Below are 56,509 nucleotides of genomic sequence, written 5' to 3'. Positions count from 1 at the left end.
GGCAAGTTCCGGCAGCAGCCGTTCGATACCGCGCGCCAGGCCCGTTGACACCGGAATCACCGACTGGAAGGCCGAGCGCGTTCGGCGCAGGTCTTCGTCGTGATAGGCATCGATCACCGGCTGGTCGTTCATTGCCGAGTGGATGGTGGTGATGGAGATGTACTCCAGCCCCACCGCCTCGTTGAGCAGCTTGAGCAGTGGCACGCCACAGTTGGTGGTGCAGGAGGCGTTGGAGACCAGATGCTCGCGGCCCGTCAGGCACTGCTGATTGACGCCGTACACCACCGTGGCGTCGACATCGCTTTCGCTGGCCATTGGCTGCGACAGCAATACCCGCGGTGCCCCCGCCTGCAGAAAACGTTCGGCCTGCTGGCGCGTGGTGTACTGGCCGGAGCATTCGAGCAACAGGTCGATATCCAGCGCTGCCCAGTCAACGCTCTCGGGCTCGCGCTGACGTAATACCTGTACGGGCTTGCCATTGATGTGCAGATGATCGCCCGCGACCTTCACCTCACCGGGAAAACGCCCGTGGGTGGAATCGAAACGGGTCAGGTATTCGATGCTGGCCTGATCGGCCAGATCATTGAGCGCGATGATATCCAGCCGAGCCTCGCCGGCCCGCTCATGCAGCGCACGCAAAACGCAACGACCGATGCGGCCATAGCCGTTCAGGGCAACGCGGTAGGAGCGATGGGACATCGGCTATCTCGGATGAACAACCGTAAGGTGGATCGCATGGTTCGGGCCACCGGGTGCCGCAGGGTGGATGGGCAAACCCTCATCCACCCTGCGGCGTCTCTGACTCAGGCGTCGAGCAGTTCTTCGGCGGTGCCGATGATGTTCTCGACGGTGAAGCCGAAATGCTCGAACAGCTGGCCGGCGGGCGCCGACTCACCGTAGGTTTCCATGCCGATCACGCGGCCTTCGAGGCCGACGTACTTGTACCAGAAGTCCGCGTGGGCAGCTTCGATGGCGATCCGCGCGGTGACCTGCAGCGGCAGTACCGACTGCTTGTAGGCAGCGTCCTGCTGGTCGAAGACGTTGGTCGACGGCATCGACACCACGCGGACCTTGCGGCCCTGCTCGCTCAGCTTGTCGGCGGCCTGAATGGCCAGGCCGACTTCCGAGCCGGTGGCGATCAGGATCAGCTCAGGCTCGCCGGCGCAGTCTTTCAGCACGTAGCCGCCACGGCTGATGGCCGCTTCGGTTTCGTGGTCGCGCAGGTTATGCGGCAGGTTCTGGCGCGAGAAGATCAGCGCGCTCGGGCCATCCTTACGCTCGACCGAGTGCTTCCAGGCCACCGCGGCTTCGACGGTATCCGCCGGGCGCCAGGTGTCCAGGTTCGGCGTGGTACGCAGGCTGGTCAGTTGCTCGACCGGCTGGTGGGTCGGGCCATCTTCACCGAGGCCGATGGAGTCGTGGGTGAACACGTAGAGCACGCGCAGCTTCATCAGCGCCGACATGCGCACCGCGTTACGGGCGTATTCCATGAACATCAGGAAGGTCGCGCCGTAAGGAATCAGGCCGCCGTGCAGGGCGACGCCGTTCATGATGGCGCTCATGCCGAACTCGCGCACGCCGTAGTACATGTAGTTGCCCGAAGCATCTTCGGCGACGACCGGCTTGCAGCCCTTCCACAGGGTCAGGTTGGAACCGGCCAGGTCCGCCGAGCCGCCGAGCAGCTCCGGCAGCAGCGGGCCGAAGGCGTTCAGGCAGTTCTGGCTGGCCTTGCGGCTGGCGATGGTTTCGCCCTTCTCGGCCACGGCGCGAATGAACTCGCTGGCCTTTTCGGAGAAGTCGGCCGGTAGCTCGCCGGCCATGCGGCGCACGAATTCGTTGGCCAGTTCCGGATGGGCGGCGGAGTAGGCAGCGAAGCGCTGGTCCCACTCGGCTTCGGCAGCCAGGCCAGCTTCCTTGGCATCCCACTCGGCATAGATGTCGGCCGGAACTTCGAACGGTGCGTGGTTCCAGTCCAGGGCAGCGCGGGTCAGGGCGATCTCATCATGGCCCAGGGCGGCGCCGTGGGACTCTTCCTTGCCCTGCTTGTTCGGCGAGCCGAAACCGATGATGGTCTTGCAGCAGATCAGGGTCGGACGGTCGCTGGACTTGCGTGCGGTGTCGATGGCCATCTTGATTTCTTCGGCATCGTGGCCGTCGACGTTGCGGATCACCTGCCAGCCGTAGGCTTCGAAGCGCGCCGGGGTGTCATCGGTGAACCAACCGTGCACTTCACCGTCGATGGAAATGCCGTTGTCATCGTAGAAGGCGATCAGTTTGCCCAGACCCAAGGTCCCGGCCAGGGAGCAGACTTCATGGCTGATGCCTTCCATCATGCAGCCGTCGCCCAGGAAGGCGTAGGTGTGATGATCGACGATGTTATGACCGTCGCGGTTGAACTGCGCCGCCATGATTTTCTCGGCGAGGGCGAAGCCCACGGCGTTGGCGATACCCTGGCCGAGCGGGCCGGTGGTGGTCTCGACGCCTGGTGCGTAGCCGAACTCCGGGTGACCCGGGGTCTTGCTGTGTAGCTGACGGAAGTTCTTCAGATCGTCGATGGACAGGTCGTAGCCGGTCAGGTGCAGCAACGAGTAGATCAGCATCGAGCCGTGACCGTTGGACAGCACGAAGCGGTCACGGTCGGCGAATTTCGGGTTGGCCGGGTTGTGCTTCAGGTAGTCACGCCACAGCACTTCGGCGATATCCGCCATACCCATGGGGGCACCGGGGTGGCCGCTGTTGGCTTTCTGCACAGCATCCATGCTGAGGGCACGAATGGCATTGGCACGCTCACGACGGCTGGGCATCGCTAATCTCCTGCGGGTGGCTGCCGAAGCAGCTTGGACGAAAAAGGCGCCCATTTTCGCCCAGCCAGTACCGCCGGGGCAATGACAGATGGTCGTCCGCGACAATATTGCTGCGCTTTTTATCCACAGCAGCTTCGAAAATCTCGCGACTGCGCCGGACCGACCGCAATATCAAAACTTTTTGATATTGCGGTTGCTGGCTGAAAAATGACCGACTAGACTGCGCCCCATGACACAACGCGCACCCTCACTCGACTTCGAGCCCACCGACCTGCTGTCCGCCCTGTGCAAGGCTGCGGGCGACGGCTTGCGCCTGAACGTAATGCGCGCCCTGAGCAACGACTCGTTTGGCGTGCTGGAGCTGGCGCAAATTTTCGCCATCGGCCAGTCGGGCATGAGCCATCACCTCAAGGTGTTGGCCCAGGCCGGCCTGGTGGCGACACGTCGCGAAGGCAATGCGATCTTCTATCGCCGCGCCCTCGCCCACTTGGAAAGTCCCGGCGGCGCCCTGCATGCCGCGCTGCTGCAGGAAGTCGACAATCTCGAGCTGCCCGCCGAAGTGCGCCAGCGCGTGGCCCAGGTGCACCAGCAACGGGCCGCTGCCAGCCGCGACTTCTTCGCCCGCAGCGCCGAGCGTTTCCAGGCCCAGCAGGATCTGATCGCCGGCCTGCCGCAGTACCGCGACAGCGTCGTGGCGCTGCTCGACTCACTGGATTTGCCGGCCCAGGCCAGCGCCCTGGAAATCGGCCCCGGCGACGGCGGCTTCCTGCCGGAACTGGCACGCCGCTTCACTCGTGTGACCGCCCTGGACAACAGCGAGGCGATGCTCGAACTGGCCCGCCAGCGCTGCCAGCAGGAGGGCCTGGACAACGTTCAGCTGCAGCTGGCCGATGCTCTACAGGATGCCTACACCGGCGCCGATTGCGTGGTGCTGAACATGGTGTTGCACCATTTCGCCGCCCCGGCCCAGGCTTTGAGCAAACTGGCCGAACAGGTCAATCCGGGCGGCAGCCTGCTGATCACCGAACTGTGCAGCCACGACCAGAGCTGGGCCCGCGACACTTGCGGCGATCTCTGGCTAGGCTTCGAGCAGGACGATCTCGCCCACTGGGCAATCGCCGCTGGCCTGACACCTGGCGAAAGCCTGTATGTCGGCCTGCGCAATGGTTTTCAAATTCAGGTGCGACATTTCCAGCGCACCCTTCCACTCACGCACGCGGCCGAGAGGCCTTCACTCGCCAGGACAATCGATAGATGAGCGAATACTCCCTGTTTACCTCCGAGTCCGTGTCCGAAGGGCACCCGGACAAGATCGCCGACCAGATTTCCGATGCCGTGCTCGACGCCATCATCACCCAGGACAAGCACGCCCGCGTGGCCGTGGAAACCCTGGTCAAGACCGGCGTGGCGATCATCGCCGGCGAAGTGACCACCAGCGCCTGGGTCGACCTCGAGCAGATCGTCCGCGACGTGATCTGCAATATCGGTTACACCAGCTCCGACGTCGGCTTCGACGGAGCCACCTGTGGCGTGATGAACATCATCGGCAAGCAGTCCCCGGACATCAACCAGGGCGTCGACCGCGCCAAGCCGGAAGACCAGGGCGCCGGCGACCAGGGCCTGATGTTCGGCTACGCCAGCAACGAAACCGACGTGCTGATGCCGGCGCCGATTCGCTTCTCCCACGCGCTGGTCGAGCGCCAGGCCGAAGCCCGCAAGTCCGGCCTGCTGCCGTGGCTGCGTCCGGATGCCAAATCCCAGGTCACCTGCCGTTACGAAAACGGCAAGGTAGTCGGCATCGACGCCGTGGTGCTGTCCACCCAGCACAACCCGGACGTCAGCCTGAGCGACCTGCGCGAAGCGGTGATGGAGCTGGTGATCAAGCACACCCTGCCGGCCGAACTGCTGCACAAGGACACCCAGTTCCACATCAACCCGACCGGCAATTTCGTGATCGGCGGCCCGGTGGGCGACTGTGGCCTGACCGGCCGCAAGATCATCGTCGACAGCTACGGCGGCATGGCCCGCCACGGTGGCGGCGCGTTTTCCGGCAAGGATCCGTCCAAGGTCGACCGCTCGGCAGCCTACGCCGGCCGCTACGTCGCCAAGAACATCGTCGCTGCCGGCCTGGCCGAACGTTGCGAGATCCAGGTGTCCTACGCCATCGGCGTGGCCCAGCCGACCTCCATCTCGATCAACACCTTCGGCACCAACAAGGTGGCGGAAGAGACCATCATCAAGCTGGTGCGCGACGTGTTCGATCTGCGTCCGTACGCCATCACCAAGATGCTCGACCTACTGCACCCGATGTACCAGCCGACTGCCGCCTACGGCCACTTCGGCCGCGAGCCGCAGCAGCTGACCGTCGGCGACGACAGCTTCACCAGTTTCACCTGGGAAAAAACCGACAAGGCCGCCGAACTGCGCGCCGCCGCCGGCCTGTAAGCCCAAGCCACCGCCGCACCTTGTGCGGCGGCAACAAAAAAGCCTCCGTGGGCACGACGTCCACGGAGGCTTTTTCATGCCCGCCAGGCGGGCAAATGGATCATTTGCCGAACAGCGAACCCAGGTTCTTCAGGGTTTCGGCGGCAGCCGCGATGTTTTCAGCCTTGCCATCGCCCTGCTGGGCAACCGGAGCAGAGCTGCCTTCGGCGTTGGCGCCGAGCTGGTCGCAACTGCCTTCGACCTGGGCGAGTGTGTCATCGGCCTGCTTGTTGCCGAGCAGACCGGCCAGCTGCTTGACCTGGGCGATCTTGTCGGCGTTGGCGGCCATCTTCTGCTGACACTTGAGCTGATTGTTATCGGCAGCATGGACGAACGAGCTGGCAACGGCCAGGGCGGCGGAACACAGCAGAATGGAAATGCGCATGAGCGTCTAGACCTCCAGAGATGAGGCCCGGCAATACATCCCGCCGCCGGGCAAGTCCTTTTGGTGTGTGCGGGGGCCGCAACTTTAGCATCGGACATTTTCCGCAACAAATAGTCGGGTGCTGGAAATGTCGGCCAATGCGCACTTTCCAGAAGACTCTGGTTTGCGGCCTGAAGGTGCGGCGACTAGCCTGCAGATTCATCGCCCGAGCAAGGATGCTCCGCCCATGAACGCCTGGATCGCTATCTGCATTTCCCTGTTACTGCCCGCCGCCGCCCTCGCCGACACCTGCCCGCCACAGACGCCAGCCCATGATCGCCAGGTCGCCGAACTCGCCACCCAGATCGCGCAGTGGGACGATGCCTATCACCGCCAGGACCGCTCGCTGGTCAGCGATGAGCTTTACGACCAGGCCCGCGCCCGCCTCGAACAATGGCAGCGCTGCCGCAATGATGCCGGCACCGCCAATCCGCTGAGCGGCGCCGGAGGCCCCGTGCAGCATCCCGTGGCGCAGACCGGGCTGCGCAAACTGGCGGACGAGCGCGCCGTCGCGCAGTGGATGGCCAGCCGCGACGACCTGTGGATACAACCCAAGGTCGACGGCGTGGCAATCACCCTGCGCTATGAAGGCGGCCAGCTGCAGCAGGTGGTCAGCCGTGGCGATGGCAACAGCGGCCAGGACTGGATGCACAAGGCTGCACAGATCGCGGCCATCCCCAAGCAACTGAGCGAGCACGGCGAGTTGATTCTGCAAGGCGAGCTGTACCTCAAGCGACCGGGCCATGTGCAGGCCCGCGAAGGCAGCGCCGCCGCACGCAGTACGGTGGCGGGCCTGATGGCCCGTCAGCAGTTGCAGCAGGACCAAGCGGCCAGCATCGGCCTGTTCGTCTGGGACTGGCCCAATGGTCCAAGCGATATGCAGCAGCGCCTGGAAGGCCTGGGGCGGATAGGTTTCGAGGACAGCAGCGTTTACAGCCAGTCGATTGGCACGCCCAACGAAGCCCAGTATTGGCGCGAGCAGTGGTATCGCAATCCGCTGCCCTTCGCCACCGACGGCGTGGTACTGCGCCAGGGCCAGCGCCCTAGCAGCGAGCGCTGGCGCGCCGAGCCACCACATTGGGCGACGGCCTGGAAGTACCCGGCCAATGAAGCGCTCGCGCTGGTCGAGGCGGTCGAATTCAGCATCGGCCGTACCGGGCGCATCACCCCATTGCTGCGCCTGCAACCGGTGAAGCTCGACGACCGCACCATCCGGGTGGTCAGCGCGGGCTCACTGGAACGCTGGCGGCAACTGGACATTCGCCCCGGCGACCAGATCGCCATCCGCCTGGCCGGGCAGACCATCCCCAAGCTGGAAAGCGTGGTGCTGCAAAGCGCCCTGCGCTCGCCATTGGCAATCCCCAATAGCGATGACTTCCACGCCCTGAGCTGCCTGCGCGCGTCGCCTGCATGCACCAGCCAGTTCCACGCCCGCCTCACCTGGCTCAGCGGCAAGCAGGCTTTGAACCTGCGCGGTATCGGCGCCGGAACCTGGCAGAAACTTCTCGAGGCGCAGTACCTCGACGGGCTGCTCGACTGGCTGCAGCTTGGCGAAGAGCAATTGCTGGCGGTGCCGGGCATAGGCCCACGAGGCGCCACGATGCTCAGCCAGCGCTTCGCCGAGGCTCGGCAGCGTCCGTTTCATGATTGGTTGCGGGCGCTGGGTGCCCCGATGAATCCAGACGGCCTGGCGGCAGATAGCTGGGCGCAATTGCACCAGCGCAGCCCGGCGCAGTGGCAGGCATTGCCCGGTATCGGCCCGACCCACGCGACCCGGCTGCAAGCGTTTTTCCAGCATGAGGACATCGTCGCGCTGGCCGAGCAGTTGGGCGAAGCGGGCGTGGCGGGCTTTCAGTAGCGGCGAAAGCGCTGGCTGACAGACACCGATGGCCGGGCCCATGACCTTGCCATGGAGCGCCGATCAGCGGCGAGCGAGCACAGGCTCAATCCTTGATTTGATCCTTGATGTAGGTGATTTCGGTCTTGCCATGGGGCGCCGGCAGGCCGTCCTCGCCGAGGTTCACGAAGACCATCTTGTCGATGGTCAGAATGCTCTTGCGGGTAATCTTGTTGCGCACTTCGCAGCGCATGGTGATAGAGGTGCGGCCAAAATCGGTGGCGGTGATGCCCAGTTCGATGATGTCGCTCTGCCGCGCCGAGGAAACGAAGTTGATCTCGGAAATCAGCTTGGTCACCACGCGTTGGCTGCCCAGCTGGATGATGGCGTAGATCGCCGCCTCCTCGTCGATCCACTTGAGCAGGCTGCCACCGAACAGCGTGCCGTTGGGATTGAGGTCTTCTGGCTTTACCCACTTGCGCGTATGAAAGTTCATGCACCCTCCTGTCCGTCGTTCCATTGGCCGTAATGATCGCAAAGATTGGCGAGTGGATCATTGCCGCGCTATCGATAATGGTTATCGACACAGGCTATCGGGCCGGGTTCAGCGAGGCTGGTGACGATCGTGCGTCACGCCTGTCGGCATCCGCCGAGAAACGCCGATAACCGCGATGGAAAACCTTGGGCTCGCGCGCCAGCGCGGCTATAATCGCCCAGTTATACGCGCCCGCTACCGGGCGTTCCCGCCACCTGTCCGAGGGGCGCTGCAGCAACCTGAAAGATTTGTTTCGAATCCCTCAAGCTCTGTATTCCCGCAATACTTATCGGCAGATTCGAATCAACCTTTCAGGCTGTCAGGCTCGGATGGGGCGTTTAGCAAACGCATCAACGGCGCCCACTCGACAATCGTGTGACACCTGCGCGTCATCCGACGCTGGCAAGGTTGCACCTGTCGACAGCAGACAACCTAACGGAGAGTTACTGCATGAGCGCTGCTTTCAACGACTACAAGGTCGCCGACATTTCCCTGGCCGACTGGGGCCGCCGCGAGCTGATCATCGCCGAATCCGAGATGCCGGCACTGATGGGCCTGCGCCGCAAGTACGCCGCCAGCCAGCCGCTCAAGGGCGCCAAGATCCTCGGCTGCATCCACATGACCATCCAGACCGGCGTGCTGATCGAGACGCTGACCGCCCTGGGCGCCGAAGTGCGCTGGTCGTCCTGCAACATCTTCTCCACCCAGGATCAGGCCGCTGCCGCCATCGCCGCCGCCGGCATCCCGGTATTCGCCTGGAAAGGCGAGACCGAGCAGGAGTACGAGTGGTGCATCGAGCAGACCATCCTCAAGGACGGCCAGCCGTGGGACGCCAACATGGTGCTGGACGACGGCGGTGACCTGACCGAGATCCTGCACAAGAAATACCCGCAGATGCTCGAGCGCATCCACGGCGTGACCGAGGAGACCACCACCGGCGTGCACCGCCTGCTCGACATGCTCAAGGCCGGCACCCTGAAAGTCCCGGCGATCAACGTCAACGACGCGGTCACCAAGAGCAAGAACGACAACAAGTACGGCTGCCGTCACAGCCTCAACGACGCCATCAAGCGCGGCACCGACCACCTGCTGTCGGGCAAGCAGGCGCTGGTCATCGGCTACGGCGACGTGGGCAAGGGCTCGGCCGCTTCGCTGCGCCAGGAAGGCATGATCGTCAAGGTTTCCGAGATCGACCCGATCTGCGCCATGCAGGCCTGCATGGACGGCTTCGAGCTGGTTTCGCCGTACATCGACGGCCGTAACGACGGCACCGACGCCTGCATCGACAAGGCGCTGCTGGGCAAGATCGACCTGATCGTCACCACCACCGGCAACGCCAACGTCTGCGACGCCGGCATGCTCAAGGCCCTGAAGAAGCGCGCCGTGGTCTGCAACATCGGTCACTTCGACAACGAGATCGACACCGCCTTCATGCGCAAGAACTGGGCATGGGAAGAGGTCAAGCCGCAGGTGCACAAGATCCACCGCACCGGCGCCGGCAGCTTCGACGCCGCCAACGACGACTACCTGATCCTGCTGGCCGAAGGCCGCTTGGTGAACCTGGGCAACGCCACTGGCCACCCGAGCCGCATCATGGACGGCTCGTTCGCCAACCAGGTACTGGCGCAGATCTTCCTGTTCGAGCAGAAGTTCGCTGACCTCTCCGCCGAGAAGAAAGCCGAGCGCCTGACCGTCGAAGTGCTGCCCAAGAAGCTGGACGAAGAAGTCGCCCTGGAGATGGTCAAGGGCTTCGGTGGCGTCGTCACCCAGCTGACCAAGCAGCAGGCCGACTACATCGGCGTCGACGCCTCCGGCCCGTTCAAGCCGGACAGCTACCGCTACTGATAGGCGGTACGCGGCGCGGGCCCGAGGTCCGCGCCGCGTAGCCCGAAGGAATCGCCATGCCTCAGAAACGCCCCAACGTCAGCTTCGAGTTCTTCCCGACGAAGACCGATGCCGGACACGAGAAACTGCTGAATACCGCGCGAGAGCTGGCCGGCTACAACCCGGACTTCTTCTCCTGCACCTACGGCGCCGGTGGCTCCACCCGCGACCGCACCCTCAATACCGTGCTGCAGCTCGACAGCGAAGTGAAGGTGCCGACGGCGCCGCACCTGTCGTGCGTTGGCGACAGCAAGGCCGAACTGGTCGAGCTGCTCAACCTGTACAAGAGCAAGGGCATCAACCGCATCGTCGCCCTGCGCGGTGACCTGCCGTCGGGCATGGGCATGTCCAGCGGTGAGCTGCGCCACGCCAACGACCTGGTCGAGCTGATTCGCGCGGAAACCGGTGATCACTTCCATATCGAAGTGGCGGCCTATCCGGAGATGCATCCCCAGGCCCGCAATTTCGAGGACGATATCGCCAACTTCGTGCGCAAGGCCAAGGCCGGCGCCGACAGCGCGATCACCCAGTACTTCTTCAACGCCGATTGCTACTTCTACTTCGTCGAGCGCGTTCGCAAGCTGGGCGTAGATATCCCGGTGATCCCGGGCATCATGCCGATCACCAACTACAGCAAGCTGGCGCGCTTCTCCGACGCCTGCGGCGCCGAGCTGCCACGCTGGGTTCGCAAGCAACTGGAAGCCTACGGCGACGATACCCAGAGCATCCAGCGCTTCGGCGAAGAGATGATCACCGGCCTGTGCGAACGCCTGATCGAAGGTGGTGCACCCGGCCTGCATTTCTACACCCTCAACCAGGCCGCCCCGAGCCTGGCGGTGTGGAAGAACCTGCAGGGCTGATACCGGCCTCGGAGGCCGCGAAAGACCGAACTTTCGCGGCCTTTTTCTTTCCTAACAGGCGACGAAATCCAGTGCACCAGCCAGTTGCATGGGCCTGTCAGCCGCGTACCCGTTGACCCGAAGCCCCCTGCTGGTCGACAGTACAGGCGCCCGGATGCCCCAACAGGGGGCATGACTGCCGGGACGAATTCATCAATGCGCGATCAGCCAGGATCGGCTCGAGTTGTCGCGCTACCACGGGATGCCTGCATGCTCACTCGCCAGAAAATCAACGCCTCGGTGTCGCCGAAAGGCAGCCTGGAAACCCTCTCCCAGCGTGAAGTCCAGCAACTGCGCGAGACCGGCTCGGGCAGCGTCTACGCGCTGTTTCGCCAGTGCGCCCTGGCGATCCTCAACACCGGCTCGCACAGCGACAACGCCAAGACCATCCTCGAGGCCTACCCGGACTTCGAAGTGAAGATCCACCAGCAGGACCGCGGCATCCGCCTGGAACTGATCAACGCCCCGGCCGACGCCTTCGTCGATGGCGAGATGATCGCCAGCACCCGCGAGATGCTGTTCAGCGCCCTGCGCGACATCGTCTACACCCAGAGCGAACTGGAGAACAAGCGGGTCGACGTGGACAGCTCCAGCGGCCTCACCGACTACGTGTTCCACCTGCTGCGCAACGCCCGCACCCTGCGCGCCGGCGCTGAGCCGAAGATGGTGGTGTGCTGGGGCGGGCACTCGATCAGCACCGAGGAATACAAGTACACCAAGAAGGTCGGCCACGAACTGGGCCTGCGTGCCCTGGACGTATGCACCGGCTGCGGCCCGGGCGTGATGAAGGGGCCGATGAAGGGCGCCACCATCTCCCATGCCAAGCAGCGCATCGTCGGCGCCCGCTACCTGGGCCTGACCGAGCCGGGCATCATCGCCGCCGAGGCGCCGAACCCGATCGTCAACGAACTGGTGATCCTGCCGGACATCGAAAAGCGCCTGGAGGCCTTCGTGCGCCTCGGCCACGGCATCATCATCTTCCCGGGCGGCGCCGGCACGGCGGAGGAATTCCTCTACCTTCTGGGCATCCTCATGCACCCGGACAACGCCGAGCTGCCCTTCCCGCTGGTGCTCACCGGCCCGAAGAGCGCCGAGCCCTACCTGCAGCAGCTGCACGACTTCATCGGCGCCACCCTGGGCCGTGAAGCGCAGAACCGCTACGTGCTGATCCCCAATGACCCGGCTGCCGTGGCCCGCCATATGGCGGCCGGTATCAAGGCGGTCAAGCAGTTCCGCCGCGAGCGTAACGACGCCTTCCACTTCAACTGGCTGCTGAAGATCGACGAGAGCTTCCAACACCCGTTCGAGCCAACCCATGAAGCCATGGCGGGCCTCAACCTGACTCGCGAGCAGCCAACCCACGAACTGGCCGCCAACCTGCGCCGCGCCTTCTCCGGCATCGTCGCCGGCAACGTCAAGGCCCATGGTATCCAGCTGATCGAGGAGCACGGCCCCTACGAGCTGCGCGGCGACAAGAGCATCATGCAGCCGCTGGATCGTCTGCTGCAGGCGTTCGTAGAGCAGCACCGCATGAAGCTGCCCGGCGGCTCGGCTTACGTGCCCTGCTATCGCGTCGTCAGCTAAACCATCGAAGGTGAGGGGTCAGCGCCCTTCGCCGCTTGGCTCAAACAGCCGCCTACACAGGAGTATCCGATGGCACGTCCGACTCCCCGCACCCTTCAGGTCATCGCCTCCACCCAGGTCACCCCGCACATGCTGCGCGTGACCTTGGGAGGCGGTGAGATCGACAGCTTTCCGGCGGATCAGGAAAGCGCCTACATCAAGCTGATGTTTACCGCCCCCGGCAGCGACAAGAACCTGGTACGCACCTACACCGTGCGCCAGCAGCGTGCCGACCAGTTCGACGTCGACTTCGTGCTGCACGAGGATGCCGGCCCGGCCTCGCAATGGGCCATGGCCGCCAGGCCTGGCGACAGCATCCTCGTCGGCGGGCCGGGGCCGAAGAAGCTGGTCGACAACAGCGCCGACTGGTTTCTGGTGATCGGCGACATGACCGCCCTGCCGGCGATCAGCGTGAACCTTGAACAGCTGCCCGCCGATGCCCGTGGCCATGCGGTGATCGAAGTGATCGACGCCCAGGACATTCAGCCGCTGCGCCATCCCGCTGGCGTCGAGCTGCACTGGCTGGTCAACCCGCATCCGGGCCAGAACCCGCAGCTGCTGGTCGACCACGTGCGCCAGCTCGCCTGGCTGCCGGGCCGCCCGAGCATCTGGGCAGCCTGTGAGTTCAGCGGCATGCGTGCACTGCGCCAGCACTTTCGTGAGGAGCGGCAGGTCGACCGCAAGGACCTGTACATCTCCAGTTACTGGAAGCTGGGCAGCAGCGAAGATCAGCACAAAACCGTAAAACGCGAGGACGCCGAGGCGCAGGGCGAGTGATCGCCAAGGCCATCGGCCAATCGCTGTAACCCCCGAGTGACAAGGGATAGCGCGACACCGATTGGCGGCAAGTTGTGCCCAACCCCGCCAATCCTGTTACACTCGGGCCTTCCCGCCAGGCTTGCGCCCGGATGCTGCCCCCAGTGGCCAGCAGTACCGGACGGGATTGCACGCCCCACGTGCGATTCAAGCCAGGCACTACACCTATAGGGCCACGCCCTCACCAGACAGGATTGCACATGTCCTTTGCCTCCCTCGGTCTCTCCGAGGCTTTGGTCCGCGCGGTCGAAGCCGCCGGCTACACCCAGCCCACTCCGGTGCAACAGCGGGCCATCCCCGCCGCGTTGCAAGGTCGCGACCTGATGGTGGCGGCCCAGACGGGTACAGGTAAGACAGGCGGCTTCGCCCTGCCGATCCTCGAGCGGCTGTTCCCCAACGGCCATCCGGATCGCGAACAGCGCCACGGCCCGAAACAGCCCCGCGTGCTGGTGCTCACCCCCACCCGCGAACTGGCTGCCCAGGTGCATGACAGCTTCAAGCTGTATGCCCGCGATCTGAAATTCGTCAGCGCCTGCATTTTCGGCGGTGTTGGCATGAACCCGCAGGTGCAGGCCCTGGCCAAGGGCGTCGACGTTCTGGTCGCCTGCCCGGGCCGCCTGCTCGACCTGGCCGGGCAAGGCAGCGTCGATCTGTCCCACGTGGAAATCCTCGTGCTGGACGAAGCCGACCGCATGCTCGACATGGGCTTCATCCACGATGTGAAGAAAGTCCTCGCCCGCCTGCCGGCCAAGCGTCAGAACCTGCTGTTCTCGGCGACCTTCTCCAAGGACATCACCGACCTCGCCAGCAAGCTGCTGCACGACCCCGAGCGCATCGAGGTAACGCCGCCGAACACCACGGTCGAGCGCATCGAACAGCGCGTGTTCCGCCTGCAGGCCAGCCACAAGCGCGCCCTGCTCGCTCACCTGGTCACCGCCGGTGCCTGGGAACAGGTGCTGGTGTTCACCCGCACCAAGCACGGCGCCAACCGCCTGGCCGAGTACCTGGAAAAACACGGCCTGACCGCTGCCGCGATTCACGGCAACAAGAGTCAGAATGCCCGTACCAAGGCCCTGGCCGACTTCAAGGCCAACAAGGTGCGCATCCTGGTCGCCACGGACATCGCCGCCCGCGGCCTGGACATCGACCAGCTGCCCCACGTGGTCAACTTCGAGTTGCCCAACGTCGAGGAAGACTACGTGCACCGTATCGGCCGTACCGGTCGTGCCGGCCGTAGCGGCGAAGCCATCTCCCTGGTCGCGCCGGACGAGGAAAAGCTGCTCAAGAGCATAGAGCGCATGACCAAGCAGAAGATCCCGGACGGCGATCTGATGGGCTTCGATGCCAGCAAGGTCGAGGCCGAGCGCCCGGAAGTACGCGAGCCGCAGAAGCCGCGCCAGCCGCGCGGTGCCAAGGCCGAAGGCGAGCGCCAGAATGGCGGCCGTCGCGACAAGGGCAAGGATGGCGGCAAGGCGAAGAGCCAGCCCCAGGCCAAAGCCAAGCCGGCCCGCGGCCAGCAGCCGCGCAGCCAGGCACGCCCAGCACCGGCTGCAGGCGCTCCCGCCCTGCCACCGGATCGCGCGCCGGATGAATTCCGCGACGACGATATCGACAACTTCGGCAACCGTGTCGACTACGTACCGACCCAGAACAAGCCCCAAGGCCGTGGCCGTCGCCAGGGCGGCGGCCAGAATGCTGGCGGCGCCGGTCAGGCACCGCGCGGTCAGGGCAAGGGCCCACGCACCGGCGGTGGCGGCAGCGCCAATGGCGGCGGCAAACGTCAGGGCCAGGGTCAAGGCGGCGGTCGTGGCCGTGGCGGCGACAACCGCAGCCGTGGTGCGCGTGACAACGTCGTCACGTCGCTGAACCGCGACGAGCTGCCACGCCGTGAAGGCCCGCGTCGCGACGCCCCCGAGAAGCAGCCGATCATCATGCACAAGGCGTCGCGCAGCGACCGTCTGCCGACCGCCGAACAGCTCGATCAGTTGCCGAGCAGCCGCCCGCGTGGCGAGAAGCCCGCTCTGCTGACCCGCAACCGCGACAGCGAGTGACGGCCTCTTGAATACCGGGGCTTGCGGCCCCGGTATTCAAAAGCTCCACAAAAAAAACGCCGGCTCAGAGCCGGCGTTTTTTTCTAACGTAAGACTTACTTGCGCACACCTTCTACGGAGATGATCAGCTCGACTTCCTGCGAAGCCGGGCCCAGATCCTTCTCGATGTTGAAGTCCTTCAATTTCAGCTTGGTGCTGCCCTCGAAGCCGGCACGGTAACCACCCCATGGGTCCTTGCCTTCGCCGATGAACTTGGCGGCGATCACTACCGGCTTGGTCACGCCGTTGAGGGTCAGGTCGCCAGTGATGTCGGCAGCGCCCTGGCCGGTCGACTTGACCGACGTGGACTTGAAGGTCGCGGTCGGGTTCTTGCTGACGTTGAGGAAATCGGCACTACGGATGTGCTTGTCGCGCTCGGCGTGGTTGGTGTCGACGCTTTCGGTCTTCAGGGTTACGTCGACCTTGCTGGCCTCGGGGTTCTTCTCGTCGAAGCTGAAGGAGCCGTCGAAATCCTTGAAGGTGCCGTACAGCCAGCTGTAGCCCAGGTGGCTGATCTTAAAATTGACGAAGGCGTGCTGGCCTTGCTTGTCGATGGCGTAGTCGGCAGCCATTGCCTGGCCAGCGCCCAGCAGAGCGGTACCCAGCGCCAGTGCAGCGAAAGTCTTCTTCAACATGGGAACTCCTTGTGAGATGAAAATGGATGGCGCTGCAGAGCAACGCCGAAACCGCAGGAAGATCAGCGCCCGAAGATACGCAGCAAGGTGCGATCACGGTCGATGAAGTGGTGCTTCAACGCAGCCAGGCCATGCAGGACCGCAAAGATCACGATAGCCCAGGCCAGGTATTCATGAATCAGGCCGGCGACATCCCCCTGATTGGGAATGCTGGTCACGCTCGCCGGCACCTCGAACCAGCCGAACACGCTGATGCCCCGGCCATCGGCGGTGGAGATCAGGTAGCCGGAAGTCATCAGTACGAACAGCCCCAGATACAGGAAGCCATGCCCCAGCTTGCTGGCCACTCGCGTCAGCCGACCATGCTCCGGCAGCGCCGGCGGCGGCGGGCTGACCAGGCGCCACGCCAGGCGCGCCAGCATGACGATGAACAGCAGGATGCCGATGCTCTTGTGGATATTCGGCGCCGTCTGGTACCAGCTGCTGTAGTAGCTCAGCCCGACCATCCAGAAGCCGAGGGCGAACAACCCGAATACCGCGATGGCCACCAGCCAATGCAGGGAAACGCTGATGAGACCGTAACGGAACGTAGAATTACGCCACTGCATGGCCTGCTTCCAGAAGTTGAGTTGGACAGAGATTAGCAACAAACCTATCGATTAATAGCAGAAATTGTTGCTGTGAAAGATCGAGAAAGGCGATGGCTGAGCACCATCACCAGAAGCCAAGGAGCTTAGTCCCTGACGCATCCGAGCCGTTCAACGCCTCGCACCCAAACGGTCGCTTTCAGCGGATCGACGGTGGCGGACGGCGGAAAACGGAGGGCGCGCGCATCTGATAGGCTTGCCCGCTGACAATTGGGAGAGCGGCTCGATGAGTAACCAACACTGGATGCAGCGTGACCTGGACGTCCTCTGGCACCCCTGTACACAGATGAAGGACCACGAGCGCCTGCCGCTGATTCCGATCCGTCGCGGCGAAGGCGTGTGGCTGGAGGACTTCGAAGGCAAGCGCTATCTGGATGCTGTCAGTTCCTGGTGGGTCAATGTATTCGGCCACGCCAACCCGCGTATCGGCGAGCGCATCAAAGAGCAGGTCGATCAGCTCGAGCACGTGATGCTGGCCGGCTTCAGTCACCAGCCGGTGGTGGAACTGTCCGAGCGGCTGGTGCAGATCACGCCGCCGGGGCTGAGCCGGGTGTTCTACGCCGACAACGGTTCCTCGGGCATCGAGGTGGCGCTGAAAATGAGCTTTCACTATTGGCTCAACAGCGGTCAGCCTGCCAAGAAACGCTTCGTGACTCTGACCAACAGCTACCACGGCGAAACCGTGGCGGCGATGTCGGTGGGCGACGTGGCGCTGTTCACCGACACCTACAAGGCGCTGTTGCTCGACACCCTCAAGGTGCCGAGCCCGGACTGCTACCTGCGCCCAAAGGGCGTGAGCTGGGAAGACCACTCACGGACGATGTTCGCCGCCATGGAGCAGACGCTCGCCGAACACCACCACGAAGTGGCGGCGGTGATCGTCGAGCCCTTGATCCAGGGCGCCGGCGGCATGCGCATGTACCACCCGATCTACCTCAAGCTGCTGCGCGAGGCTTGCGACCGCTACGGCGTGCACCTGATCCATGACGAGATCGCCGTCGGTTTCGGCCGCACCGGCACGATGTTCGCCTGCGAGCAGGCCGGCATCACGCCGGACTTCCTGGTGCTGTCCAAGGCGCTCACCGGCGGCTATCTGCCGATGGCTGCGGTGCTGACCACCGATGAGGTCTACGCCGCGTTCTACGACGAGTACGCCACCCTGCGCGCCTTCCTGCATTCGCACACCTACACCGGCAACCCGCTGGCCTGCGCCGCCGCCCTGGCGACCCTGGATATCTTCGAGGAGGACGGCGTGATCGAGGCCAACAAGCGGCTCGCCGCGCGCATGGCCAGCGCGACCGCACACCTGGTCGATCACCCCCACGTCGCCGAAGTGCGCCAGACCGGCATGGCCCTGGCCATCGAAATGGTGCAGGACAAGGCTGGCAAGGTCGCCTATCCCTGGCAGGAACGCCGTGGCCTCAAGGTGTACCAGCACGCCCTGACCCGCGGCGCCCTGCTGCGGCCGCTGGGCAGCGTGGTGTACTTCCTGCCGCCCTACGTGATCAGCGAGGAGCAGATCGACTTTCTCGCTGACGTGGCAAGCGAAGGCATCGACCTGGCCACCCGCACTTCGGTCAGCGTGCCGGTTGGCGACACCCGCTATCCGGGCTTCCGCGATCCGGGCTGACGGCACCGGCAGGTGGGCACGCCCCCACCTGCCGTCATGCCGTGCTCAGAGCACGCTCAGCGGGTACTCGACGATGAAACGCACCTGATCGGAATCCACATCCGAGGTTCCGGATATACGGTGCGTGGCCTGGCGCAGGCGGAACTTGAGGTCCTTGGCCGCGCCGCTCTGCACCACGTATTGCACGTTCACATCGCGCTCCCAGTGCTTCTCGTTGTCGGCGTAATAGGCGTAGGGGCTGGATGCGTCCATCTTGCTGCCATCGACGTTGTCGCCACGGATGTACGAGACGTAGAACGACAGCCCCGGCACCCCATAGCTGGCCAGGTCCATGGCGTAGGTAGCGCGCCAGGAGCGCTCGCCCGGGCCGTTGAAATCCACCAGTTGCGACGAGTTGGCCAGGTAGATGGAGTCTTGCGCACCGCCGCCGCCGAGCGTCAGGTAGTCGAACGGCTGATCGCCATGCACCCGTTGGTGGGCGATGGTGAAGGTATGCGCGCCGATCGAGTAGGCAGTGGCCAGCGACCAGGCGGTGACATCGATGTCGCCGGCGACCGACTTGCCCTCATCCAGCGTCCGATAGATGTTGAAATCGAAGTTCAGCGCCTGCTGGTCATCGATTGCCAGGTTGTAGATGGCGTTGCCGTAGTACTGACGCCACAGGTCTTCATAGCGCGAGGCATAGGCACTGAAACTCAAGGCATCGCTGGCCACCCAATTGGCCCCGACATAATCGACACTGCCACCTTCGGCTCCTGGCGCGTAGGTGCTGTAGAAGCCATCGCGGCTACCGGCCTGGTTGAAATCCTTGGACGAAGTGAAATGGCCTGCGTCGATGGTCAGATCATCGATCTCGGTGCTGGTCAGCTGGAAACCGGTCGCGGTGGCCGGCACCAGTCGGGCGTCGGCAACCGCGATCACCGGGTTGTAGGGCCGCAGCTGGCCATACTTGAGTTCCGAATTGGAAATACGCATTTTCACGGCACCACCGAGGGTGCCGAACTCGTCGTCAGCCTGGCTGGTGGACGAGTCCACCGGCAGCAACCCGGAGCCCGATCGTCCTCGCCCGCTGTCCAGCTTGATGCCCATGTAGGCATTGAGATCGACGCCGAAACCGACGACGCCCTGGGTATAACCCGAGCTGTATTCGAGGTGAAAACCCTGGCCCCATTCGCGATTGTCCTGGGCTCCGCTCGCATGGCGATCCATATGCCAGTACACGTTGCGAGTCAGCAGATTCAGCGTGCTGTCTTCGAGAAAACCCCTGGATTCGGCCTGGTTCGCCTGAGCGGTGGAAATGGCCAGAAGACTGGCGCTCAGCGCCATCAACGATAATCCGGTACGTTGCACGATCATTATTATTCCCTATGCGTGGAATGTAGCGGCGGATAGTCCGCCCTTGGAACAGGATGGGCTGCAGCGCCCACGCCGCTGCACGACAACAGGTTTCCCCTGCCTGACGTGCGTTCGCGTGAGCCACACACCCCTTGGTCAGCCCTGCCGTGTTGAAGCGCCCCGGGAATGCGGCCCGGGGGCAAGGCCGTTCTTTTTTTACCCTATGGCCAATGGACGCATCGTCGCAACCCTCGAGGCCGGAAAACGGCGCTCCTGTAAACCGATCGCGAGCGACTCACGCCAATCACCGCGTGGCCTGCAGCAGCGCTGCGGTCATCGACGGCCTGCAGAAAAACGACCATCCGGTTATGCTTGCCCACCCTCAGCCCGTATCCGTCACCGACCATGCGCCTTTCCCGCTTCTTCATCGACGCCCCCCTTTCCCTCGGCCAACACGAACTACCCGAGGCCCAGGCCCACTACATCGGCCGGGTGCTGCGGCACGCTGCGGGCGACGCGGTGCAGCTGTTCGATGGCAGCGGCCAGGAGTTTCTCGGCGAGCTGGTCGAGGTGGGCAAGAAGACGGTGCGCGTCGAGCTGCGCGAGCAGTTCGCCGGGCAGGCCGAGTCGCCCCTGCACATCCACCTGGGCCAGGGTCTGTCCCGTGGCGAGCGCATGGACTGGGCGATCCAGAAGGCCACCGAGCTGGGCGCCCAGGTGATCAGCCCGATCATCAGCGCGCGCTGCGAAGTACGCCTGAAGGATGAGCGCACCGACAAACGCATGGCCCACTGGCGTCAGGTGGCGATCAGCGCCTGCGAGCAATGCGGACGCTCGGTGATTCCGCTGATCCATCCGCCCATCACGTTGACCGACTGGTTGCAGCAAACCCGGGCGGATCTCAAGCTGGTGCTGCACCCCGTTGCCGAGCCGCTGAGCAGCCATGCCAAACCCGCGTCGCTGGCCTTTCTGATCGGCCCCGAGGGCGGCCTGACCGATGCCGAAGTCGAGCAGGCGCAAGGCACCGGCTTCCACGCCGCGCGTCTGGGGCCGCGCGTACTGCGCACCGAAACCGCGCCGGTGGCGGGCCTGGCGCTAGCCCAGCACTTGTGGGGCGATTTCTAGGAACCGGTTCAAAGCCCACTCTGTCGGTGTGGAGACAGCTCATCGCGCAAAGCCGCAAGAAACCTGTGGCCAATTGGCTATCATCAGCAGACGGCCCGTGTGAGACGGGCATGATGAGAACCCACCATGAATGACCGCTATTCCAGCACCCAGATCACGCTGCACTGGCTCAGCGCCCTGCTGGTCATCTGCACCCTGTCGCTGCCTTATGCCCAGGATCTGGTTGCCGATCTGCTCGGCGGCACTGGCGGGGTGTTCACCCTGCACAAATCCCTGGGCCTGACCATTCTGCTGCTGACCGTGCTGCGCCTGCTGGTGCGTGCTCGGCAAGGCACACCGCGGTTGTTGGCCGACCACGCACGCTGGCAGCGCACCGCGGCGAAACTGGGCCATGGCGTCCTTTATGCGCTGTTGCTGGCGATGCCCCTGAGCGGCCTGCTGTTCGGCAAGCGGCCGGTGGAAATGTTCTGGTTGGTGACCATCGATCCGTTGCCGGTTTCCGATGCAACCCGCGCCCTGGCCCGCCAGTTTCATCTGACGGCCAAGTACCTGCTGTTCGCCTTGATTCTGGGCCACGCCTGCATGGCGCTCTGGCACCACTATGGGCTGCGCGACGGCGTGCTGCGAGCGATGCTGCCGCGCCGCTGATCGCCGGGGCGTTGAACGCGCCCCGGCCAACGCCTTAGAGATCGTCGAGGATATCGGCCATGTCGTCGGCGTGCTCTTCTTCCTGGGCGAGGATGTCTTCGAAGATGCGTCGCGTGGTCGGATCATCGTTGCCGAGGAAGGCAATGATCTCGCGATAGCTGTCGATGGCGATGCGCTCGGCCACCAGATTCTCGGTCACCATCTCCTTGAGCGAGCTGCCCGCGACATACTCGGCGTGGGAGCGCGCGGTCAGCGTCGCCGGGTTGAAATCCGGCTCGCCGCCAAGCTGGGTGATGCGCTCGGCCAACTTGTCGGAGTGTTCCAGCTCCTGCTGGGCATGTTCGAGAAACTCGGCCGCCGCCACGCTGGCCTTGAGGCCGCTGGCCATATGGTAGTGGCGCTTATAGCGCAGGTAGCAGACCAGCTCGGTGGCCAGCGACTCGTTGAGCAGGCGCAGCACGGTTTCACGGTCGGCCGTGTAGCCCTCGGTGATCGCTCCGGATTCGAGATGCTGGCGGGCACGCTGGCGCAGAATGCTGATATCGGTAAGAGGGGTGCTCATGGCTTTTCTCCATCGGCTTACGGTTGAGTGCGCCCGCTCTGCTGGCCGGCGTCACTCGTGTGTGAGTCGCTGCGAAGAAGAAAAGTTTGACCTGTTTCTGAGTGTTACTGCTGTTTCGTCTGTGGCCTAGAACCTGTTCAAAGTCAGCTGCGCGTCGGCAATGCGGCGTTAAAGACAGGCTGGATTGCCAGCCCAGTCGGACTGCTCATTTACAGATAGTAAAGTCGAGCGCGACTCCGACCGGTCCTCGCCTGTTTTTGCGGGGCCGCCTAGGCCTTGCTTTGCTCTAGCTCGCGAGACTTTGAACAGACTCTTAGATCAGCTCGGCATCGGCGAGCAGTTGCTCGAGACCTTCGAGATCGGGGATGCGCAGCACGGCGTCATCCACCTTCACCGCCGCCAGCTCCAGCGGCGCCAGTTCGGCATCGGCACATGGCAGATCCTCCGTCACTCGCAGGGAGCGTGGAATTCCTTGCACCAGCAGAGCAATGAATTTGACGTTGGCTCGCCCGCCCAGGGCGTTGAGGATGGCGATCCGCGCGCCGCTGCCGACCACCGGCTGCCCGCCACTGGCGGCCTCGAAGCTCAACAACGGCAGGCTCAGATCGCGCCAGGCCACCTGACCGAGAAACCAGTCCGGCATACCGGCCATGGCCGGTGGCGCGCGATAGGGAATCAGCTCGGCCACCGCCACGTTGGGCAGCAGCAGCGTGCGATCGGCCAGCGGCACGACCAGACCGGTCAGGCTGCTGACGCTGTTCTGGGTAGCGACGGCTTGGCTCATGAAAACATCCTGTCAGACAGCGAACGAGGTAGAAGAAGATTGCCGCTCAACGGCGCACTGCTCGGCAAGGTGCTCGACCAGCGCCGCGGCCAGTTCCCGCGGGTCGGCGGTGAAGCTGCTGTAGCCGCCTTCGCGCAGGCTGTCAGGCATGCTCGAACAGGCGCAGCTGTCGGCCCGCTGCGTCCAGATGATGCCGCCCTGGCGCTTCACGTAGGCGGCCGCGGCGCTGCCATCGCTGCCCATGCCGCTGAAGGCGATCACGCCACTGCCGGCAGCATAGCGCTGGGCCAGGTTGAGCATCATCTGGTCGATCGACGGGCTGTAAGGCTCTGGCCAGGGGCGCGCGGCGACACGCATCACGCCATCATCGGTGAAGGTCAGCTCGCTGCTGATCGGCACCACCACCACTTCGCCACAGCGCAGGGCGTCGCCATCACGCACGTTGCCAACCCGCCACTGGCTATGGCGACCAACGGCCTGTGGCAAGGTGGTCTCGAAGCTGGGGTCGATGTGCTGGGCATACAGGAAGGCCACCGGCAGACCGCCCGGCAGCGCATCGAGAAACGCCTTGACCGCCGCAGGCCCGCCCAGCGATGCCGCCAGCAGCCACACCTGGCGGGCGGGCTCGCCAGCCTGCAGCGGGGTATTGGCCAGCACAGCCGGCAAATCGATGCGCTCAGGGCGCTGCGCTTCGGCCAGCAAGCTGTCCAGGCCCCCACCGGCAGTGGCCAGCGCCGGGTCACCGACCAGCTTCTTCAGCTTGCCAACCAGCCGCCGCTCCCAGCGTGGATAATTTTCCGAGCTGCGCTCGGGTGCATGGCCCTCGCCGAACAGTACCGGCACCTCGGCCTCGGCCAGCAGGGTATCGATCAGCGGCAGATCCTCGGACTGCACCAGATCGACCAGCCACAGGTCCGCTTCGCAGGCCCGCAGCGCCGCATCATCGAGGCGCTCCGGGTCGCTGTTGAGCACCACCTGGTAACCGTTGCTGCTCAACGCCTGCTGCAGCACATGGCGCTGCAGCGAGGTGTCGGCAATTACCGCAATACGGGCTGCACTGGATGGATTCATGGTCGTTTCGTCCACTTCTCGATGGAGTCGAGCAGCAGCGACTCCTGGTACGGCTTGCCGAGGTACTCGTTGACGCCGATGCTCATCGCCCGCTCGCGGTGTTTCTCACCGGTACGCGAGGTGATCATGATGATCGGCAGGTCCTTGAGACCTTCGTCGTGGCGAATCAGGTTGGCGACCTCGAAGCCGTCCATGCGCGGCATCTCGATGTCCAGCAACATGATGTCGGGGCGATGCTCCTGCAGCTGGGCGATGGCGTCGACCCCGTCCTTGGCGGTCAGCACGTTCATGCCGTTGCGTTCCAGCAGGCGGCTGGTGACCTTGCGCACGGTAACCGAGTCGTCCACCACCATGACCAGGGTCGGGCGATCGACCTCGACCTCTGCCACGGCGCCAGCATCGGCCGACAGGCGCGGCCGCACCTGATACTGCAGGTGGGCGTGCAATTCGCGGATGGTCGCCAGCAGGTCGAGAATCACCACCACGCGACCGTCGCCGAGGATGGTCGCACCGGAAATGCCCGGCACCGTGGCGAACTGCGGACCGAGGCTCTTCACCACGATCTCCCGCGAACCGGCCAGGGAATCCACCTGCACGGCCACGGCGTGCTCGCTGGAGCGCACCAGGATCACCGGCAACGGCAGGCTCTGGCCGACCAGTTTGGGATGCTGGCCGTTGTTGAGCAGGTCGCCCAGGTAACGCAGTTCGTAGGCTTGGCCGGCGTATTCGAAACGCGGCGCATCGGGGCCGTAGTAGCTTTCCAGCTCGTACGGCGAAACCCGCACGATACCTTCGATGGTGTTGAGCGGAATGGCGTACAGGTCTTCGCCGGACAGCACCATCAGCGCACGGTTGACCGATACGGTGAACGGCAGGCGGATGCGGAAGGTGGTGCCTTCGCCGATGACCGAGTCGATGCTCATCGAGCCGCCGAGCTGCTTGACCTCGGCGTTGACCACGTCCATGCCGACGCCACGCCCGGAAATCTGCGTGACCTTCTCGGCGGTGGAGAAACCAGCTTCGAGGATGAACTGCAGGATCTCGTGTTCGCTGAGATCGGCGCCGGCATCCATCAGGCCGCGTTCGATGGCCTTGCGGCGCACCGCATCGAGGTTGATGCCGGCGCCGTCGTCGCTGAGCGTCAGCACGATATCACCGCCTTCGCGGCCCAGTTCCAGGCGAATGCTGCCCTGTTCCGGCTTGCCGGCCTTGGCCCGCACCGCAGCGCCTTCGATACCGTGGTCGACGGCGTTGCGCAGCATGTGTTCCAGGGGCGCGACGATGCGCTCCAGCACCGTGCGGTCCATCTCGCCATCGGCGTTGCCGACGGTGAACTCGACCTGCTTGCCGAGCTCGCTGGCGACCTGGCGCACGATACGGCGCAGACGCGGCACCAGGCGGTCGAACGGCACCATGCGCGTGCGCATCAGGCCTTCCTGCAGCTCGGTGTTGACCCGCGCCTGTTGCAGCAACAGGGTTTCCGCATCGCGGTTACGCGAAGCCAGGGTTTCCTTGAGGTCCAGCAAGTCGGAGGCCGATTCGAACAGGGCCCGCGACAGCTGCTGCAGCTGGGAATGGCGGTCCATTTCCAGCGGGTCGAACTCTTCGTAACCGGCGCGCTCGGCCTCGGCCTGGTAGCGGCTGAGGATCTGCGCCTGGGTTTCGGTGTCCAGGCGGCGCAGCTGATCGCGAACGCGATCGATGGTGGCTTCCATCTCGCTCAGGGTAAAGCCGAAGTCGCTGACCTGCTGCTCCACGCGGCCCCGGAAGATCGACGTCTCACCGGCCAGGTTGACCAGGCCTTCGAGCAGATCGGCGGGCACCTTGACCAGCTCCTGCGGGGCACGTCGTGCGGCGGCCTCTTCGGCAGCCACTTCGGCACGCTGCACGAACGGCAGCACGCGGTTCTCTACCGCGACCACCGGCCGCTCGCTAGCGGCGACGATAGAAGTCGCCGCACGCGCCACCGGCAGCTCCGGCTCGGCTGCCGGGCGCTCGTCCTGGGGTTGCTGCTGCAGGCGCAGGCGCAACTCGTCGAGGCTCTTCTGCAGCCCCTCGAAGCCGGACTGCACGTCGAGGAACAGGCTGTCCGGCCAGGGCGCACCTTGCGTCTGGGCTTCGGTCAGGTGCTGTTCCAGGTCATGGCTCTGGTCGCCCAGCTGCTTCTGCCCGGCCAGGCGGGCACCACCCTTGAGGGTGTGCAGGATGCGCAGCAGGTCGTCGATGCAGCTGGCATCGTCACGGCGCTCTTCCCAGCGGCCGATGCCAGCTTCCATGGCTTCGAGCAGATCGTCGGCTTCTTCCAGGAAGATATCGAGGATTTCATCGCCGTCGGCATCGAAGGCTTCCTGCGCCGCGGCATGCATCGGCACGGCGCGCGGCATGCTCAGTTGCTCGTCCGGGTTGGCACGCAGGCGGCGAATGGTTTCGATCAACTCATCGCCATTGGGCACCGCGCGCTGCGAGCGCACCGCGTCGAGCATTTCGGCAAGGCGGTCGTGGCAGGCATGCAGCAGCTCGAACAACATCGGGCTGGGGCGCAGGCGACCGTTGCCGAGGTCCTCGTAGAGGAACTCCAGCTCGTGGGCCAGATCGCCGATCTCACGGATCTCGGCCATCCGCGCACCACCCTTGAGGGTGTGCAGGTCGCGCTGCAGGGATTCCAGATCGAGGCTGTTGTCGACATCGTCCATCCAGTGCGTCAGCGCCGCACCGGCGCTGTCGATGATGTCGAAGCCTTCTTCGAGAAAGATCTCCACCAGCTCGGGGTCGCGGTCGCTATGCACCGCAGCTTGCGGGGCAGGCTCAGCGCGCACCACCGGCGGCTCGACGATTTCCGCGACGGGCTCTGCGACCGGCGCTTCGGGCTCCGGCTCAGGCCAGGCATCCGGGTGCTCGACCGGCTCGGCCGCGACCAGCGCCTCGGGCTCGTCGGGCTGCTCGTCCTGGCCGCCGCGCTGGCGGAACTGGCGAATGGCTTCGACCAGCTCGTCGGCAGGCTGTGCCGGCTGACGGGCCTGCAGGCTAGCGAGCATGTCGCCGAGCCTTGCATGACCCTGCTGCACGCTGTCGGTGGCGAACGGGGAAACGCCATAACGGCGATCCACGAGGCCTTCGTAAAGGGCTTCCAGCTCATGGGCCAGGGCGCTGATCGGCGTCACGCCGGCCATGTTGGCGCCGCCCTTTAGGGTGTGCATGTCGCGCTGCAGCGACGAGGCAAGGCTGCGGTTGTCGGGCTCGGCCAGCCAGCGCTGCAGATTGCCGGCGGCGCTGTCGAGGATGTCAACCGCCTCTTCGAGGAAGATCGACTCCAGCTCGTTGTCGTCCGACTCGGCGGCATCCACGGATTCGTCGAGCGGCTCGCCGGCCATTTCAGACGCTTCCAGCACGCGGGTCGCTTCTTCCAGCTCGACTACCTGCAAGCCCGGCACGTCGCCGGACAGCAGAGCCAGCTTGGCCGGATCCAGCGCTTCATCGAACAGCGCGCGCAAGGCGGCCACGCGTTCGGGGCTGGGCGTGACTTCGAGGCCGGCAGCGACCTGATCCATCATGCTGACCAGCGCCTCGTGGGCCTGCTCGACCTCGTCGAAGAAACGCTCGCTGACCGCCAGGCTGCCATCTTCGACAGCGCCGTAGACGTCCAGCAATGCCTCGCACAGCTCATCGATCTGCGGCAGCTCGGCCATTTCTGCGCCGCGGCCGAGGGTAGTCAGCTCTTCCAGCAGGGTATTCAGCTCCTGGCGCTCGGAAGGCTGCTGGCGCCAGCTGCGCAGCAGGTCTTCGGCGTCCAGCAGGATGTCCATGCCTTCGGCCAGGAAGATGCTGATCAGCTGCGGATCGCGGCTCTCACCGTGTTCGTCCTGGCGCTGGCTTTGGGCATGTTCGAGGCGCTGCTCGTGCAGCTGGCGCACGCGCTCCAGGAAGGCGTCGGTGCCCGGGATCGGTCGCAGCGGGTCGCTTTCCAGCTGGGCCAGGCCCTGGCGGAACAGCGCCTGGGCTTCGACCAGCACCTCGGCTTCGGCCAGGTCCAGCGGCAGCAGGTTGACCTTGAACTCCTTGACCATCTTCTCCAGCGGCGCGGCCACTTCGGCCATCGGCAGAATGCCGGCCATATAGGCGCTGCCCTTGAGCGTGTGCAGGGCACGCTGCAGGTCATCGGTGACCGGCTGCGGCATCTCGCGGGCGCAGTCATCAAGGAACGCGGCCAGGGTATCCAGATGGGTTTCCGCCTCGTTGCGGAAGATCTCCAGCAACTGCGGGTCGAGACCCGCCGGCTCTTCATACGCAGGCTCCGGATGAACAGGTGCGGCAGCCTCGATCTCGCCCGCGGGCTCGGCTACCGCAGCAGCCGGGGCGTCATGCTTTGGGAGGCTCAGCCCCTTGGCCAGTGCGTGGGCATCGGCTGCCAAGCGGTCGACATCATCACACTGACGCTGGGCCTGGGCGGCGAACTCATCGACCAGCTCGGGCGTCAACGCCACCACCTGGTTAATTACCTGCTTGACCTCGTCACCGGGCTGGATGCTGCGGTCAAGCACACGGTTGAGCAGGTTCTCGATGGACCAGGCCAGCTCGCCGATCACCAGTGCACGCACCATGCGACCACTGCCCTTGAGGGTGTGGAAGGCGCGGCGAATTTCGGTCAGCGCCTCGCGGTCGTCGGTGTCGGCACACCAACGCGGCAGGAATTCGGCGATGGTTTCCAGCACCTCGCCGGCTTCCTCGATAAAGACCTCACGCAATTCTTCGTCGATGGGCTCTTCATCGGCGGGCGGCGGCAGCAGGCTGGGCGGCACGTCCGCCGCCGGCGGATTGATGGCCTGCACCGGCGCAGCCATCACGTCGGCCATGGACAGCGGCTTTTCGGCAGCCGGCTCCTCGACTACAGGCGCTTCGGGCAAACCGGGCAGCTCGACTTCCGGCAATTGCAGGTCGTCGAGGTCGACCTCGTTCCACTGCGGCTCGTCGCCGGCATCGAGATCCAGAGACTCCAGCTCCAGCGGTTGTTCTTCGAAACCCTGGCTCGGCAGATCGAGGACCGGCAGCTCGGCGACAGTCGGCTCGGCATCGACCGGCTCGAGATCACTTTGCAGCTCGTCCAGCGACCACAGCTCGTCCTCGGCACGGCCGTGCGGCTCGGGCGCGGCGGCCGGCTGATCGTCGAGGTCGAAGGACCACTCGTTATCGGCGACCGAAGCGGGTTGCTCGATAACCGGCAGCATCTCCAGTTCACCAAGCTCAAGCGGCTCGGCCGAGAGCAGGAAGTCGTCGTCCTGCTTCGCGGTGCTCGGCGCTTCGTCCAGCAGCTCGCTGTCATGCAGCGACCAGGCATCGTCGGCCACCGCGGCCTTGGCATCGGCGTAGGGGTCGTCGCCCAGTTCGCTCAGGTCGAGTGCGTAGGGGTCGGTCGCGGTGTCGCTTGGCTCAGGCGTCAGCGCCTGGGGCTGCTCGTCGGCCAGCGCCCAGCTGTCGGCTTCTGCAGTCTCGACCAGCGTCTCAGTCGTCTGCTCGCCAGGCTCGATCACCTCATCATGCAGCTCAGGCAGCTCGGCAGGCTGCGAAACCAGAGGCTCGGCAGTTTGCTCCTCCTGCGGCCAATGCGTATCAGCCACATCGCCAGCCAGGTCGACCTGCTCACTGGCCAGCTGCGGCTGTTCGAAAGCAGGCTCGTCCAGCACGGGCAGCTCGGCGACCGGCTCAGCCGCGGTATCCGCGTCAGCGCTTTCGATAGCAGGAGTGGCCAGCACGTCGATATCGTGCAGCGGGTCGTCCAGCGGCGCCGGCTCGTCCTCGGCAGGCGCATCGAGAATCGACGGCGCGTCCTGCAGCGGATAACCCAGCGCCCCGAGGCTTTCCTCGGCGACGTCGAGAATAAGATCGCCCTGGGTGGCGTGGTCTTCGGACAGACGCTCCAGGTAGTACTCCACGCTGGTGATGGCATCGGCCAGGGTGTCGAGGTTCTGCCAATTCGGCACCGCCTTGCGGGCCAGCAGCTGTTCCTGGATATAGCGGTTGCAGGCATTGAGCAGCGCCGCGGCGCGCTCCAGCGGAATCATCGCCAGACCGCCACGCACCTGGGTCAACAACTCCGGCACGCGGGCCAGGTGGTCGTGGTTCCACTGCGAGGCGATGAACTCGATAATCGCGTCCTTGGCCTGTTCCAGGCCGGTGCGCGCTTCCTTGATCACCAGCTGATGAATCTGCCCGACATCAGTGGTCGGCAGGTGGCTTTCTTCACGCTTGTTGCCGTCGTTCTGGCCGACCATGCCGGTCAGGGTCGCTTCGACGTAGAGCAGCGCACCGGCGACGTCCATCAGCACGGCGTCGCTCGGCGACTGGGCGCCCTCGGTCAGGGCGCGTACCACGTCGAGCTGGTCGACGATGACCTTGCGCGGCTGGGCAAAACCGAGCACGGCCAGGGTATCGGCGATCTGCTTGAGCGGCACCAGCAGGTTTTGCAGTTCGTTGACCTGGGCACGGTCGCTGCGCACGAACAGGTCGAGGCTGTCCTTGACCCGCACCAGCTCTTCACAGAGCGCGCCAACCACCGAGCGCATGGCATCGCGGTCGGGGCCGGCCAGGCGGGCACGCTCTTCATCGACCACGCCGTCGTCGGGCAGCGCTTCGTCGAGGTTGTAGCGCTCGCGCAGCACCTGGTTGCGCGGCGACTGCGGCGAGGCCTTGGCGACGTAAAACAGCAGGTTCTTGGTGAGTTCGTCCGGAGCACTCTGGTTGATGCCGTCAGCGCCCTGTTCGGTCAGGCGCTTGAGTTCCTTGTCGACCTGGCGCAGCAACGTGCGCACCGAGGTGCCGTTGGCGATGCTGCCGTTGGACAGACCTTCGACGACGCCGGAAGCGATCTGCCACAGCGACTCGAGGGGCGAGTGCTTGCACAGGGTTTCCAGGCGTGCAAACACCCGCGCCATGTAGCCGAGGTTGGTATCCATGTCCTGCTGGCGAATGACGCCTACCAGCGCCACCTGCAGCATCTGCCGCAGCTTGCGCAGCAGGGTCGGCAGTTCGGCGGTGCGCAGCTGGGTCAGCGACTCGGGCGACAGCGCCGCAGCACGGGCGGACAGGTCAGGCGAGAACAGGCTGGTTTCCGACAGCAGCTTCTCGCCCCGCGCGGCGCGCAGGTCGTTGAGCAGCGGCAGCACCACCATGGGCAGGTCACGGCGTGCGGTCTGGATGCGGTCCAGGTACACCGGCAGTTGCAGGATGGCCTGCATCAGCACTTCCAGCGCTTCGCCCTGGTTGGCCACGCGGCCGTCGATCAGCGCCTGGGACAGGTGCTCCATTTCCTCGGCGAGCAAGGCCGCGCCGAAGAACTCGACCATCTGCAGGGTGCCGTGAACCTGATGCACGTAGGTCTGGCAGAAGCGCATGCGTGTCGAATCCTGCGGATTCTCGACGAACGCCTCCAGTGCCTGTCGCGCCTGCTTCAGGGTTTCCGCGATTTCGCCCTTGACCCACTCCAGGGCGACATAGTCGTGCCGATCACCCATACACACTCCGTCTCTTAGCCCTTGCGGGTATACGCCAGCACTCGCTCATCGGCCACCGGACGCATGTCCGGATGCTGCCAGCCGACCACTTCGCCCACCCCGATCACCAGCAAGCCACCTGGCGCCAGGCACTCGGCCAGGCGGTTGAGGATCTCGCGGCGTCGCCAGCGGCGGAAATAGATCAGCAAGTTCTGGCAAAAAATAACGTCCATGCCGGTCATTGGCGCCTTGTCCAACTCCAGCACGTTGAGCCTGGCGCAGCACACCCGTGCGGCCAGTTCCGGCAAAACCTTGAAGCGTCCATCGCCCTGCTGCGCGAAATAGCGCGCACGCAGCGCTTCGTCCATGGGTTGCAGCCTGCGTCCGTCGTACAAACCTTCCCGGGCCTTGGCCAGGGCGCTGCGGCTGATATCGGTGCCGGTAACGCCAAAGCGCCCCTCAGGTCCCAGCACTTCGCTGGCGCCGATAGCCAGCGAATAGGGCTCCTCACCGCTGGAGCAACCCACGCTCCAGATCGCCAGGGGCCTGTCCAGCCTCTGCTCACCGCGCCGGGCAAGGTACGCCTGGTAAACCTCGAACGAGGCCGGATGCCGGTAGAAGCGGGTTTCCTGTACGGTCAGCCGATCCAGCAGATTGGCCCATTCCACGGCACCGCGCGGGCCATCGGTGACCTGCCGGTAATAGGCGGCATAGTCGGCGATGCCCAGTTCGCGCATTCGCGTGCTCAGGTTGGTCTGCAGGAAGATGCGGCGCTGTTCGTTGACCACCATGCCCAGGCGCGACTCCAGCAACTGTTGCCAGTCGCGGAACTCGTTGGCGGACATGTCCACCACTGGCTGCAAGGCCCAGACGCCTGACTGCATGTTGAAGCCCTCGCTCGAGCACGCGCCCGCCGCCTGGTGCATCGTTCAATGCGCCAGACGGCAGACGATCACGCCTGCTCGCCGTCGTTTGGCAGGTTGAAGCCGGACACCGAATTGCGCATCTCGCTGGCCATCTTGGCCAGGTTGCCAATGCTCTTGGCGGTGGCGGTGGTACCGGACGAGGTCTGCGAGGTGATCTCCTGAATCACGTTCATGGTGTTGGAGATGTGGCCGGCAGACGATGCCTGCTGACGTGCCGCGTTGGAAATGTTCTGGATGAGCGCGGCGAGGGTCTTGGATACCTTCTCGATCTCTTCCAGGGCCACACCGGCGTCCTGCGCCAGGCGTGCACCGCGTACCACCTCGGAGGTGGTCTGTTCCATGGAGATAACGGCTTCGTTGGTGTCGGTCTGAATGGTCTTTACCAGCGCCTCGATCTGCTTGGTCGCGCCGGAAGAACGTTCGGCGAGGCGTTGTACCTCGTCCGCTACCACGGCGAAGCCTCGGCCTGCGTCACCGGCCATGGAGGCCTGGATCGCGGCATTCAGTGCGAGGATGTTGGTCTGGTCGGCGATGTCGTTGATGAGGCTTACGATGTCACCGATCTCCTGGGACGATTCACCGAGGCGCTTGATTCGCTTCGAGGTGTCCTGGATCTGCTCACGGATGTTGTCCATGCCGGTGATGGTGTTGTGTACGACTTCGTTGCCCTTGTTGGCGATGGCTACGGAACGTTCCGCTACCGCGGAGGACTCCGAGGCGTTCGCCGATACCTGGTCAATCGAGACCGCCATTTCGTTGATCGCGGCCGAGGCCCCGGCGATTTCCTGGGCCTGGTGCTCGGATGCCTCGGCTAGGTGCATGGCGGTGGCCTGGGTTTCCTGGGCGGCACCGGCCACCTGTACGGCGGTCATGTTGATCGTCGCGACCAGGTCGCGCAGCTGGTCGATGGAGTAGTTGATGGAGTCGGCGATGGCACCGGTGAAGTCTTCGGTTACCGTCGCGGCCACCGTCAGGTCACCGTCGGCGAGGTCGGCGATCTCATCGAGCAGACGCAGAATCGCGGTCTGGTTACGTTCGTTCTTCTCGGCGGTTTCGGCCAGTCGACGGTTGGTCTCCTGCACCATCACCAGGCCGATGATCAGAATCGAGCCCAGTGCCAGGGCGCCCAACACATAACCGGCGATGGTGTTCAGCGAACGACCGTCGGCCAGGCCTTCGAAACCCGCCGACAGCGCCGAAGCCTTGTCGAGCAGGGTTTGCGAAACGGTAAAGATGGTGTTGGCCGATTCACGAACCTGGAACAGTTCGGGCGAGGTCTCGAGAATTTCGTCCACCGAGCCGGATACGAATTCGAACAGCTCGGAAATCTCGCCGAGGCGCTCCAGGGCTTCCTGGTCGCTGACCTTGGTGATTTCCATGGCGGCGTTGCCTTCCTGCATGGCGCTCAGTACGCGGCCGAACAGGCTGGCGTCGCGGCCGAACATGTCGGCGGCCTGTACCGAATCCTGGTCACCGGCCAGCACCTTGTTCACCGAGCCGAGAATACGTTCGGCGAGCAGCGACTGGCGCTGGGCCACCGAGACCTGGGCCGCCGGCGCACCGCTTTCCAGCAGGATGTCGACCACTTCTTCGTACTCGACCTGCAGCTGCGGAATGGTTTCGGCCAGGGTGGCGGCTACCTGGTGCAGCGACAGAACGGTCTGCTCGCTGGCCAGGATGGCGTCGGCGTTCTGGCGCAGCGCGTCCCAGTCCTGCTGCACGGCAGCCATCTGCGCCTGTACATCAGCGGGCGCTGCTGGCAGGCCGCTCTGCGCATTGCCATCGGTCAGGTAGGCCCAGCGCTTCTGGAAGTCGTTGCGCGCATCGCGCAACAGCGCGAAGGCTTCGGGCTTGCCCGCGGCGGATTCGGTGGCGTCCTTGGCGATACGCTGGGACAGTACGCGCAGTTCACCGGCGTGACCGAGGTACTCGGTATCGTGGTTACTCTGCGTGTTCATGTACGCGAAGTTGGCGAACAGCATCACGATCGAAACGATCAGGACGACGAACAGCCCCGCCACGAGCCCACCGACCCGTGTCCCCGCCAGCACGTTGTTGGAGATTACTTTTTTCATTATCTGGCCCCCGCCTGGACCCTACCGCACTTCGAATTCCATCTAACGTCAGAAGGCAGGCTGTGCCGCCCCCACCGAAAAGCTATCTGTATGCCACGTCCACAAACTCGGGTGCCTGGGCCAGCGCATGAGGGCTGAACACCAACCAGGGCTGCTCGCGCTGGAACACGCCGTGAATGAACGGTGCGATGGACGCCTCGAGCGCTGGCAACTGCTCGGAGAAGGTATCCACCGCAAAATGCTGCATGCCGAACACCTCGTCGACCGTCAGGCCGGCGAAGATGTCCTGGTGATCGACCACCAGCACCCGCCGCTGCTTGCGCAAGGGCGACAGCTCGCCGCCGAAAAAGCCGCACAGGTCCATCACCGGCAGCAATCGTCCGCGCACGTTGGCAACGCCCTTGACCCAGCTTTTCACACCGGGCAGCAAGGTATGTCGTGGCTCGTGCAACACTTCACCGACCTCACCCATCGGTGCGACGAAAAACCGCTCGCCCATGCGAAAGCCAATGCCACTCCAGGTCTGCACCGCCACCTGCTGCGATGGCAAGCCCGCTGCCAACGCGCGGCAACGCTGCTCGATACCGAGAAGGATCTGAAAGGGGGTGCGTGTCTCTGACATGCCTGTCGTGACCTTCTTCTTTTGTCGTGTCGCGGGCGCGGCCTCAGCCGGCGAGTACCGCGTTCAGTGTTTTCAGCAGCGTAGCTTCGTCCACCGGTTTGGTCAGGTAGTCCTTGGCGCCCTGGCGCTTGCCCCAGACCTTGTCGGTTTCCTGATCCTTGGTGGTCACGATGATCACCGGGATATGGCTGGTTTCGGCATCCTTGGTCAGCTGTCGGGTGGCCTGGAAGCCATTGAGCCCGGGCATGACGATGTCCATCAGCACCACATCGGGTTTTTCCTGGCGCGCCAGGGCGACGCCGTCGGCGCCGTTTTCGGCCTTGAGTACCTGATGGCCATGTTTTTCCAGCATGGCGGTCAGCTTGTACATTTCGGTCGGCGAGTCATCAACAATCAGAATTCGAGCCATGATGTTTCCCAATACATAGAAGAGAGGCGGTAGTAGCGACAGCCGGGTGTCAGGACGCCTGCTCGACCGGAGAGAACTCCGGGACGTGGGCCTTGATCGCGCCGAGCAGCTCTTCCTTGCTGAATGGCTTGGTCAGGTATTGATCAGAACCGACGATGCGCCCCTTGGCCTTGTCGAACAGGCCGTCCTTGGACGACAGCATGATAACGGGGGTGGATTTGAAGGCACTGTTGTTCTTGATCAACGCGCAGGTCTGATAACCATCCAGACGCGGCATCATGATGTCGACGAAGATGATGCTCGGGTGGGTGTCGGCAATCTTCGCCAGGGCGTCGAAACCGTCCACTGCGGTGATCACATCACAGCCCACCTTTTTCAGCAGGGTTTCCGCTGTACGACGAATCGTCTTCGAGTCGTCGATCACCATCACCCTCAAGCCTTCCGAATGCTGTTCCATGTCTGCCCTGCCACCACTTCGGTGAGTCGTTGTATTACGCCATATCCAGTGCGCCGGAGGCCCTGAAATCAATGGGCCCGGCCCATCGCTGGGCCTTTGTAGCACACTCTCCACATGCAAGCCATCGGCCTGCTCGCCCTTGACCGGCCGCCCTGTCAGCGCCACCCTTGGCGCCCATCCCTGCTACCTTCGCGGCTGCTTCGCACCGCCTCTACGGAGATACTTCAATGAGCGTTCGCCTCGGCATCGTCATGGATCCCATCGCGCAGATTTCCTACAAGAAGGACAGCTCGCTGGCCATGCTTCTGGCAGCCCAGGCGCGTGGCTGGAGCCTCTTCTATATGGAGCAGAAGGACCTCTATCAGGCCGCTGGCGTCGCTCGCGGCCGCACACGTCCGCTCAAGGTGTTCGCCGATCCCCAGCACTGGTTCGAATTCGGTGACGAGCAGGACATGCCCCTGGCCGAACTCGACGTGATCCTGATGCGCAAGGATCCGCCCTTCGATAACGAATTCGTCTATTCAACCTACCTGCTCGAACAGGCCGAGGAAGCCGGCACGCTGGTGGTCAACCGACCACAGAGCCTGCGCGACTGCAACGAGAAGTTCTTCGCCACCCGTTTTCCGCAATTCACGCCGGAGACGCTGGTCAGCCGCAGACCCGACATTTTGCGTGATTTCGCGAGGCAGCACCGTGACATCATTCTCAAACCCCTCGATGGAATGGGCGGATCAATGATCTTTCGTCACCGCGAGGGCGACCCGAACCTGTCGGTGATTCTCGAAGCCCTCACCGCCCACGGCAGCCAGCAGATCATGGCGCAGCGTTACCTGCCGGCCATCGTCGACGGCGACAAGCGTATTCTGATGATAGACGGTGAACCGGTGCCGTACTGCCTGGCGCGCATTCCGGCCAGCGGCGAGACCCGAGGCAACCTGGCTGCAGGCGGTCGCGGTGAAGCCCGCCCGCTGACCGAGCGCGACCGCGAAATCGCAGCTGCCGTCGGCCCGAGCCTGCGTGAGCGCGGCCTGCTGTTCGTCGGCCTGGACGTGATCGGCGACCGCCTCACCGAGATCAACGTCACCAGCCCGACCTGCATTCGCGAGATCGACGCCGCCTTCGATACGCGCATCGGCGAACAGCTGATGGACAAGATTGCCGAAAAGCTCAATGCGCGGAGTGCTTCATAGACTTTTGCACATCGCCTCGGCAGACTGCGCGGCAACCCAGCACACCTGTGCCGAAACGCTGACAGCCCCTGACGACAGATAGTGATGAACGCGACAGCCACCCCACCCGATCTCACCCCCTCCGGCGTTCGCCCGGCGGATCGGCTGGGGTTCACCCTGTTCCTGGCGGCAGTGCTGCACATCGCGCTGATTCTCGGTGTGAGCTTCACCTTCGCCGAGCCCGGGCAGATCAGCAAAACCCTGGAAATAACCCTGTCCACCTTCAAGAGCGATGAAAAGCCCAAGGAGGCGGACTTCCTCGCCCAGGACAACCAGCAGGGCAGCGGCACCCTGGAGAAGAAGGCGGCGCCGACCACCACTGAACAGGCGCCCTTCCAGGACACCGAGGTGCGCAAGGTGACGCCCGCCGCCGCGCCGCCCCCGCCTGCCGTGAAACCCGAAGCGCCCAAAGCCGCGGTCACCACCCGCGCCCCGCAGCAGCAGAAGGCACCGGCCAAGCGCGAAGAGACCAAACCGACGCCGCCGAGCCAGGAGGCGCCGTCGTTCGATAGCGCCCAGCTGTCCGCCGAGATCGCCAGCCTGGAAGCCGAGCTGTCAGACCAGGTGCAGCAGTACGCCAAACGTCCGAAGATCCACCGCCTCAACGCCGCCTCGACCATGCGCGACAAGGGCGCCTGGTACAAGGACGAGTGGCGCAAGAAGGTCGAGCGCATCGGCAACCTCAACTACCCGGACGATGCACGGCGCCGGCAGATCCACGGCAGCCTGCGCCTGCTGGTGTCGATCAACCGGGACGGCAGCCTGTACGAAGTGATGGTGCTGGAATCGTCCGGCGAGCAGGTGCTCGACCAGGCCGCCATGCGCATCGTGCGCCTGGCCGCGCCCTACGCGCCGTTCACCGGCGATCTGGCCGACATCGACCGCTTGGAAATCATCCGCACCTGGCGTTTCGAGCGTGGCGACCGCCTGTCGAGCAACTGACCCCCGGCGCGACGTTTTCGTCCATACGTGCAGCTTGTAGCTTGCGCCGCGCAGCTTCAAACTAGCGGCCATGAAAGACGCCAGCCCGAGCATTCTCAAGCACCACTTCCTGATCGCCATGCCGCACATGGACGATCCGAATTTCGCGCATACCGTGATCTACCTCATCGATCACAACGACCAGGGCGCCATGGGCCTGGTGATCAACCGCCCCAACGGCCTGAACCTGGCCGACGTGCTCGAACAGCTACGGCCGGACAGTGATCCTTCGGTGCTGTGCCAGAGCCTGCCGATCTTCAGTGGCGGCCCGGTGCAGACCGACCGCGGCTTCGTGCTGCACCCCAAGGGCCAGCACTTCCAGGCTACCGTCGATCTCGGCGACCTCAGTCTGTCTACCTCCCAGGACGTGCTGTTCGCCATCGCCGAAGGCAAAGGCCCGGCCAGCCACCTGATCGCCCTCGGCTACGCCGGCTGGGGCGCCGGTCAGTTGGAGGCCGAGCTGGCCGATAATGCCTGGCTGACCTGCCCGGCGAACCAGGCGATTCTGTTCGAAACGCCCTATGACCAGCGCCTCGGCGCCGCCGCCGCGCTGCTCGGCATCGACCTCAACCTGCTCACCGCCCAGGCGGGCCACGCCTGATGGCCGACATCGACAAACAATCGCTACGCCTGTTGCTCGGTTTCGACTACGGCACCAAGCAGATCGGCGTCGCCGTCGGCCAGCCGATCACTGGCTCGGCCCGCGAGCTGTGCATCCTCAAGGCGCAGAACGGCGTGCCGGACTGGCAGAAGGTCGAAGCGCTGATCAAGGAATGGCAACCCGATGCCATCGTCGTCGGCCTGCCGTTGAACATGGACGGCACGCCGAGCGACATGAGCGAACGGGCCGAGAAGTTCGCCCGTCGCCTCAACGGTCGTTTCAACCTGCCGGTCTTCACCCACGACGAACGCCTGACCACCTATGCCGCCAAGGGCGAGCGCCTGCAGCAGGGCCAGACCGGCGGCTATCGCCAGCGCCCGGTCGACGCGCTGGCCGCCGCCCTTTTGCTGCAGGGCTGGCTGGAAGAAAACTGCCTGGGCTGACCCGGCCACAAGGAGCTTTAGATGAGCCTACCCAACCCCGCCGAACTGCTGCCGCAGATGGCGACCTCGCTGAGCAACCACCTGAGCCGCCGGCAGATCAGCACACCGCGCTTCATCGGCATCCGCACCGGCGGCGTGTGGGTGGCCCAGGCGCTGCTCGAGCAATTGGGCCGTGACGAGCCATTGGGCGTACTCGACGTATCCTTCTACCGCGACGACTTCACCCAGAACGGCCTGCACCCACAGGTGCAGCCTTCCGAGCTGCCGTTCGAGATCGAAGGTCAGCACCTGGTGCTGATCGACGACGTGCTGATGAGCGGGCGCACCATCCGCGCCGCCCTGAACGAGCTGTTCGACTACGGCCGCCCGGCCAGCGTGACCCTGGTCAGCTTGCTCGACCTGGACGCCCGCGAACTGCCGATCCGCCCCGACGTGGTGGGCGCGACGCTGTCGCTGGCGGCCGATCAGCGGGTAAAATTGTCCGGCCCCGCGCCCTTCACCCTCGAACTCCAGACGCTTTCCGACCAAGGCCGTCCGCAATGACCGCACTCGATGCCAAGCGCCCCCTGCAACTGAACGACCAAGGCCAGTTGCGCCACTTCCTGTCCCTCGACGGCCTGCCCCGCGAGCTGCTGACGGAAATCCTTGACACCGCCGACTCCTTCCTCGAAGTCGGCGCCCGCGCCGTGAAGAAGGTCCCACTGCTGCGCGGTAAGACAGTGTGCAACGTGTTCTTCGAGAACTCCACGCGCACGCGCACCACCTTCGAGCTGGCCGCTCAGCGCCTGTCCGCCGACGTGATCAGCCTGAACGTGTCGACCAGTTCGACCAGCAAGGGCGAGACGCTGTTCGACACCCTGCGCAATCTCGAAGCCATGGCCGCCGACATCTTCGTGGTGCGTCATGCCGGCTCCGGCGCCGCCCACTTCATCGCCGAACACGTGTGCCCGAACCTGGCGATCATCAACGGTGGCGACGGTCGCCACGCGCACCCGACCCAGGGCATGCTCGACATGCTGACCATCCGCCGCCACAAGGGCAGCTTCGAGAATCTCTCGGTGGCCATCGTCGGCGACATCCTGCACTCGCGGGTGGCGCGCTCCAACATGCTGGCGCTCAAGACCCTCGGCTGCCCCGACATCCGCGTGATCGCGCCGAAGACCCTGCTGCCCATCGGCCTGGAAGAAAGCTACGGCGTGCGCGTGTTCAGCGACGCCAATGAAGGCCTTAAGGATGTCGACGTGGTGATCATGCTGCGCCTGCAGCGCGAGCGCATGACCGGCGGCCTGCTGCCCAGCGAGGGCGAGTTCTACCGCCTGTTCGGCCTGACTGAGCAGCGCCTCAAGCTGGCCAAGCCCGATGCCCTGGTCATGCACCCGGGGCCGATCAACCGCGGCGTGGAGATCGAGTCGGCGGTGGCCGACGGCCCGCAATCGGTGATTCTCAACCAGGTCACCTACGGCATCGCCATCCGCATGGCCGTGCTGTCCATGGCCATGAGCGGCCAGAACGCCCAACGCCAACTCAACGCTGAGGAGCAAAACTGATGCGTACCCGTATCCTCGGCGCCCGCGTCATCGACCCGAGCAGCGGCTTCGATCAGGTCGCCGACCTGTACATAGAAGGGGGCAAGCTAAGCGCCATCGGCCAGGCGCCGGTCGGCTTCGAAGCCGACCAGACCCTGGACGCCAGCGGCCTGGTCGCGGCACCCGGCCTGGTCGACCTGTCCGTCGCCCTGCGCGAGCCTGGCTACAGCCGCAAGGGCAGCATCGCCAGCGAAACCCTGGCCGCTGCCGCTGGCGGCGTCACCAGCCTGTGCTGCCCGCCGATCACCAAGCCGGTGCTGGACACCTCGGCGGTGGCCGAACTGATCCTCGACCGCGCCCGCGAAGCCGGCCACGCCAAGGTGTTTCCCATCGGCGCCCTGAGCAAGGGGCTCGATGGCGAGCAACTCGCCGAGCTGGTCGCCCTGCGCGACGCCGGCTGCGTGGCGTTCGGCAATGGCCTGAACAATTTCCGCAACGCGCGCACCCTGCGCCGCGCCCTGGAATATGCAGCCACCTTCGACCTCACGGTGATCTTCCACTCCCAGGATCACGACCTCGCCGAAGGCGGCCTGGCCCATGAAGGCGCCACTGCCAGCTTCCTCGGCCTTTCGGGGATTCCCGAAACCGCCGAGACCGTGGCCCTGGCCCGCGACCTGTTGCTGGTCGAGCAGAGCGGCGTGCGCGCGCATTTCAGCCAGCTGACCAGCGCCCGCGGCGCGCAGCTGATCGCCGATGCCCAGGCTCGCGGCCTGCCGGTGACCGCCGATGTGGCGCTGTACCAGCTGATTCTCACCGACGAGGCGCTGATCGACTTTTCCAGCCTCTATCACGTGCAACCGCCACTACGCACCCGCGCCGACCGTGACGGCCTGCGCGAGGCGGTGAAGAGCGGTGTGATCAGCGCCATCTCCAGCCATCACCAGCCCCACGAGCTCGACGCCAAGCTGGCGCCCTTCGGCGAGACCGAGCCCGGCATCAGCGGCGTGCAGTTACTGCTGCCACTGGCCATGACCCTGGTGCAAGACGGCTTGCTGGACCTGCCCACCCTGCTCGCCCGCCTGAGCAGCGGCCCGGCGCAGGCACTACGCCTGCCGGTTGGCCAGCTCAAGCAGGGGGATGCGGCGGATGTACTGCTGTTCGACCCCCAGGCCTCCACCGTGGCCGGCGAAAGCTGGTACTCCAAAGGCCGCAACAGCCCATTCCTGGGCCACTGCCTGCCTGGCCAGGTGCGCTACACCCTGGTGGACGGGCATATCAGCTTTCAGAGCTGAGATACCACCGGCTCATGTGTGGGCGGGCCATGCCCGCGAAATAATCCGCATCAACCAGGCATCCCTGTCGCCCCATAAGGGCCGGCAGCGATGCCTGCCTTCACCTTCCAGCAACCTTATCCGTTACGCGCATTCTCGATCGACACCTGATTGTTCAGCGTCCACAGGTCGTACAGCACGCCGACCAGAAACAGACCGCCAGTCAGCAGATAAAGGATCCCGGTAATCCACTTACCATGGTACATGCGGTGCACGCCGAAGATGCCCAGGAACGTCAGCAGGATCCACGCGACGTTGTAGTCGAGCCGGCCGGAGGTGAAGCGCAAGTCCGCTTCGCGATCCATCGCCGGGATCAGGAACAAATCGATGATCCAGCCGATGAACAGCAGGCCCAGGGTGAAGAACCAGATGGTGCCGGTCACTGGCTTGCCGTAGTAGAAACGGTGCGCACCGAGGAAGCCGAAGATCCACAGCAGGTAGCCGATGATCTTGCTGTGGGTATCAGGACGCTGCATCAAAATCTCCAGAAAGTTGAGTTCATTGCCTTCGATCCACGGCGCCGGCGCTGGTTTCCCCTGTCGCCGACGAGACGACCTTGCGGGAACCGAATGCTTACCGAATACTGTACATAAATACAGCTATCGAATCGTACCCATGGAATTGATCGAAAAGCTTACGGTACTCGCCGACGCCGCAAAATACGATGTTTCCTGCGCCAGCAGCGGGGCGCCCAAGCGGAGCTCGAAAGGCCAAAGCGGCATGGGCGCCACCGACGGCATGGGCATCTGCCACAGTTTCACCCCCGATGGCCGCTGCGTGGCGCTGCTGAAAATCCTGCTGACCAACTTCTGCCTGTACGACTGCCAGTATTGCGTCAACCGCCGCTCCAGCGACGTGCCGCGTGCGCGCTTCACGCCCGAGGAAGTGGTCACCCTGACCTTGGATTTCTATCGCCGCAACTGCATCAGTGGGCTGTTTCTCAGCTCCGGCATCATCCGCTCGGCGGACTACACCATGGAGCAACTCAACCGGGTCGCCAAGCTGCTGCGCGAGGAACACGAGTTCCGAGGCTACATCCACCTCAAGACCATTCCCGACGCGTCGCCGGAGCTGATCGCCGAAGCAGGTCGCTACGCCGACCGCCTCAGCGTGAACATCGAACTGCCCACCGAAAGCAGCCTGATCCGCCTGGCGCCGGAAAAGAGCGTGGCACCGATTAAGCAGGCCATGGGCACCATTCGCAACGGCGTCGAGGAGGCCGACAGCGAAAAGCGCGCGCCCGCCTTCGCGCCGGCCGGGCAAAGCACGCAGATGATCGTCGGCGCGGACGCCACCGACGACAGCACCATCCTGCACACCGCTCAGTCGCTGTACGGCGACTTCCGCCTCAAGCGCGTCTATTACTCGGCCTTCAGCCCGATTCCGCAAAGCCCCAAGAGCGTCCCCTTCGTGGCGCCGCCGCTGCTGCGCGAGCACCGCTTGTATCAGGCGGACTTCCTGATGCGCGGCTACGGCTTCAAGGCCACCGAGCTGCTCGACGGCCCCGGCAACCTGGCCCTGGATATCGACCCCAAGTTGGCCTGGGCGCTGAACAATCGCCAGCATTTTCCCGTCGACCTCAACCGCGCCGACGTGACCCTGATCGCCCGCATCCCCGGAATCGGCGTGCTCAGCGCCCAGCGCCTGGTCGCCCTGCGCCGCCAGAAGCGTATCCGCTTCGAAGATGTAGGGCGCCTGCGCTGCGTACTGGAAAAGGCCAAGCCATTCATCGTCACCCAGGATTACCGCCCCGCCCAGGCGACGCGCGAATCCCTGGTGCTGCGCCAGCAATTGAGCGAAGCGCCGCAACAGATGGGGCTCTGGTGATGCACGCGGTGCACTTCGACGGCAGCTTCGCCGGCTGGCGGGACGCGGCCCGAGCGCAACTGCGCCGAGGTATGGCGCCGCATCAACTGAGCTGGGTGCAGGACAGCCAGGAAAACCAGGATCTGTTCGGAGGGCTGGAGGCGCCTCAACCCGCCCCGGCTGCCGACCGACCCGTACGGGTTCCACGCGCCCTGATCGAACAACTGGAAAGCGCTGCTCGCTTTCGCTGCGCACAACGCTGGGCATTGCTGTACCGCATTCTCTGGCGCGTCGCCAACGGCGACCAGGCCGCCATGCTGGCAGGCGATATCGACGGCAGCGAACTGCACGCCCGCCTCAAGGCCGTGCGCCGTGAGGCGCATCACCTGCACGCCTTCCTGCGCTTCAAACCGCGGGACGCCAGCGCTGGCGGGCCGGAGCTGGTGGCCTGGCACGAGCCGGCCCACGATATTCTCGCAAGCGCCTCGGGCCATTTCGCCGAACGCCTCGGCCGGCAAACCTGGCTGATCGCCACGCCGGACGACGGAGTGTACTGGGATGGCGAGAGACTGCATCACGCCAAGCCATGCCCGCCTGAATGGCAACAATTGGCCCAGTGCACCGACGACCGCAACGAAGCGATGTGGCTGGCCTACTATGGCAGCACCTTCAACCCGGCACGCCTCAATCGCAGCGTGCTGGAGACCAATATGCCGGTACGCTTCTGGCGCAACCTGCCGGAAGGCCCGCTGATCCCGCGCCTAATGAGCCAGGCCCGCGCCGGTGCCCAGGTCGATGGCCAGGCCGAGGCCGTAGCCGCTCGGCCGGGGAAACGGATCAGCGCTGCTGCGGAGAAAGTGCTGCCTGTGCGCAGCACAAAGGGTTGATGAGCACTATTAGCTGGGCAATAAAAAACCCGCCGAAGCGGGTTTCGTTCTATACGGGCTAAGCAACCAGATGCTTAGCGAAACCGCCGCCCCTGATCTTCGTCGCTGATTTCCAGGGCCAGGCCCTGGGACATGCTGGTCAGGTGTTCGCCGTCGGTTTCCGAGCCGAGCTTGATCATCAGGCGCAGGTCGTTGGCCGAGTCGGCGTACAGCAGGGCGTCTTCGTAGGTGATCTCGCCCTGGCTGTAGAGGTTGTACAGCGCCTGGTCGAAGGTCTGCATGCCGTGCTCGGTGGAGCGTTTCATCAGGCCCTTGAGCTCGTGCACCTCGCCCTTGCGGATCAGGTCGGCGGCCAGAGGGGTGTTGATCAGCACCTCGATCACCGCGCGACGACCCTTGCCATCGGGCGTGGGGATCAGCTGCTGGGCGACGATGGCCTTGAGGTTCAGCGACAGGTCCATCCACACCTGGTTCTGCCGATCCGCCGGGAAGAAGTTGATGATCCGGTCCAGCGCCTGGTTGGCGTTGTTGGCGTGCAGGGTGGCCAGGCACAGGTGGCCGGTTTCGGCGAAGGCCACGGCGTGGTCCATGGTCTCGCGGGTACGCACCTCACCGATGAGGATCACGTCCGGCGCCTGGCGCAGGGTGTTCTTCAGCGCCACCTCGAAGGAGTCGGTATCGATGCCCACTTCGCGCTGGGTAACGATGCAGTTCTGGTGCTGGTGGATGTACTCGATCGGGTCTTCGATGGAGATGATGTGGCCACTGCTGTTCTTGTTGCGGTAGCCGATCATCGCCGCCAGCGAGGTGGACTTGCCGGTACCGGTGGCGCCGACGAACAGCACCAGGCCGCGTTTGGTCAGCGCCAGCTTCTTGAGGATTTCCGGCAGTTTGAGGTCATCGAGCGTGGGGATGTTGGTCTCGATGCGGCGAAGCACCATGCCGGCCAGGTTGCGCTGATAGAAGGCGCTGACCCGGAATCGGCCAATGCCGCGGGCGCTGATGGCGAAGTTGCACTCGTGGTTTTCGGCGAACTCCCGGCGCTGCTGCTCGTTCATCACCCCGTGCACGGTTTCGCGGGTCATTTCCGGCGAAAGCGGAGTCTTGGTCACGGGCATGATCTTGCCGTTGACCTTCATCGACGGTGGCACGCCAGCGGTGATGAACAGATCGGAGCCGCCCTTCTCGACCATCAGGCGCAACAGTTTCTCGAATTCCATGGGTGCTTACCTAAATGCGCTGGTGCGATGTTCAATCGCCGACGGAGGAAGCTCCGCCGGCCTGGGCTCGGAATCGTGAAAAGGTCAGAAATTTTCCGGGGTTTTGGCCTTCTCACGGGCACTTTCACGGCTGACCAGGCCTTTGGAAACCAGCCGTTTCAGGCAGGAGTCGAGGGTTTCCATACCCAGTGCACCGCCGGTCTGGATGGCCGAATACATCTGCGCCACCTTGTCTTCGCGGATCAGGTTTCGGATCGCCGGGGTGCCGATCATGATTTCGTGGGCCGCCACCCGACCGCCGCCGATCTTCTTCAGCAGGGTCTGGGAAATCACCGCCTGCAGGGATTCGGACAGCATGGAGCGAACCATGGACTTTTCCTCGGCCGGGAACACGTCAACCACCCGGTCGATGGTCTTGGCGGCGGAGGTGGTGTGCAGGGTGCCGAACACCAGGTGACCGGTTTCCGCGGCGGTCAGCGCCAGGCGGATGGTTTCCAGGTCACGCATCTCGCCGACCAGAATGATGTCCGGGTCTTCACGCAGGGCCGAGCGAAGGGCTTCGGAGAAGCCGTGAGTATCACGGTGCACTTCACGCTGGTTGACCAGGCACTTCTTCGACTCGTGGACGAATTCGATGGGGTCTTCGACGGTGAGAATGTGGTGGTACTTGTTGCTGTTGATGTAGTCGAGCATCGCCGCCAGGGTGGTCGACTTGCCCGAACCGGTCGGCCCGGTAACCAACACCAGCCCGCGCGGCACATCGGAGACCTTCTTGAAAATCTCGCCCATCCCCAGGTCTTCCATGCTCAGCACTTTCGACGGAATGGTCCGGAATACCGCGCCGCTGCCGCGGTTCTGGTTGAAGGCGTTGACCCGGAAGCGCGCCACGCCGGGCACTTCGAACGAGAAGTCGGTCTCCAGGAATTCTTCGAAGTCCTTGCGCTGCTTGTCGTTCATGATGTCGTAGATCAGCGCGTGCACCTGCTTGTGATCCAGGGCAGGCAGGTTGATCCGGCGCACATCGCCGTCGACCCGGATCATCGGCGGCAAGCCTGCGGAAAGGTGCAGGTCCGACGCGCCTTGCTTGGCGCTGAAGGCAAGCAGCTCGGTGATATCCATGGGACTCCCTAATGACGGTAGAATGCCGCGTAACTTAAGGATGGGGGCCTTGGCGGATTACCAGGCGGCTGCGCGAGCACGCCCTTGGCAGACTACCGTGAGGCCCGCAGAAACGCTCAGGCGGCAGGCGCAGGTAATGTCCACGATAGCAGAGAATATTGCAAAGGTCGGTGTGCGGATCCGTGAGGCGGCGCAAGCCTCGCAGCGAGATTTTTCCTCCATCGGGCTACTGGCGGTGAGCAAGACCAAGCCCGCCGAAGCGATTCGTGAAGCCCATGCGGCCGGCCTGCGGGATTTCGGCGAGAACTACCTGCAGGAAGCCCTCGACAAGCAGGCGCTGCTCGCAGACCTACCGCTGACCTGGCATTTCATCGGCCCCATCCAGTCCAACAAGACCCGCCCCATCGCCGAGCATTTCGCCTGGGTGCACTCGGTGGATCGCCTGAAAGTCGCCGAACGCCTGAGCGTCCAGCGCCCCGCCGAGCTGGCGCCGCTGAACATCTGCCTGCAGGTCAACGTCAGCGGCGAAGCGAGCAAGTCCGGCTGCCAGCCCGAGGAACTCGCTGCCTTGGCACAGGCGGTTACACAACTGCCCAACCTGCGTCTGCGCGGATTGATGACAATCCCCGCGCCCACGGATGACGTGGCCGAGCAACGCGCGGCGTTCGCCCGCCTGCGCACGCTGCGGGACGCGCTGAACCTCGATCTCGACACCCTGTCCATGGGCATGAGCCACGACCTCGAAGCGGCCATCGCCGAGGGTGCGAGCTGGGTGCGTATCGGCACAGCGCTGTTCGGCGAACGCGATTACGGCAAGGTTTGAATTACCCGATCTCGACTCTCCAGATAGGAACCTCTCCATGACCACTTCCCGTATCGCCTTCATCGGCGCCGGCAACATGGCTGCCAGCCTGATCGGCGGGCTGCTCGCCCAGGGCCTGCCAGCGGGCGCCATTCGCGCCAGCGACCGTGGCGCCGAACAGCGCGAGAAGATCGCCGCCGAACACGGCATCGACGTGATGGCCAGCAATGCCGAGGCCTGCCGTGACGCCGACGTGATCGTCCTGGCGGTCAAGCCGCAGGTCATGAAGGACGTGTGCCTGGACCTGGCGCCCCATGTGCAGGCCGGCCAGTTGGTCGTTTCCATCGCCGCCGGCATCACCAGCGCCAGCCTGGAAAACTGGCTGGGCGCGCGCGCCATCGTGCGCTGCATGCCTAACACCCCGTCGCTGCTGCGCCTGGGCGCCAGCGGCCTGTACGCCAATGCGCAGGTCAGCGCCGCGCAGCGCCAGCAGGCCGAGCAGTTGCTGGGCGCCGTGGGCATGGCGGTGTGGCTGGAAGAGGAAAAACTGATCGACGCCGTGACCGCCGTGTCCGGCAGCGGCCCGGCGTATTTCTTCCTGCTGATCGAGGCGATGACCGCCAGCGGTGAGAAGCTCGGCCTGCCCCGCGATGTCGCCGCCAAGCTGACGATGCAAACCGCCCTGGGCGCCGCACAGATGGCATTGAACAGCGACGTCGACGCCGCCGAACTGCGCCGCCGCGTCACTTCGCCGGCCGGTACCACCGAGGCGGCGATCAAGACATTCCAGGCTGGTGGCTTCGAAGCCCTGGTCGAGCAGGCCGTCCAGGCCGCCGACCAGCGCTCGGCCGAGCTGGCCGAACAACTGGGTCAATAAGGAGACACGTAATGATCGGTCTGAACACCGCTGCCATTTACATCCTGCAGACCATCGGCAGCTTCTACCTGCTGATCGTGCTGCTGCGCTTTATCCTGCAACTGGTCCGCGCGGACTTCTACAACCCGCTCAGCCAGTTCATCGTGCGCGCCACCCACCCGATTCTCAAACCGCTGCGCCGCGTCATCCCCAGCCTCGGCGGCCTCGACCTGGCCTCGCTGGTGCTGGCGCTGATCGTCCAGTTCGTGCTGATGGCCCTGACCCTGATGCTGATGGGCGTCGGCATCAGCGACCCGCTGCTGATCCTGGTCTGGTCGATCATTGGCGTCACCGCCCTGCTGCTCAAGGTGTTCTTCTTCGCCCTGATCATCAGCGTGATCCTCTCCTGGGTCGCCCAGGGCACCCACAACCCGGCCGCCCTGCTGGTCAACCAGATTTGTGAGCCACTGCTGATGCCGATCCGCCGCATCCTTCCCAACCTGGGCGGCCTGGATCTGTCGCCCATCGTGGCATTCCTGATCCTCAACCTGATCGACATGCTGGTGATCCGCAACTTGGCGATCAGTACCGGCATGTTCAGCGGCCTGAGCCTGGCGATCTAAGCTCTCATGATCTGCTGCGCGTCGGCCCTACTGCGTTAAAAACAGGCTCGGACTGCTCATTTACAACTCGTAAACTCCGCGTCCTCGCCTGTTTTTGCCTTGTAGGGCTCTAGCTCGCGAGATCATGAACAGGTTCTAAAAGTCGATGAGTTTCTTTCGCTGGGACGGCGATGCGCTGATCCTCGACTGCCACCTGCAGCCCAAGGCGAGCAACGATGCGTTCGCCGGGCTGCACGGCGAACGCCTGAAGATCCGCCTCACCGCCCCGCCGGTGGACGGCAAGGCCAATGCCCACCTGCTGGCTTTTCTCGCCGGGGCCTTCGGTGTCGCCAAGAGCCAGGTCAGCCTGGAAAGCGGCCAGCAGAGCCGCCAGAAGCGGGTGCGCATTCAGGCGCCCAGCAAATTGCCCGGCGAGCTCGGCCTGACCGCTCGCCCATCCTGAACGACCATCAGGTGCCAATGCGACCCACTCGCCATTGACGTCGCCTGCGCCCCTCGCATAATGCTCGGCAGCCCGCATCGAAGCCGATGCCCTGTCAGGGAACCCACCGATGAGCATGGAACGTCTCAGTGAGCAGGTCGATGCGTACGTCGCCTGGAAGCGCGAACTGGTCCGCGAGATCACCCGCTACCGTAGCTGGCTGGCTCATAACCGGCTGAGCAGCGAAGGCGTCGAGGCACGCCTGGAGCGGGCGCTGCGCCTGCTGCGCACCGACCACATCACACTGGCCTTCGTCGGCGAGTTCTCCCGCGGCAAGACCGAGCTGATCAACAGCCTGTTCTTCTCCGAATACGGCCAGCGCCTGCTGCCGTCCCAAGCCGGGCGCACCACCATGTGCCCGACCGAGATTCTTTTCGATCCGGGCGCCGCGCAGCCCTATATCCGCCTTCTGCCCATCGAGACGCGTATTGCCGAAGCCAGCGTCGCGCAGTTCAAGCGCACACCCCGCCACTGGGTGAACGTCGCCCTCGACACCAATGACCCGAACAGCATGGCCAGAGCCTTCGCCCAGGTCGCAGCCAACAAGGCCATGCCGGTGGAGAAGGCCATCGCCCTGGGCTTTCACCCGGGCAACCTGGAAAGCACCGAGCAAGCCGGCCAGGTGCTGGTACCGGCCTGGCGCCACGCCATCGTCAACTTCGACCACCCGCTGCTGCGCCAGGGCCTGCGCATTCTCGACACACCCGGCCTCAACGCCCTGGGCTGCGAGCCGGAGCTGACCCTGTCGATGCTGCCCAGCGCCCAGGCGGTGATCTTCCTGTTGTCCGCCGACACGGGCGTGACGGCCAGCGACCTGGATATCTGGCAGCAGCACGTACAGCCCCTCGACGAGGAGCGCCAAGGCTGCCTGTACGCGGTGCTGAACAAGATCGACGTGCTGTGGGACGACCTGGCCGGCGACACCTTCGTGGCCAATGCCATCGAGCGGGTGCGCATGCAGGCCGCCCGCCATCTGGGCATCGCCGGCCGGGACATCCTGCCGCTGTCGGCCAAGCAGGCGCTGCTCGCCAAGGTGCGTCAGGATCCGGCATTGCTGGCGCGCAGCCAGATGGCCGAACTCGAGACGCTGCTCTGCGAGCGCATCGTGGCGCAGAAGGAACGGCTGCTCGAAGAGCGCGTAGTGCGCCAGGTGCTGGCCATGCTCAACAACAGCCAGCACGTGCTCGGCCTGCGCCTGGCCAAGGTCAACGAACAGCTGGAGCTGCTCGACGAGCGCCGCCAGGACAACGGCCAGATGCTCATGGAGCTGACCAGCCGTACCAAGGACGATCACACCCTGCACCACAAGCGCCTGGTGGCGCTGCGCACCAATCAGCGCCTGCTGCGTAACCAGGGCGAGCGCCTGAAGACCTCGGCCCAGGCGGAAAAGCTCGAAGCGCACCTCGCCCAGCTGCGTCGTAAGCTCAATGGTGCCTGGACGACCCTGGGCATCAACCAGGCGATCCTCGGTTTCTTCACCGCGGTCGAGGACGACCTGCACAGCCTGTCCCACGATGCCGACATGGCCAACCGCATGGTCGAGGCCATCTACCGCCGGCACAACGAGGAAAACCCGCTGCAGGCGGTCGATGCGCCGCGCTTCGAACTGGCGGACTACGTGCGCGAACTGCGCCATCTGCAGAAGAAGGGCGACCGCTTCCGCCTGCGCCTCAAGACCCTGCTGACCGAGCAGCGCAGCCTCGGCCGACGCTTCTTCGCCACCCTGGTACAGGAAGTCATCGGTCTGCACCGCCGTCTGCGCCGCGATGCCGAGCGCTGGGCCGACGAGGCACTGATGCCGCTGATGCAGCACACACTTGAGCACAAGCAGTTGCTGGAAGGCCACATGCTGCGCCTCAAGGCCCTGGCCCAGGACACCCAGCACGGTCACCAGCGCCACCAGCAACTGGCCCAGTATGCCGATGAACTCAAGCAGCAGCTGACCCAAGCCAGCGACATGCTGCGCGTGATGCGCCGCCCGGCACCCATCCAGCGGCAAGCCAAGGTGGTCACCCTCAAGGGCATGCCGCGCCCGGTCGGCAACCTCGAGTAGCCGGCAGCGGGATACGCCGCGCTAGCGGGCTCAGCCAGCGCGGCCAGCAGTTTCCTTGCCGCTGACAGGCGCGCTCTTTAGACTGCTGCACTTTCCCGTACCTTCCTTAGCCGAGCAGAGTCGATGTCGACTGTTTTTCCTCAAGACTCCGTTGGCCTGGTGACGCCGCAGATCGCCAGGTTTTCCGAGCCACTGGCGCTGGCCTGCGGCCGCAGCCTGGCCGACTACCAGCTGATCTACGAAACCTACGGCGAGCTCAACGCCAATGCCAGCAACGCGGTGCTAATCTGCCACGCGCTGTCCGGCCATCACCACGCCGCCGGTTACCACAGTGCCGATGACCGCAAGCCGGGTTGGTGGGACAGCTGCATCGGCCCCGGCAAGCCGCTGGACACCAACCGCTTCTTCGTCGTCAGCCTCAACAACCTGGGCGGCTGCAACGGCTCGACCGGCCCGTCCGACATCAATCCGGCCACCGGCAAGCCATTCGGCGCCGACTTCCCGGTAATGACCGTTGAAGACTGGGTCAACAGCCAGGCACGCCTGGCCGACCTGCTGGGCATCGGGCAGTGGGCCGCGGTGGTCGGTGGCAGCCTGGGCGGCATGCAGGCCATGCAGTGGACAATCAGCTACCCGGAGCGCGTGCGCCACTGCCTGGCCATCGCCTCGGCACCGAAGCTCTCGGCGCAGAACATCGCCTTCAACGAAGTGGCGCGCCAGGCGATTCTCACCGACCCGGAGTTTCATGGCGGGCACTTCCAGGACCAGGGCGTGATTCCCAAGCGCGGCCTGATGCTGGCACGCATGGTCGGGCACATCACCTACCTGTCCGATGACGCCATGGGTGAGAAATTCGGCCGCGGTTTGAAGAACGAGAAACTCAACTACGACTTCCACAGCGTGGAATTCCAGGTCGAAAGCTACCTGCGCTACCAGGGCGAGGAGTTCTCCGGGCGTTTCGATGCCAACACCTACCTGCTGATGACCAAGGCGCTGGACTACTTCGACCCGGCCGCCGAGCACGACGGCGACCTGGCCAAGACCCTGGCCAAGGCCAAGGCGGACTTCTGCGTGATGTCGTTCACCACCGACTGGCGCTTCTCGCCAACCCGCTCGCGGGAAATCGTCGACGCCCTGCTCGCCGCCCGCAAGAACGTCTGCTACCTGGAAATCGACGCGCCGCAAGGCCACGACGCCTTCCTGATGCCGATCCCCCGCTACCTGCAGGGTTTTGCCAGCTACATGAAACGGATCGAGGTGTAAGCATGCGAGCCGACCTAGAGATCATCCAAGAATGGATCCCCGCCGGCAGCCGCGTCCTCGACCTGGGCTGCGGCGACGGCGAACTGCTCGCCTGGCTGGGCGCCAACAAGCAGGTGACCGGCTACGGCCTGGAAATCGACCCGGACAAGATCGCCCAATGCATCGGCAAAGGCGTCAACGTCATCGAACAGAACCTCGACGAAGGCCTGGGCAACTTCGCCAGCGACAGCTTCGACGTGGTGGTCATGACCCAGTCGCTGCAGGCGCTGCACTTTCCCGACAAGGTGCTGGCCGAGATGCTGCGCGTCGGCAAGACCTGCATCATCACCTTTCCCAACTTCGGCCACTGGCGCTGCCGCTGGTACCTGGCCAGCAAGGGCCGCATGCCGGTGTCCGACTTCCTCCCGTACACCTGGTACAACACGCCGAACATCCACTTCTGCACCTTCGAGGACTTCGAGCGCCTGTGCCACCAGCAGAGCGCCCGGGTACTCGACCGCCTGGCCGTGGACCGCGAACACCGGCATGGCTGGGCCAGCCGCGCGTGGCCGAACCTGCTGGGCGAGATTGGCATCTACCGTATCAGCGGCCACAATGCACACGACGTGCGCATCGCCAACTAGGCCGCCCCATGCGCCTGCTCGCCATGTTGATCGCCCTGTGCCTGAGCCTGCCGGCACTGGCCGACAACCGCATGCAGCGCCTTGGCGACCTGCAGGTGCATTACAGCGCCTTCAACGCCAACTACCTGCAACCGCAGATCGCCCAGGCCAGCAGCCTGGTGCGCAGCGCCAAGCTGGGGGTGTTGAACATCAGCGTGCTGCGCGGCGGCAAGCCGACGGCAGCAGAGATCAGCGGCGAGGTGAAGAACGTGCTGGGCCATGGCCAGGCGCTGACCTTCGTCGAACAGCGCGAGGGCGAATTCGTTTCCTACCTGGCGCAGTTTCCCATCGAATCCCGTGAGGTGCTGCTGTTCAGCCTGCAGGTGAACGGCCAGCGCCTGGACTTCAACCAGGAACTCTTTCCGGAGCCATGATGCCTTTCCCAGAACTCGTCCTCGCCAGCCACAACGCCGGCAAACTCAAGGAACTGCAAGCCATGCTCGGCGACCGCGTGCGCCTGCGCTCGGTCGGTGAGTTCAGCCAGGTGGAGCCGGAGGAAACCGGCCTGTCGTTCGTCGAGAACGCCATCCTCAAGGCGCGTAATGCCTCGCGCCTGTCCGGCCTGCCAGCGCTGGCCGACGACTCCGGCCTGGCGGTGGATGTTCTCGGCGGGGCGCCAGGCATCTATTCGGCCCGCTACGCCGATGGCCAGGGCGATGCCGCCAACAACGCCAAGCTGCTGGCGGCCCTCAAGGAGGTGCCGGACGCCGAGCGCGGCGCCCAGTTCGTCTGTTGCCTGGCCCTGGTGCGACACGCCGACGACCCGCTGCCGATTCTCTGCGAAGGCCTGTGGCATGGCCGCATCCTGCATGAGGCGCGCGGCGAGCACGGCTTCGGCTACGACCCGTTGTTCTGGGTCGAGGAGCGCCAGTGCTCCAGCGCCGAACTGTCGCCGGCCGACAAGAACCAGCTCAGCCACCGCGCCATTGCCATGAAGTTGCTCAAGCAGCGCCTGGGTTTGTAAGCGCTTTCGAATAGGGCGTTTCGTCCACGCACGTTGGTAGTTTGCCCAACTCGTGCCACGATAGCGCCCCGCAACCACCCTGCCGTGATCCAGAAGCCCGTGTTCCAGCTGCCGCCCCTGACCCTGTACGTCCATATTCCCTGGTGCGTGCGCAAGTGCCCCTACTGCGATTTCAACTCCCACGCCGCCGGCCCCAACCTGCCGGAAGAGGCCTACGTCGACGCGCTGCTCGCCGATCTCGACGCTGATCTGGCCCAGGCCCACGGCCGCCCGCTGACCTCGATCTTCTTCGGCGGCGGCACGCCCAGCCTGTTTTCCGCCAAGGCCCTGGGCCGCCTGCTCGAAGGCGTGGAGCGGCGCATTCCGTTCGCCGGCGATATCGAGATCACCCTGGAAGCCAACCCGGGCACCTTCGAGCAGGAGAAATTCGCCGCCTACCGGCGTCTGGGCATCAATCGCCTGTCGGTCGGCGTGCAGAGCTTCCAGGCGGAAAAACTCAAGGCCCTGGGGCGCATCCATGACGGCGATGAAGCCGTGCGCGCCGCCGACATGGCCCGCGCCGCCGGCTTCGACAATTTCAACCTGGACCTGATGCACGGCCTGCCGGATCAGTCCCTCGATGACGCCCTGGGCGACCTGCGCATCGCCATCGCCCAGGCGCCGACCCACCTGTCCTGGTACCAGCTGACGGTGGAGCCGAACACGGTGTTCTGGAACCAGCCGCCGGTGCTGCCCGAGGACGATACCCTGTGGGACATCCAGGAGGCTGGCCAGGCGCTGCTCGCCGAGCACGGTTACGCCCAGTACGAAGTGTCGGCCTACGCGCAGCCCGAGCGCATGGCGCGGCACAACCTGAATTACTGGACCTTCGGCGATTTCCTCGGCATTGGTGCCGGCGCCCACGGCAAGCTGAGTACGCCGGATGGCCGCATCAGCCGCACCTGGAAAACCCGCCTGCCCAAGGATTACCTCGACCCCGCCAAGCGCTATAGCGCTGGTGAGCGACTCCTCACTGCCGAGGAGCTGCCGTTCGAGTTCCTGATGAACGTGCTGCGCCTGAGCGATGGCTGCAGCGCCGAGCTGTTCGGCCAGCGCACGGGCCTGCCCCTGGAGCAATTGGCCGAGGCCCGCGAACAGGCCCAGCGTCGCGGCCTGCTGCAAGCGGATCCGGCGCGCCTGGTGGCCACCCGCGAAGGCCAGCTGTTTCTCAATGATCTGCTGCAGTATTTCCTGCCCTGAATCGCCGCGCCCTGCGAACCAACGGCGCGCCGGATGATCCGAGGCAGCAGGATCCAATCGTCACGCCTGAGGAGCAACCATGGATTATGTGCTGGACCTGATCGCCACCGTGTCACGCTGGAGCCGTGGCCATCTCAGCGAGATTTCCCTGGGGCTCATGGCCACCCTGCTGGTGCTGTTCGGTCCGGCGATCAATGCCTGGATTCAAGGACGCATCGGCAGCCTCAATTTCGTGCTGCGCACCTTGATATTCGTCGCGGTCTGCGTGGTCGGCTACGGCCTGGCGCTGGTCTACCTGACGCCGCTGCTGACCCAGTTGCTAGGCCACTTCAACAACTACACCCTGGCGCCGGTGCTGCTGGTGGTGATGTTCCTGATCGGTGTGCTGGCGGATCGCAGCTGAGCCGGCTCAGGGCACGACCTTGAACCAGTCGACCACGCCCACATCGCCATTGCGGTAGGTGCCCAGCACCTCACCGTCGGCCCGCTGCTCCACCGAGATATCCGGCTCGACCGGCTTGCCATCACGACGGTCGACAGCCGGCGCCTCGCTCAGCGGGCTGAACAGCAGGTTGCCATTGAATGCCCGCACCCGGGTATTTACCGGGTACTGCATG

51 protein-coding genes and 1 riboswitch (2 of these 52 only partly in view) are annotated in these 56,509 nt (G+C 64.6%); of the genes, 31 read left to right on the top strand and 20 right to left on the bottom strand.

Going from position 1 to position 56,509, the window contains the following annotated elements; genetic code table 11:
• Together epd and tkt are read right to left on the bottom strand one after the other, a co-directional pair.
• Window positions 1-699, bottom strand: the 5' portion of a protein-coding gene (gene epd / locus PVA39_RS02300; RefSeq protein WP_274122608.1) for an erythrose-4-phosphate dehydrogenase. The gene continues 366 nt to the left of window position 1, outside the view; only the first 699 of its 1,065 coding nucleotides appear in the window; its start codon is at window positions 697-699; the stop codon falls past the left edge of the window.
• Window positions 700-803: 104 nt separating this feature from the next.
• On the bottom strand, window positions 804-2,804 hold the full coding sequence (tkt, locus tag PVA39_RS02295) for a transketolase (protein ID WP_274122607.1): 2,001 nt from the start codon (window positions 2,802-2,804) through the stop codon (window positions 804-806).
• Window positions 2,805-3,033: 229 nt separating this feature from the next.
• Between tkt and PVA39_RS02290 the strand changes: the two genes are divergently transcribed.
• Both PVA39_RS02290 and metK read left to right on the top strand, forming a co-directional pair.
• Window positions 3,034-4,062, top strand: coding sequence for an ArsR/SmtB family transcription factor (locus tag PVA39_RS02290; RefSeq protein ID WP_274122606.1), 1,029 nt, complete (start codon window positions 3,034-3,036; stop codon window positions 4,060-4,062).
• Window positions 4,059-5,249: a methionine adenosyltransferase gene (metK, locus tag PVA39_RS02285; protein ID WP_093500475.1), complete on the top strand. Its 1,191-nt coding sequence runs from the start codon at window positions 4,059-4,061 to the stop codon at window positions 5,247-5,249. The genes PVA39_RS02290 and metK overlap by 4 nt, the downstream gene beginning before the upstream one ends.
• A gap of 100 nt (window positions 5,250-5,349) precedes the next feature.
• Here the strand turns inward: metK and PVA39_RS02280 are convergent, their stop codons facing one another.
• Window positions 5,350-5,673: a hypothetical protein gene (locus PVA39_RS02280; RefSeq protein WP_093500477.1), complete on the bottom strand. Its 324-nt coding sequence runs from the start codon at window positions 5,671-5,673 to the stop codon at window positions 5,350-5,352.
• 226 nt (window positions 5,674-5,899) lie between these two features.
• Here PVA39_RS02280 and ligB point away from each other — a divergent pair, with 226 nt between their 5' ends.
• Entirely contained in the window at window positions 5,900-7,570 is a 1,671-nt protein-coding gene (gene ligB, locus PVA39_RS02275; protein WP_274122605.1) for an NAD-dependent DNA ligase LigB, read from the top strand.
• Between the two features lie 85 nt (window positions 7,571-7,655).
• Here ligB and PVA39_RS02270 read toward each other — a convergent pair whose 3' ends face one another.
• Window positions 7,656-8,045 (bottom strand): acyl-CoA thioesterase, encoded by a 390-nt coding sequence (locus tag PVA39_RS02270; protein WP_274122604.1) that lies wholly within the window; start codon window positions 8,043-8,045, stop codon window positions 7,656-7,658.
• A 254-nt stretch (window positions 8,046-8,299) separates the two neighbouring features.
• Window positions 8,300-8,453, top strand: a riboswitch (S-adenosyl-L-homocysteine riboswitch).
• Window positions 8,454-8,534: 81 nt separating this feature from the next.
• Here PVA39_RS02270 and ahcY point away from each other — a divergent pair.
• The 5 genes from ahcY (at window position 8,535) to PVA39_RS02245 (ending at window position 15,357) form a co-directional block, all read left to right on the top strand.
• The gene (gene ahcY, locus PVA39_RS02265) at window positions 8,535-9,929 is read left to right on the top strand and encodes an adenosylhomocysteinase (RefSeq protein ID WP_274122603.1); all 1,395 of its coding nucleotides are present in this window, start codon (window positions 8,535-8,537) and stop codon (window positions 9,927-9,929) included.
• A 56-nt stretch (window positions 9,930-9,985) separates the two neighbouring features.
• The gene (metF, locus tag PVA39_RS02260) at window positions 9,986-10,828 is read left to right on the top strand and encodes a methylenetetrahydrofolate reductase [NAD(P)H] (protein WP_274122602.1); all 843 of its coding nucleotides are present in this window, start codon (window positions 9,986-9,988) and stop codon (window positions 10,826-10,828) included.
• 249 nt (window positions 10,829-11,077) lie between these two features.
• Window positions 11,078-12,451 (top strand): nucleotide 5'-monophosphate nucleosidase PpnN, encoded by a 1,374-nt coding sequence (gene ppnN, locus PVA39_RS02255; RefSeq protein ID WP_093500487.1) that lies wholly within the window; start codon window positions 11,078-11,080, stop codon window positions 12,449-12,451.
• 69 nt (window positions 12,452-12,520) lie between these two features.
• The gene (locus tag PVA39_RS02250) at window positions 12,521-13,267 is read left to right on the top strand and encodes a siderophore-interacting protein (RefSeq protein WP_274122601.1); all 747 of its coding nucleotides are present in this window, start codon (window positions 12,521-12,523) and stop codon (window positions 13,265-13,267) included.
• 239 nt (window positions 13,268-13,506) lie between these two features.
• Window positions 13,507-15,357 (top strand): DEAD/DEAH box helicase, encoded by a 1,851-nt coding sequence (locus PVA39_RS02245; protein WP_178109841.1) that lies wholly within the window; start codon window positions 13,507-13,509, stop codon window positions 15,355-15,357.
• A gap of 95 nt (window positions 15,358-15,452) precedes the next feature.
• Here the strand turns inward: PVA39_RS02245 and PVA39_RS02240 are convergent, their stop codons facing one another.
• Window positions 15,453-16,031 carry a YceI family protein gene (locus tag PVA39_RS02240; RefSeq protein ID WP_274122600.1) on the bottom strand — a complete coding sequence of 193 codons (579 nt, stop codon included), beginning with the start codon at window positions 16,029-16,031 and terminating at the stop codon, window positions 15,453-15,455.
• 62 nt (window positions 16,032-16,093) lie between these two features.
• Window positions 16,094-16,639 (bottom strand): cytochrome b, encoded by a 546-nt coding sequence (locus PVA39_RS02235; RefSeq protein ID WP_274122599.1) that lies wholly within the window; start codon window positions 16,637-16,639, stop codon window positions 16,094-16,096.
• Window positions 16,640-16,904: 265 nt separating this feature from the next.
• On the opposite strand from PVA39_RS02235, the gene PVA39_RS02230 reads away from it, so the two are divergent.
• Window positions 16,905-18,308 carry an adenosylmethionine--8-amino-7-oxononanoate transaminase gene (locus PVA39_RS02230; RefSeq protein WP_274122598.1) on the top strand — a complete coding sequence of 468 codons (1,404 nt, stop codon included), beginning with the start codon at window positions 16,905-16,907 and terminating at the stop codon, window positions 18,306-18,308.
• A gap of 45 nt (window positions 18,309-18,353) precedes the next feature.
• Here PVA39_RS02230 and PVA39_RS02225 read toward each other — a convergent pair whose 3' ends face one another.
• Window positions 18,354-19,664, bottom strand: coding sequence for an OprD family porin (locus PVA39_RS02225; protein ID WP_274122597.1), 1,311 nt, complete (start codon window positions 19,662-19,664; stop codon window positions 18,354-18,356).
• A 384-nt stretch (window positions 19,665-20,048) separates the two neighbouring features.
• On the opposite strand from PVA39_RS02225, the gene PVA39_RS02220 reads away from it, so the two are divergent.
• Both PVA39_RS02220 and PVA39_RS02215 read left to right on the top strand, forming a co-directional pair.
• Window positions 20,049-20,768, top strand: a complete 720-nt coding sequence (locus PVA39_RS02220; RefSeq protein ID WP_274122596.1) for a 16S rRNA (uracil(1498)-N(3))-methyltransferase — start codon at window positions 20,049-20,051, stop codon at window positions 20,766-20,768.
• A gap of 126 nt (window positions 20,769-20,894) precedes the next feature.
• A complete protein-coding gene (locus tag PVA39_RS02215; RefSeq protein WP_274122595.1) occupies window positions 20,895-21,416 on the top strand; it encodes a cytochrome b in 522 nt (173 codons plus the stop codon).
• A 34-nt stretch (window positions 21,417-21,450) separates the two neighbouring features.
• Here the strand turns inward: PVA39_RS02215 and PVA39_RS02210 are convergent, their stop codons facing one another.
• From PVA39_RS02210 to pilG, 9 genes are all read right to left on the bottom strand, one after another.
• Complete coding sequence (locus PVA39_RS02210; RefSeq protein ID WP_147175431.1) at window positions 21,451-21,978, bottom strand: ferritin-like domain-containing protein; 528 nt, start codon at window positions 21,976-21,978, stop codon at window positions 21,451-21,453.
• Between the two features lie 313 nt (window positions 21,979-22,291).
• Window positions 22,292-22,762 (bottom strand): chemotaxis protein CheW, encoded by a 471-nt coding sequence (locus tag PVA39_RS02205; protein ID WP_274122593.1) that lies wholly within the window; start codon window positions 22,760-22,762, stop codon window positions 22,292-22,294.
• Window positions 22,763-22,774: 12 nt separating this feature from the next.
• A complete protein-coding gene (locus tag PVA39_RS02200; protein ID WP_274122592.1) occupies window positions 22,775-23,833 on the bottom strand; it encodes a chemotaxis protein CheB in 1,059 nt (352 codons plus the stop codon).
• Window positions 23,830-31,338 carry an Hpt domain-containing protein gene (locus tag PVA39_RS02195; protein ID WP_274122591.1) on the bottom strand — a complete coding sequence of 2,503 codons (7,509 nt, stop codon included), beginning with the start codon at window positions 31,336-31,338 and terminating at the stop codon, window positions 23,830-23,832. Before PVA39_RS02195 ends, PVA39_RS02200 begins: the two co-directional genes overlap by 4 nt.
• 14 nt (window positions 31,339-31,352) lie before the next feature.
• Window positions 31,353-32,201 carry a CheR family methyltransferase gene (locus PVA39_RS02190; RefSeq protein ID WP_274122590.1) on the bottom strand — a complete coding sequence of 283 codons (849 nt, stop codon included), beginning with the start codon at window positions 32,199-32,201 and terminating at the stop codon, window positions 31,353-31,355.
• Window positions 32,202-32,269: 68 nt separating this feature from the next.
• The gene (locus tag PVA39_RS02185; protein WP_147175423.1) at window positions 32,270-34,318 is read right to left on the bottom strand and encodes a methyl-accepting chemotaxis protein; all 2,049 of its coding nucleotides are present in this window, start codon (window positions 34,316-34,318) and stop codon (window positions 32,270-32,272) included.
• A gap of 82 nt (window positions 34,319-34,400) precedes the next feature.
• Window positions 34,401-34,940 (bottom strand): chemotaxis protein CheW, encoded by a 540-nt coding sequence (locus tag PVA39_RS02180; protein WP_027903969.1) that lies wholly within the window; start codon window positions 34,938-34,940, stop codon window positions 34,401-34,403.
• A 43-nt stretch (window positions 34,941-34,983) separates the two neighbouring features.
• Window positions 34,984-35,349, bottom strand: a complete 366-nt coding sequence (pilH, locus tag PVA39_RS02175; RefSeq protein WP_013789448.1) for a twitching motility response regulator PilH — start codon at window positions 35,347-35,349, stop codon at window positions 34,984-34,986.
• Window positions 35,350-35,398: 49 nt separating this feature from the next.
• Window positions 35,399-35,806 (bottom strand): twitching motility response regulator PilG, encoded by a 408-nt coding sequence (pilG, locus tag PVA39_RS02170; RefSeq protein WP_013789447.1) that lies wholly within the window; start codon window positions 35,804-35,806, stop codon window positions 35,399-35,401.
• A gap of 227 nt (window positions 35,807-36,033) precedes the next feature.
• Between pilG and gshB the strand changes: the two genes are divergently transcribed.
• The 7 genes from gshB (at window position 36,034) to PVA39_RS02135 (ending at window position 41,878) form a co-directional block, all read left to right on the top strand.
• Window positions 36,034-36,996, top strand: coding sequence for a glutathione synthase (gshB, locus tag PVA39_RS02165; protein WP_274122589.1), 963 nt, complete (start codon window positions 36,034-36,036; stop codon window positions 36,994-36,996).
• 84 nt (window positions 36,997-37,080) lie between these two features.
• A complete protein-coding gene (locus PVA39_RS02160; protein WP_274122588.1) occupies window positions 37,081-37,977 on the top strand; it encodes an energy transducer TonB in 897 nt (298 codons plus the stop codon).
• A 70-nt stretch (window positions 37,978-38,047) separates the two neighbouring features.
• Window positions 38,048-38,617: a YqgE/AlgH family protein gene (locus tag PVA39_RS02155; RefSeq protein ID WP_147175419.1), complete on the top strand. Its 570-nt coding sequence runs from the start codon at window positions 38,048-38,050 to the stop codon at window positions 38,615-38,617.
• Window positions 38,617-39,060, top strand: a complete 444-nt coding sequence (gene ruvX, locus PVA39_RS02150) for a Holliday junction resolvase RuvX (RefSeq protein WP_274122587.1) — start codon at window positions 38,617-38,619, stop codon at window positions 39,058-39,060. Before PVA39_RS02155 ends, ruvX begins: the two co-directional genes overlap by 1 nt.
• Window positions 39,061-39,081: 21 nt before the next feature.
• On the top strand, window positions 39,082-39,603 hold the full coding sequence (pyrR, locus tag PVA39_RS02145) for a bifunctional pyr operon transcriptional regulator/uracil phosphoribosyltransferase PyrR (RefSeq protein ID WP_013789442.1): 522 nt from the start codon (window positions 39,082-39,084) through the stop codon (window positions 39,601-39,603).
• Complete coding sequence (locus PVA39_RS02140) at window positions 39,600-40,607, top strand: aspartate carbamoyltransferase catalytic subunit (RefSeq protein WP_075928475.1); 1,008 nt, start codon at window positions 39,600-39,602, stop codon at window positions 40,605-40,607. The genes pyrR and PVA39_RS02140 overlap by 4 nt, the downstream gene beginning before the upstream one ends.
• On the top strand, window positions 40,607-41,878 hold the full coding sequence (locus PVA39_RS02135) for a dihydroorotase (RefSeq protein WP_274122586.1): 1,272 nt from the start codon (window positions 40,607-40,609) through the stop codon (window positions 41,876-41,878). Before PVA39_RS02140 ends, PVA39_RS02135 begins: the two co-directional genes overlap by 1 nt.
• Before the next feature lie 116 nt (window positions 41,879-41,994).
• Here PVA39_RS02135 and PVA39_RS02130 read toward each other — a convergent pair whose 3' ends face one another.
• Window positions 41,995-42,396: an NINE protein gene (locus tag PVA39_RS02130; protein WP_274122585.1), complete on the bottom strand. Its 402-nt coding sequence runs from the start codon at window positions 42,394-42,396 to the stop codon at window positions 41,995-41,997.
• 136 nt (window positions 42,397-42,532) lie between these two features.
• On the opposite strand from PVA39_RS02130, the gene PVA39_RS02125 reads away from it, so the two are divergent.
• Both PVA39_RS02125 and PVA39_RS02120 read left to right on the top strand, forming a co-directional pair.
• On the top strand, window positions 42,533-43,744 hold the full coding sequence (locus PVA39_RS02125) for a putative DNA modification/repair radical SAM protein (protein WP_274122584.1): 1,212 nt from the start codon (window positions 42,533-42,535) through the stop codon (window positions 43,742-43,744).
• Window positions 43,744-44,610 carry a TIGR03915 family putative DNA repair protein gene (locus PVA39_RS02120; RefSeq protein WP_274122583.1) on the top strand — a complete coding sequence of 289 codons (867 nt, stop codon included), beginning with the start codon at window positions 43,744-43,746 and terminating at the stop codon, window positions 44,608-44,610. Before PVA39_RS02125 ends, PVA39_RS02120 begins: the two co-directional genes overlap by 1 nt.
• Before the next feature lie 74 nt (window positions 44,611-44,684).
• Here the strand turns inward: PVA39_RS02120 and PVA39_RS02115 are convergent, their stop codons facing one another.
• Complete coding sequence (locus PVA39_RS02115; protein ID WP_013789436.1) at window positions 44,685-45,830, bottom strand: PilT/PilU family type 4a pilus ATPase; 1,146 nt, start codon at window positions 45,828-45,830, stop codon at window positions 44,685-44,687.
• 84 nt (window positions 45,831-45,914) lie between these two features.
• Complete coding sequence (locus PVA39_RS02110; protein WP_013789435.1) at window positions 45,915-46,949, bottom strand: type IV pilus twitching motility protein PilT; 1,035 nt, start codon at window positions 46,947-46,949, stop codon at window positions 45,915-45,917.
• Window positions 46,950-47,085: 136 nt separating this feature from the next.
• On the opposite strand from PVA39_RS02110, the gene PVA39_RS02105 reads away from it, so the two are divergent.
• From PVA39_RS02105 to PVA39_RS02055, 11 genes are all read left to right on the top strand, one after another.
• A complete protein-coding gene (locus PVA39_RS02105; protein ID WP_274122582.1) occupies window positions 47,086-47,772 on the top strand; it encodes a YggS family pyridoxal phosphate-dependent enzyme in 687 nt (228 codons plus the stop codon).
• A 37-nt stretch (window positions 47,773-47,809) separates the two neighbouring features.
• On the top strand, window positions 47,810-48,628 hold the full coding sequence (gene proC / locus PVA39_RS02100) for a pyrroline-5-carboxylate reductase (RefSeq protein ID WP_274122581.1): 819 nt from the start codon (window positions 47,810-47,812) through the stop codon (window positions 48,626-48,628).
• Window positions 48,629-48,639: 11 nt separating this feature from the next.
• Window positions 48,640-49,230: a YggT family protein gene (locus PVA39_RS02095; RefSeq protein WP_274122580.1), complete on the top strand. Its 591-nt coding sequence runs from the start codon at window positions 48,640-48,642 to the stop codon at window positions 49,228-49,230.
• Between the two features lie 145 nt (window positions 49,231-49,375).
• The gene (locus PVA39_RS02090; protein ID WP_274122579.1) at window positions 49,376-49,672 is read left to right on the top strand and encodes a DUF167 domain-containing protein; all 297 of its coding nucleotides are present in this window, start codon (window positions 49,376-49,378) and stop codon (window positions 49,670-49,672) included.
• Between the two features lie 109 nt (window positions 49,673-49,781).
• Window positions 49,782-51,764, top strand: a complete 1,983-nt coding sequence (locus PVA39_RS02085) for a dynamin-like GTPase family protein (RefSeq protein WP_274122578.1) — start codon at window positions 49,782-49,784, stop codon at window positions 51,762-51,764.
• Between the two features lie 123 nt (window positions 51,765-51,887).
• A complete protein-coding gene (gene metX / locus PVA39_RS02080) occupies window positions 51,888-53,027 on the top strand; it encodes a homoserine O-succinyltransferase MetX (RefSeq protein ID WP_274122577.1) in 1,140 nt (379 codons plus the stop codon).
• Window positions 53,028-53,029: 2 nt separating this feature from the next.
• Complete coding sequence (metW, locus tag PVA39_RS02075; protein WP_013789428.1) at window positions 53,030-53,650, top strand: methionine biosynthesis protein MetW; 621 nt, start codon at window positions 53,030-53,032, stop codon at window positions 53,648-53,650.
• An 8-nt stretch (window positions 53,651-53,658) separates the two neighbouring features.
• Window positions 53,659-54,063: a DUF4426 domain-containing protein gene (locus PVA39_RS02070; protein WP_274122576.1), complete on the top strand. Its 405-nt coding sequence runs from the start codon at window positions 53,659-53,661 to the stop codon at window positions 54,061-54,063.
• Window positions 54,060-54,653, top strand: a complete 594-nt coding sequence (rdgB, locus tag PVA39_RS02065) for an RdgB/HAM1 family non-canonical purine NTP pyrophosphatase (protein WP_093500542.1) — start codon at window positions 54,060-54,062, stop codon at window positions 54,651-54,653. The genes PVA39_RS02070 and rdgB overlap by 4 nt, the downstream gene beginning before the upstream one ends.
• 84 nt (window positions 54,654-54,737) lie before the next feature.
• Entirely contained in the window at window positions 54,738-55,892 is a 1,155-nt protein-coding gene (gene hemW, locus PVA39_RS02060) for a radical SAM family heme chaperone HemW (protein ID WP_274122575.1), read from the top strand.
• 79 nt (window positions 55,893-55,971) lie between these two features.
• Window positions 55,972-56,295, top strand: a complete 324-nt coding sequence (locus tag PVA39_RS02055; RefSeq protein WP_070885853.1) for a DUF3392 domain-containing protein — start codon at window positions 55,972-55,974, stop codon at window positions 56,293-56,295.
• A 6-nt stretch (window positions 56,296-56,301) separates the two neighbouring features.
• On the opposite strand, the gene PVA39_RS02050 is transcribed toward PVA39_RS02055, so the two are convergent.
• Window positions 56,302-56,509 carry the final stretch of a hypothetical protein gene (locus PVA39_RS02050; RefSeq protein WP_274122574.1) on the bottom strand. It continues 791 nt past the right edge of the window, so 208 of the gene's 999 nt are visible here — the last part of the coding sequence; its start codon lies off the right edge, out of view; it ends in the stop codon at window positions 56,302-56,304.

This window comes from Pseudomonas sp. CNPSo 3701, from assembly GCF_028674975.1.
Classification (GTDB): domain Bacteria; phylum Pseudomonadota; class Gammaproteobacteria; order Pseudomonadales; family Pseudomonadaceae; genus Aquipseudomonas; species Aquipseudomonas straminea.
The sequence above is the reverse complement of the archived record's forward strand: the minus strand, read 5'-3'. Positions and strand labels throughout refer to the sequence as shown.

What these genes read in the sequence shown, in the direction of transcription:
- PVA39_RS02290 (WP_274122606.1), top strand. Translation starts at nt 3,034, where the DNA reads ATGACACAACGCGCACCCTCACTCGACTTCGAGCCCACCGACCTGCTG.
- PVA39_RS02105 (WP_274122582.1), top strand. Translation starts at nt 47,086, where the DNA reads ATGTCCACGATAGCAGAGAATATTGCAAAGGTCGGTGTGCGGATCCGT.
- PVA39_RS02120 (WP_274122583.1), top strand. Translation starts at nt 43,744, where the DNA reads ATGCACGCGGTGCACTTCGACGGCAGCTTCGCCGGCTGGCGGGACGCG.
- PVA39_RS02280 (WP_093500477.1), bottom strand. Translation starts at nt 5,673, where the DNA reads ATGCGCATTTCCATTCTGCTGTGTTCCGCCGCCCTGGCCGTTGCCAGC.
- PVA39_RS02225 (WP_274122597.1), bottom strand. Translation starts at nt 19,664, where the DNA reads ATGATCGTGCAACGTACCGGATTATCGTTGATGGCGCTGAGCGCCAGT.
- PVA39_RS02270 (WP_274122604.1), bottom strand. Translation starts at nt 8,045, where the DNA reads ATGAACTTTCATACGCGCAAGTGGGTAAAGCCAGAAGACCTCAATCCC.
- proC (WP_274122581.1), top strand. Translation starts at nt 47,810, where the DNA reads ATGACCACTTCCCGTATCGCCTTCATCGGCGCCGGCAACATGGCTGCC.
- gshB (WP_274122589.1), top strand. Translation starts at nt 36,034, where the DNA reads ATGAGCGTTCGCCTCGGCATCGTCATGGATCCCATCGCGCAGATTTCC.
- PVA39_RS02140 (WP_075928475.1), top strand. Translation starts at nt 39,600, where the DNA reads ATGACCGCACTCGATGCCAAGCGCCCCCTGCAACTGAACGACCAAGGC.
- PVA39_RS02095 (WP_274122580.1), top strand. Translation starts at nt 48,640, where the DNA reads ATGATCGGTCTGAACACCGCTGCCATTTACATCCTGCAGACCATCGGC.
- PVA39_RS02250 (WP_274122601.1), top strand. Translation starts at nt 12,521, where the DNA reads ATGGCACGTCCGACTCCCCGCACCCTTCAGGTCATCGCCTCCACCCAG.
- PVA39_RS02055 (WP_070885853.1), top strand. Translation starts at nt 55,972, where the DNA reads ATGGATTATGTGCTGGACCTGATCGCCACCGTGTCACGCTGGAGCCGT.
- tkt (WP_274122607.1), bottom strand. Translation starts at nt 2,804, where the DNA reads ATGCCCAGCCGTCGTGAGCGTGCCAATGCCATTCGTGCCCTCAGCATG.
- PVA39_RS02205 (WP_274122593.1), bottom strand. Translation starts at nt 22,762, where the DNA reads ATGAGCCAAGCCGTCGCTACCCAGAACAGCGTCAGCAGCCTGACCGGT.
- ahcY (WP_274122603.1), top strand. Translation starts at nt 8,535, where the DNA reads ATGAGCGCTGCTTTCAACGACTACAAGGTCGCCGACATTTCCCTGGCC.
- PVA39_RS02245 (WP_178109841.1), top strand. Translation starts at nt 13,507, where the DNA reads ATGTCCTTTGCCTCCCTCGGTCTCTCCGAGGCTTTGGTCCGCGCGGTC.
- PVA39_RS02210 (WP_147175431.1), bottom strand. Translation starts at nt 21,978, where the DNA reads ATGAGCACCCCTCTTACCGATATCAGCATTCTGCGCCAGCGTGCCCGC.
- pilH (WP_013789448.1), bottom strand. Translation starts at nt 35,349, where the DNA reads ATGGCTCGAATTCTGATTGTTGATGACTCGCCGACCGAAATGTACAAG.
- PVA39_RS02195 (WP_274122591.1), bottom strand. Translation starts at nt 31,338, where the DNA reads ATGGGTGATCGGCACGACTATGTCGCCCTGGAGTGGGTCAAGGGCGAA.
- PVA39_RS02085 (WP_274122578.1), top strand. Translation starts at nt 49,782, where the DNA reads ATGAGCATGGAACGTCTCAGTGAGCAGGTCGATGCGTACGTCGCCTGG.
- PVA39_RS02240 (WP_274122600.1), bottom strand. Translation starts at nt 16,031, where the DNA reads ATGTTGAAGAAGACTTTCGCTGCACTGGCGCTGGGTACCGCTCTGCTG.
- PVA39_RS02155 (WP_147175419.1), top strand. Translation starts at nt 38,048, where the DNA reads ATGAAAGACGCCAGCCCGAGCATTCTCAAGCACCACTTCCTGATCGCC.
- metF (WP_274122602.1), top strand. Translation starts at nt 9,986, where the DNA reads ATGCCTCAGAAACGCCCCAACGTCAGCTTCGAGTTCTTCCCGACGAAG.
- PVA39_RS02220 (WP_274122596.1), top strand. Translation starts at nt 20,049, where the DNA reads ATGCGCCTTTCCCGCTTCTTCATCGACGCCCCCCTTTCCCTCGGCCAA.
- PVA39_RS02200 (WP_274122592.1), bottom strand. Translation starts at nt 23,833, where the DNA reads ATGAATCCATCCAGTGCAGCCCGTATTGCGGTAATTGCCGACACCTCG.
- PVA39_RS02185 (WP_147175423.1), bottom strand. Translation starts at nt 34,318, where the DNA reads ATGAAAAAAGTAATCTCCAACAACGTGCTGGCGGGGACACGGGTCGGT.
- metK (WP_093500475.1), top strand. Translation starts at nt 4,059, where the DNA reads ATGAGCGAATACTCCCTGTTTACCTCCGAGTCCGTGTCCGAAGGGCAC.
- pilG (WP_013789447.1), bottom strand. Translation starts at nt 35,806, where the DNA reads ATGGAACAGCATTCGGAAGGCTTGAGGGTGATGGTGATCGACGACTCG.
- ppnN (WP_093500487.1), top strand. Translation starts at nt 11,078, where the DNA reads ATGCTCACTCGCCAGAAAATCAACGCCTCGGTGTCGCCGAAAGGCAGC.
- PVA39_RS02135 (WP_274122586.1), top strand. Translation starts at nt 40,607, where the DNA reads ATGCGTACCCGTATCCTCGGCGCCCGCGTCATCGACCCGAGCAGCGGC.
- ruvX (WP_274122587.1), top strand. Translation starts at nt 38,617, where the DNA reads ATGGCCGACATCGACAAACAATCGCTACGCCTGTTGCTCGGTTTCGAC.
- PVA39_RS02230 (WP_274122598.1), top strand. Translation starts at nt 16,905, where the DNA reads ATGAGTAACCAACACTGGATGCAGCGTGACCTGGACGTCCTCTGGCAC.
- PVA39_RS02110 (WP_013789435.1), bottom strand. Translation starts at nt 46,949, where the DNA reads ATGGATATCACCGAGCTGCTTGCCTTCAGCGCCAAGCAAGGCGCGTCG.
- PVA39_RS02190 (WP_274122590.1), bottom strand. Translation starts at nt 32,201, where the DNA reads ATGCAGTCAGGCGTCTGGGCCTTGCAGCCAGTGGTGGACATGTCCGCC.
- pyrR (WP_013789442.1), top strand. Translation starts at nt 39,082, where the DNA reads ATGAGCCTACCCAACCCCGCCGAACTGCTGCCGCAGATGGCGACCTCG.
- PVA39_RS02180 (WP_027903969.1), bottom strand. Translation starts at nt 34,940, where the DNA reads ATGTCAGAGACACGCACCCCCTTTCAGATCCTTCTCGGTATCGAGCAG.
- metX (WP_274122577.1), top strand. Translation starts at nt 51,888, where the DNA reads ATGTCGACTGTTTTTCCTCAAGACTCCGTTGGCCTGGTGACGCCGCAG.
- PVA39_RS02125 (WP_274122584.1), top strand. Translation starts at nt 42,533, where the DNA reads ATGGAATTGATCGAAAAGCTTACGGTACTCGCCGACGCCGCAAAATAC.
- PVA39_RS02160 (WP_274122588.1), top strand. Translation starts at nt 37,081, where the DNA reads ATGAACGCGACAGCCACCCCACCCGATCTCACCCCCTCCGGCGTTCGC.
- rdgB (WP_093500542.1), top strand. Translation starts at nt 54,060, where the DNA reads ATGATGCCTTTCCCAGAACTCGTCCTCGCCAGCCACAACGCCGGCAAA.
- ligB (WP_274122605.1), top strand. Translation starts at nt 5,900, where the DNA reads ATGAACGCCTGGATCGCTATCTGCATTTCCCTGTTACTGCCCGCCGCC.
- metW (WP_013789428.1), top strand. Translation starts at nt 53,030, where the DNA reads ATGCGAGCCGACCTAGAGATCATCCAAGAATGGATCCCCGCCGGCAGC.
- PVA39_RS02090 (WP_274122579.1), top strand. Translation starts at nt 49,376, where the DNA reads ATGAGTTTCTTTCGCTGGGACGGCGATGCGCTGATCCTCGACTGCCAC.
- PVA39_RS02115 (WP_013789436.1), bottom strand. Translation starts at nt 45,830, where the DNA reads ATGGAATTCGAGAAACTGTTGCGCCTGATGGTCGAGAAGGGCGGCTCC.
- PVA39_RS02235 (WP_274122599.1), bottom strand. Translation starts at nt 16,639, where the DNA reads ATGCAGTGGCGTAATTCTACGTTCCGTTACGGTCTCATCAGCGTTTCC.
- PVA39_RS02070 (WP_274122576.1), top strand. Translation starts at nt 53,659, where the DNA reads ATGCGCCTGCTCGCCATGTTGATCGCCCTGTGCCTGAGCCTGCCGGCA.
- PVA39_RS02215 (WP_274122595.1), top strand. Translation starts at nt 20,895, where the DNA reads ATGAATGACCGCTATTCCAGCACCCAGATCACGCTGCACTGGCTCAGC.